This window comes from Myceligenerans halotolerans (assembly GCF_054782975.1).
Genome location: NZ_BAAGRL010000004.1, coordinates 1 through 55,462 on the forward strand (window position 1 = coordinate 1; position 55,462 = coordinate 55,462).

Sequence of the window (55,462 nt, forward strand, 5' to 3'; positions counted from 1 at the left end):
GTCTCAACAGCAAAGACACCCCTCACACCGCTCCTATAGCCACGACTTTGCCGAAGCCCTGCGAGGAACTTCTTCACGGTGTCATCCTTCGAAGAGGTGAACATGACGCTGGGGGGTGCTGGGGGCATGTCGGATTAGACCAGAAAGCCGTCAAAAAGCGAAATAGTTCCCAGGGGCCGATTGTTTGGTGACCGTAGCGGGACCGATCCATGGTGCACATGGGTACAGATGCCCAGGAGATCGATACCGAGGAGAATCGGCCGTTCGCAGTCGGCCACGCAGCGCCGCTGGAGGAACCCGACCTCTTCGGCGGTCGCGACGAGGCTTGCCGATGGCCTCGGCAAGCGCGCGACTCCCATAATCTCCTCTATCCCATATGTCGCATGTGCCAGATCGCAGGCCTTGCCCACGCATCCAATCAATCACCTTCGGGTATCAACGACCCGATTTGACCCGCTGGGTACTCGCCGGACCTGTCGTGGTCTGGCGACCACGCGTATTCCCCCGCTCGAAGACCCTGTGGAGGTTGCTCACAAGCGGCGTGGAATCCGCGGTTTTCGGCGTCCTGGCGGTAGACTGACAGGGACAATCACGCCGGGTCAGGACCACTCCTCCAACCCGGCGTGCGCCTGAAAGACGAGGAGCTACCCCGCCCGTGACAGAGCGAATCGACGGCGGCTACGACGCCGGGAACATTACAGTCCTGGAAGGTCTCGAGGCCGTTCGTAAGCGACCGGGCATGTATATCGGCTCAACCGGTGAGCGAGGGCTCCACCACCTGGTCTACGAAATTGTGGACAACGCTGTCGACGAGGCCCTCGCAGGGCACGCGACCACCATCGACGTCACGCTGATGGCCGACGGCGGCGTGCGCGTGATCGACGACGGCCGTGGCATCCCCGTGGCGATGCATCCCACCGAGGGCAAGCCGACCCTCGAGGTCGTCATGACGATCCTGCACGCCGGCGGCAAGTTCGGCGGCGGCGGATACGCGGTCTCCGGCGGCCTGCACGGTGTCGGCATGTCCGTGGTCAACGCCCTGAGCACTCGCTTCGTCTCGGAGGTCGTCCGCGACGGCTACCACTGGAAGCAGGAGTACCGCGACGGCGGTGAACCGATCAGCGGGGTGCAGAAGCTCGAGCCGATGGCCGACGGCGAGCACACCGGTACCACCCAGACGTTCTGGGCCGACGACTCGATCTTCGAGACGACGGAGTACGACTTCGAAACCCTGCGGACGCGCTTCCAGCAGACGGCGTTCCTCAACAAGGGTCTCGAGATCACGCTGACCGACGAGCGCGCCGGCCACGCCGGGAACGAGGACGAGGTCACCGGCCAGATCCCTCAGGTGACCACGGAGATGCTCACCGACGGAGATGTCGCCGGCACGATCACCACGACGGACGCCGACTCGGCCCCCGCCGACGACGGGTCCGGTGCGCCGAGCGGTCCTGGCGCGTCGCCGAGCACGCCTGGCGCCCGGACGGTCACCTACAGGTACGACGGCGGTCTCGTCGACTACGTGGCGCACATCAACTCGGCGAAGAAGGTCGACCTGGTCCACCCCCAGGTCGTGTCCTTCGAAGCGGAGGACGAGGGGAAGAACATCGCGGCCGAGGTCGCGATGCAGTGGACGAGCGCGTACAGCGAGTCGGTGCACACCTTCGCCAACATGATCTCCACGCCGGAGGGCGGCACCCACGAGGAAGGCTTCCGCACCGCGCTGACCAGCCTGGTCAACACCTACGCGCGCGACAAGGCCATCCTGAAGGAGAAGGACGACAACCTCACGGGCGACGACATCCGCGAGGGCCTCACGGCCGTCATCTCCATGAAGCTGAGCGAGCCGCAGTTCGAGGGGCAGACCAAGGCGAAGCTCGGGAACACCGAGGCCAAGACCTTCGTCCAGCGCGTGGTCCGTGAGCAGCTCACCGACTGGTTCGACGCGCACCCGAACGAGGCGAAGGACATCATCCGCAAGGCGCTCCAGGCGAGCCAGGCACGGATCGCGGCGCGCAAGGCGCGCGAGGCGACGCGTCGCAAGGGGATCCTGAGCAGCGGTGGCATGCCCGGAAAGCTGAAGGACTGCCAGTCACGCCGCCCGGAGGAGTGCGAGGTCTACGTCGTCGAGGGAGACTCGGCAGGCGGCTCGGCGGTGCGCGGGCGCAACCCGCACAACCAGGCGATCCTCCCCATCCGCGGCAAGATCCTCAATGTCGAGCGCGCGCGGTTGGACAAGGCTCTCTCGAACCAGGAGGTGCAGGCGCTGATCACGGCGTTCGGCACCGGCATCGGCGAGGACTTCGACATCGCCAAGCTGCGCTATCACAAGATCGTGCTGATGGCCGATGCCGATGTCGACGGCCAGCACATCTGCACCCTGCTGCTCACGCTGCTGTTCCGGTACATGCGTCCGCTCATCGAGCACGGTCACGTGTACCTGGCGCAGCCGCCGCTGTACCGGTTGAAGTGGTCGAACGCACCGCACGACTACGTCTACTCCGACCGGGAGCGCGACGCGTTCCTGGAGGCCGGCATAGCGCAGGGCAGGCGCATCCCGAAGGAGAACGGGATCCAGCGCTACAAGGGCCTGGGCGAGATGGACTACCACGAGCTGTGGGACACCACGATGGATCCCGAGCACCGGACCCTGCTCCAGGTGACGATGGACGACGCCGCCGCGGCGGACGAGATCTTCGCGATCCTGATGGGTGAGGACGTCGAATCGCGCCGGAGCTTCATCCAGCGCAATGCCAAGGACGTGCGGTTCCTCGACATCTGAGCGATTCCGCGATCCCCGCACGATGGCGCCAGAACGGCATCGTGCGGAGTGAGCGCGGCCCGGCACCGCGTGACGAGGTGCCGGGGAGACGACAGCACGCCGTCGGACGGCGTGGGAAGGAAGAGACGTGACGGACGAGACCCCCGGCGTGGAGGACCTCCCCGACGGCGTCGGTGACGCTGCGTTGGCCGTGCACCACGGCCGTGTGGAACAGGTGGACCTGCAGCTCGAGATGCAGCGCAGTTACCTGGACTACGCGATGAGCGTGATCGTGGGACGAGCCCTGCCCGACGTGCGGGACGGCCTCAAGCCCGTGCACCGCCGCGTGCTGTACGCGATGTACGACGGCGGCTACCGGCCGGATCGTTCGTTCAGCAAGTGCTCGCGTGTCGTGGGCGACGTGATGGGTAAGTACCACCCCCACGGTGACACCGCGATCTACGACACCCTGGTCCGCCTCGTGCAGGACTGGGTGCTGCGTTATCCGCTGGTCGCCGGCCAGGGAAACTTCGGCTCCCCCGGCAACGACCCCGCGGCCGCGCCTCGTTACACCGAGTGCCGCATGGCACCGCTCGCGCTCGAGATGGTGCGCGACATCGAGAAGGACACCGTCGACTTCCAGGACAACTACGACGGCCGCACGCGGGAGCCGACCGTCCTGCCGTCGCGCTTCCCGAACCTGCTGGTCAACGGTTCCGCCGGAATCGCCGTCGGTATGGCCACGAACATCCCGCCGCACAACCTGCGCGAAGTGGCCGACGGAGCCAAGTGGTACCTCGACAACCCGGACGCCTCCCGCGAGGAACTGCTCGAGGCGCTGATGCAGCGCATCAAGGGGCCGGACTTCCCGAGCGGCGCCCAGATCCTGGGTAGCAAGGGGATCGAGGAGGCGTACCGCACGGGCCGCGGGTCGATCACCATGCGCGCCGTGGTGAACGTCGAGGAGATCCAGAACCGGATCTGCCTGGTCATCACCGAACTGCCGTACATGGTGAACCCCGACAACCTGGCCGCGAAGATCGCGGACATGGTCAACGAGGGGCGGATCCAGGGCATCGCCGACATCCGTGACGAGACGTCGGGCCGGACCGGCCAGCGGCTCGTCATCGTGCTCAAGCGTGACGCGGTCGCCAAGGTCGTCCTGAACAACCTGTACAAGCACACGCAGCTGCAGGAGAACTTCAGCGCGAACATGCTCGCGCTGGTCGACGAGGTCCCGCGAACGCTCAGTCTGGACGCGTTCATCCGGCACTGGGTCACCCACCAGATCGAGGTCGTCCGTCGGCGCACCGCGTTCCTCCTCAGGGAGGCCGAGGACCAGATCCACATCTACGTGGGCTACCTCAAGGCGCTCGACGCGCTCGACGACGTCATCGCTCTCATCCGCCGCTCCCCCGACGTGGACCAGGCGCGCAGCGGGCTGATGTCACTGCTCAGCGTGGACGAGGTCCAGGCGAATGCCATCCTCGCGATGCAGCTGCGCCGGCTCGCTGCGCTCGAACGGCAGAAGATCCTCGACGAGTACGCGAAACTCGAGGCGCTGATCACCGACTACCGCGACATCCTCGCCCGGCCCGAGCGGCAGCGCTCGATCGTCGGCGAGGAACTGGACGAGATCGTCGGGCGGTACGGCGACGAGCGCCGCACCATGATCCTCCCGCATCTCGGGGACATGTCCGTCGAGGACCTGATCCCCGAGGAGGAGATGGTCGTCACGATCACGCGCGGCGGATATGCCAAGCGGACGCGCAGCGACAACTACCGCCAGCAGAAGCGGGGCGGCAAGGGCGTGCGAGGGACGCAGCTGCGCGAGGACGACATCGTCGACCACTTCTTCGTCACGACGACACACCACTGGCTGCTCTTCTTCACCAACCTGGGTCGCGTCTACCGGGCAAAAGGTTATGAGCTGCCCGAGGGCGGCCGGGACTCGAAGGGCCAGCACGTCGCCAATCTCATGGCGTTCCAGCCGGGTGAGCACATCGCGCAGGTGCTGGACATCCCCGACTACACCGCGGCGGACTATCTGGTCCTGGCCACGCGACGAGGCATCGTCAAGAAGACCCGCCTCGAGGAGTACAACTCGCCGCGGTCCGGCGGCCTCATCGCGATCAACCTGCGTGAGGACGAGGAAGGCCGCCCGGACGAACTCGTCGCCGCGCGGTTGGTCAACGCGGACGACGACCTCATCCTCGTCTCGCGCAAGGGCCAGTCGATCCGGTTCAATGCCTCCGACGACATGATCCGGCCGCTCGGCCGAGCGACGTCGGGCGTGACGGGCATGAAGTTCCGGGACGACGACGAACTGCTCGCGGCGCAGGTGGTCACACCGGGGACCGACCTGTTCGTGGTGACCGAGGGTGGCTTCGCCAAGCGGACCCGCATCGACGAGTACCGCGTGCAAGGTCGTGGCGGTCTGGGCATCAAGGTGGCGAACCTGGTCGAGGCACGCGGAGACCTTGTGGGGGCACTGGTCACAGATGCGGATGACGAGGTCCTCGTCGTCATGGAGCGTGGCAAGATCGTCCGGTCCGCCGTTGCCGAGGTGAACCTGACCGGTAGGAACACGCAGGGAGTAACCTTCGCGAAACCGGACAAGGGCGATCGGATCATCGCCGTGGCGCGTAACGCGGAGCGCAACCTCGAGCAGGAGGAAGCCGAGCCGGAGGACGGCCCTGACGGGCCGCCGAGCGGCGAGGTGGGTGCGGACGGCGTTACCGTGGACGGTGAGGTACCTGGCCCCGACGACGTTTCGAGCACCCCAGAGCAAGAGAGCACCGGACGCGAGGACAGCTGATGACAAGCGGCAACGACACCGGACAGGGCACCGGATCGGCGACGACGAAGCTCGACGACGAACTTGAGAAGACCCATGTCCGGGAGGGCGCCTCGCCGGATTCCGGATCGTCGGGCGCCGTCACGGACCCGGCGTCGACCGAGAACGGCCAGGACGACGCGAAGGCGGCGGAGACGGTCGTGAACCGTCAGGATGCCGTCGAGGAGCCCTCAGGGGGAACGGTGACCGAGAGGATCGCGGCGAAGGCGGAGCCGGAGGCTCCGGACGCGCCGGCTGAGGCTCCGGCGGCAGAAGCCTCTGGGAGCGCACCCGCTTCGGCACGGCCGGAAGCGGAGCCCAGGCCGGACCCCGGTGGCTTCTGGCGTTCGGCCTACGAGGCCGGTACGGGCGCTTCCTCGTCCCGTTACACGGCGGATTCTGCCGCGGGGTCGAACGGCGCGCCGGAAAGTCCGGCGTCGTCCCTCGGCTCGGCCATCGACAACGCGGCCGCGTCGGCGAAGCCCGAACCCGACGACATCGAGGACACGACCAAGCCCCGGGTGGTCACCCGCGAGGCCCTGCCGCCGAGCCCGCCCGGCGAGGCGTGGCAGCGTGTGTCGGCCCCGAATGCCCGCGAGGTGCCGACGGCGGAGCCGAAGGCCGCGACGGCGAACGAGGCCACGGGACAGAGCGGCGACGGCGAGGACATGGCGGCATCCGTGAAGCAAGGTGCGGTCAAGGCGGCGCAAGCGGCGCTGGCGGCCGCCCGGAACGCGGCGAGGAAGGTCTCCTCGGCGATGCCCGAGGCTCCTGCGGCGGAGACGGATCCGCAGCCCGCCCCACCGACTCCCCCGGAGATGCACTACGCCGCCGGGGCAGTGCGGGGCACGGCGTCCGTGCCCGTCGAGGAGACGGTTCCGGTCGGCTCGACCGGCCGGCCGGACGGCGACACGACGCCGGGGCCGGCACCCGGCGTGGCGTCGCGTCCGAGCGCGGGTCCGCGCCGGGTGCGCCTGGCGATCTCACGGATCGACCCGTGGTCGGTCATGAAGCTGGCGTTCCTGCTGTCCGTCGCGATCGCGATCATGACCGTCGTCGCGACCGTGGTGTTCTGGTCCGTGATCGACAGCCTCGGGGTGTTCGACAACGTCCAGACGTTCGTGACCGACGCCATCGGCGAGGAGACGAACTTCAACGTCATGCAGTACGTCGAGTTCGAGCGGGTCGTCTCACTCTCCACGCTCGTCGCCATCTGCAACGTCGTCCTGCTCACGGCGCTGGCCACGATCATGACGTTCCTGTACAACATCACGGCGGCCTTGGTGGGCGGCGTGCACATGACGCTCACCGACGACTGAGCGACGAGATCGGTGGCGTCCCTCGTGCGACGAGGGACGCCGCTCCTCGTCCCGGCGTATCTCACACCAGCAAGTTGGCCGGATCCACGATTTCGGTTTGGGGCAGAGCCGCTCGCTGGGGTAATGTCTGGGTGCTGCCAGAGAGCGCCTGTCCGGTCGGACGGGTCTCCTGCGGCAGGCTCGGGGATATAGCTCAGGCGGTTAGAGCGCATCGCTGATAACGATGAGGTCCGAGGTTCAAGTCCTCGTATCCCCACCCACAGAAAAACCCCGCCTGACCAGGTGTTATACACCGGATTCAGGCGGGGTTTCTCGTTCCTCAGTCGTCGGTTCCCGTGTCTCGTGCCCCCCGGGTGCCCCCCGGGTCGTCATTGAGGCGGTTCAGGCCCGCCCGGTCGGCGCTCGTTCCGAGGAAGTGCAGGTACCTGTTCGTCGTCGCGATCGACTCGTGCCCGCACCATGCCTGCACCGTTCCCGGCTCCACGCCGCGTGTGAGCCAGAGGCACGCGGCAGTGTGGCGCAGGTCGTGCAGTCGTCGGCCTCGGCCGGTACCGATGTCGATCCCGGCGTCGTCCTTCTTCGACCACGACAGCATGCGGAGCGTGTGTGCTCGCCAGAGCTGACCGCCGCCCGCCGGCGTGAACAGCAGGTCGTACGGCCCCTTGCCCTCCGCGAGGTCGCGGACGATCAGCAGCACCCGGTTCGCCAGGGGTACCCGGCGGCTCCGGCGGCTCTTGGTGGCCTTGAGCGGGTGCCCTTCGGACTGGCTCCGGCGGACCATCAGACCCGGCGTGGGCACCTCGACGAAGTCGGCGACCTGCATCACGCGAGCCTCACCCCAGCGCAGCCCCGTCCACGCCATCACGAGCAGGATGTTCGCGAGGCGTTCGTCCTTCGCCTTCCAAGCCAGGTAGGCGGCCTCCAGCTCGCCCTCCTCGAACGGGTCCATCTCTTCGACCTCCTCCGAGCCCTTGGGCACCTTCACGCCGGTGACGGGATTCGCGCGGATCAGCTTCTCCCGGACGCACCAGGAGAAGAACGGGGACAGGCTCGCGCGGAACCGCTTGACCGACGACTCCTTGAGGCCGCTCGCGAGCAGCTTCTCGAAGGCGCGTGCGACCTCGCGATCCGAGACGGCCGACAGGCGCACATTCTTCATGCTCGTCGGCATGAGTCGGATCATGTTCTTGTCCGACTCGTACGTCGTCGATGCGACCGTCGTCTTCCGGGTCACGATCCAGCGTTCGAGCGCCGACTTCACGGGTTCCTTTCCCGCTCTCGGGTCGACACCGCCGCGCAGGGCGGCCTGCTCCCGGCGGAGCCATTCCTGCGCTTCGGTCTTGGTGTCGAACACCTGAGAATCGACATCGATGCGACCGTTCTTCAACTTCGCGCGCCAGCGCTTGCCATGCTTGACGATGCTCATCAGGCAGCCACCTCTTCCAGCCAGGCCAGCAGGTCGGAGCGGCGGTATCGCGGGATTGAGGGGGTCAGCCAGGTAACACGGGGTCCCTTGCGGGCGAGGCGCCAGCGGCAGACAGTCGAGGCGGCGACCTTGAGCCACGCGGCGACCTCCTCGGTAGTCAGGTACTCGTCGGGCATGGCAGCTCCGTTCTTGGTGTCGTCGGTCCGGCGGTTCCGCGCGGTGCGGATGTCGGTCGGCGTGCTCATGGCGGTGTCTCCTTGCACGTGCGGGCGGGGGTGGCGTACCTGCCGTACGCGCCGTACAGCGGGCGCGTTCGTGCAGGTGGCGGCAGATTTTTGGGGTGTACGGCAGGTGTACGGCGTGTACGGCACCGGGGTTGGCGTACGGCACGTGTACGGATCGCGGTACCGCGTGCCGTACGCCAGGAAACCGGGTGTGACCTGCGGGTTTGGTCGGGGTGTACGGCGCGTACGGCAGGTACGGCACCTCCCCCTGACCGGGGCGGGGTCAGTCGGTGGGGATGGGCGGGCAGTACCGGTTCCAGGCGTCGGTGAACGCGCCGCGGTGGTAGCCCTTGGCGCGGCCGGTGGGGAAGGTGATGTTCGCCGAGGCGATGCCGAACTCGCGCAGCAGGTCGGCGAGCTGGCGGGGGGTCAGCCCGGCCTTGCCGTAGGTCTGCCACGGGGCCTCGTCGTCGAGCTTGAGCCGGTCCACCAGCGCGGCAGTGGGCAGGGCGTCGGCGTCGGCGAACGCGGCCCGGCAGTCCGCGAGCAGGCGGGTCTGGATCGACTTGGTCGCCGACGCCTCCCGCGCCTCGGACAGCGCGACGGCGGCGGCGCGTGCGGCGTCGGGCCAGTCACCCCCGGCCTCGTCGGCGACGGCGATCAGGGGTTCCCACAGGTCGGCGGCTCGGTCCTCGATCGGCATCGGCGGCGTGGCCAGCTCCAGGTCACGCATCTTGGAGCGCATCCACCGGGCCAGGTCCGCGCGCAGCTTGTCCAGCCCCGGCCGGTCACGCCGCACCCGGTACGGGGCGACGGTCTCGCCGGGGGCGCGGCGTCGCATCACGACGACGACGGCGCGGTCCTCGATCGTGTCGGGCATCTCCCCGATGCCCGCCAGGGCCGCCATGGCGAAGGTGGACAGGCGCTCGACCTTCCGGATGCCGGCGTCGTAGCGCAGCGTGTAGCCCTCACGGTCGAACCCGCCGTTCAGCAGGCCGCGCAGGTCCTCGTTCTCGCCCGCCTTGGGGCCGAACACGGTGTCGGCCTCGTCCATCAGGATCGTGGGCGGGTCGTTCTCGTCCTCCGCGATCGACCGGTACATGGCCGAGGGCGAGACGTTGATCGACATCAGCGGCCGGTGTGAGAGCGCCTGCACGATCTGCAAGAGCCTCGACTTGCCGCACCGCTTCTCCGGCGCGCGGATCACCAGGCGCGTGGCGTGCGCCCACGCTGGCGCCGCGTGGGTGGCGGCGGCCCACAGGACCACACCCGTGAGGGCGTGCTCGTCGGGCAGGATGACGTACTTGCGGAACGCGGCGGCCACCTGGTTCAGCAGGGCAGCGCCATCGGCGGGCGGTTCGGGCTGGACCAGTGGGGCGCTGGTGGCGGTGACGGTCACGGTGTGCTCCTTGTTCGCGGCGGGGTGCTGGTCGGAGTGGGTCATGACTGGTCCTCGCCCTCGTCGTCGGCCTGGTCGTCGGTCTCGTGCTGGCGGCGGTTCTCGAGTTCGCGGGCGACACGTGCGGCCTCGGCAGCGGTGCCCTCGTCGTCCCAGCCGCCGTCGTAGCCCTGGCCGTACATCCGGCCGGGGTCGTCGTCGGGCACGATCCGCACCACGGGTACGGGGGTGAGGATGTGGTCACGGATCGCGGCGGCCTGGTGGGCGTACAGGGCGAGGTCGGCGGCGTGGGCGCTGCGGGTGGTGGCGATGTGAGCGCCGCAGATGCAGCGCGCCTGCCAGTCGGCCTGGCAGTGCACCTCGTCGGGCAGGTTCCAGCGGGCATGACGACGCAGGATCTCGGCGAGCTGCCCGCGATCCAGCGCGGCGGCCAGCGCCCGGGCGGCGACCGAGCGCCAGTAGGCGCGGGTGCGGGGCTTGCGCCGCTCCCACGGGATCGACCCATCGGGGCGGGTGTACGCGGCCTTGGCGCCGCGCTCCAGCGGGCTCGGGGTGGTCATCGGTCGGTCTCCTCGTCGTGGGTCCGGCGGGCGCGGGTCAGGGTGTGGTTGAGGAAGGCGGCCATGTGGGCGGCGTGGACGCGCTGTGTCAGGGCTGCGGTGTAGATGGCCTGAGCGCGGGAGTGGGGAGCGAGGATCGCGCGGCGGTGCAGGTCGGCCACGTCGATGGCGGCGAGCTGTTCCATCAGCCAGGCGGCATCGGCCAGGACGTCCTGGGAGGCGTGGCGGGCCAGGGCTTCGGCCAGGAACACGGCGGCTTCCTGACTCGGCTTCGGGGCGTTCATCGGTGGTCTCCTGTTCAGGCGGCGGTGCGGGGGTTGTTGGCGCCTCGGCGGAAGCCGGAGCGGATCGTGGCGGCGGCCTCGGCCTCGGAGAACGGCGGGTGGTCGGGGTCGCCTACGGGGATGCCGAAGTGGACCGAGGCGGCCGAGAGGAGCGCGTCGTAGGCGTCGGGGGCGGGTAGGGCGCCTCCGGCGATGAGCTGGCCGAGGGCGACGGCGGAGCAGAACAGGCCGTGGTTCCGGCCGCCCTCGCCCAGCTCGCGGACCTTGCGGACCTCGCCGTTGACGGCGGCGGCGACGTACCGGGGCACGTTCGCGCCCAGGCGGGGCGTGATGTGGACCGTGCCGGGCGTCGGCGGCGTGGGAGACGACGGCGCCAGGCGTTCCGCGATCCACGCGGGCAGCTCGGCGACCTCGGTCGAGTCGGTGACCTCGTAGGCGCGTCCGCCCGCGAGGGAGGGCGGGGCGACGACGTAGCCGCCTCGGGCGCGGGTGTCGATCAGCCAGCCCAGGCGCCCGGCGGAGTTGCCCAGCTCGGCGCCTGGTTCGGTGGCGGGGCGGCGGTAGTAGCGGTGGATGCCGCCGGAGGGGGTGGTCACGGTCCAGGTGGCCGGCAAAACCGTCCCGGCCTGGTCGGCGAGGTCGGCGAGCACGGCCTCACCGGTGGTGACGCCACGGCTGGACCAGTGCTGCGGTGTCTTGGTGTCGGGCTTGGCGATGTCGGTGTCCACGACGAGCAGGCCAGAGGGTCCGGTCGCGATCCCGATCCCGAACGGCCGCGTGGACCAGGCGCGGGTGATCCGGTCGAGGTCATCGGTGGCGCGCTGTTCCCAGCCGGTGTGCCCGTTCCGGCACCACGGGTCGGTCCGGTCGCAGTCGGCGGCGGTGTGGCGCGGGGTCGCGGGGCGCTTGGTGCCCGGGGTCAGGGGGAACACGTGCCAGCCGTTGGTGGCGTATTCCAGCGCGGTGGCCAGGAGGGTGGCGTGGTGCTTGTCGGCCAGTGAGCTACCGGCGTGGGTCGTGGGGTTCATGGCGTGGTCCTTCCTGTGGGTCGTGACCGGTGGTGCGGGTCCGGCGGCCGGGGGTGCAGCCCGGCCGCCGGACACCGGGCGGGGGCTACTTGTTCTTGAGGGGCTTGGTGGTGCATCCGGGGTGGACGAGCACGCGGCTGTGGAGGATCCGGGCGTGGAGGATCCAGGTCTCGCCGTTGCGTCGCGGCTTGCCGCAGGCGGGGCACGGGGTACCGGTGGCGGGCTGGCTCATCAGACGTTCTCCTTTAGGCGGGTTGCGGGTGTTTTTGGCATGGGCCGAGCTGGGGGCCGGGCGCTAGTGCTAGTGGGGCGCCCGGTCCCGGGCGGGGTGGTTCAGGGGGCGGGAGAGGGGGTGTAGCGGGCGGGGCCTAGCGGGCTACATCCGCGTGATTCTGCGGTTCTGGCCGCTAGTCGCGGGGCTAGCGCTAACCGGCCCTCCCCTAGCGTCGAGATGCCTGGGGGCGGGTGCCGGTGATCCACCAGGCGGCGACCGCGTCGTGGTCGTCGGGGTCGGGGGCGTCGTCGAGCATCGCGGCGAGCACCCCGGCGGCGAACGTGAGGGCGAAGGCGGCCAGGATGGCGGTCCCGGCAGGGCCGGTGAGCCAGTCCAGGTCAGCGACCAGGCCGAGCAGCGCGACGGCGAGGGCGCCCAGCATGACCATGTAGGTGATGTGGCCGAGGCGGCGCAGGATGGCAGTCAGGGTGCGGCTGGTGGTGGCGGTCGCGATGGCCTCGGCAAGCTCCGCGTCGCCCAGCAGGGCCGTGGTGTCGGGGTGGGTGGTCATGGTCAGTTCACCTCCGCGAGGGCGGGCGTGTCCGCCGTGGTCGTGCCGGTGTCGGCCGCGTGGGCGGGCGTGGTGTCGGTGGTCGTGTCCTCGGTGGTGTCCGTGGTGGTGTCCGTGTGGCGGGTGTCGCGGACGGTGGCGAAGTCGCGGCGTGCGGTGCGGTCGGTGACCTGGTGTCCGGCGGCGCGAAGTGCCTCGATCGCGTCGCGGGAGTCGGCGGACGGGTTGGCGTCCAGCAGGGCGGACACGATGGCGCGGCGGGCCGCCTGCCCGTTGGGCGCGGGGGTGGTGGTGCGGGTCTTGCGGCCACGGACACGGGCGGTCGTGGCACGGGGCTGTGTCCGTGTGGTGGCGGCGGACACCAGGGCGGGCGCCGGGGCGGTCATGTCCGCGACCTCCGCCTCGATCGCGGCGGCGGCCTTGTCCGCGTACGTGTCCGCGCCCGACACGGACACCAGCGCGGGTGTGGCGGTCGGGGCGTGTCCGTCCAGGACGGCAGCGAGGCGGGCACGGTGGGCCACGTGCAGGGCGGCGAGTTCCGCGTCGGCGTCGGCCTGGGCCTTGACGGCGTCCACGTGGGCGGCGCAGTGCGCCCGCATGTCCGCCGGGGCGACCGACCGCAGGGCAACCGCACGGGCGCGGCGTCGGCGGCGTGCGGCGGCGGCGAGCTGGCGGCGGGCGGCCCGCGTGCCGGTGTGGTCGGCCTGGACCCGGTACAGGTCCTCGGTCGCGAGGAACAGGGCGTGCATGCGCATGGTGGCGCGCATTCCGGACCAGGAGGCGCCGGTGGCGAGGTGCCGGTCCCCGATCAGCGCGAGGTGCCACATCAGGGCGGCCAGGAGCGGGGTGAGGAACCGGAACGCGGCGGCGCCGAGGGTTTCGGCGAGGGGCGCGTCGGCGACCAGCTCGTGCCACGCGGCGAACACCCCGGAGGTGGCGGACAGTGCCCAGGTGAGGGTGAGCAGGATGCCGCCGGGCCGGTTGTCCCGCGCCGCCTCCCGCGCCAGCAGGGCGACCGTGACGAGGGACAGTTCGAACACGCCCGTGCACACGTAGGCGAGCCAGGGGCTCATGTGGAGCACGTCGGTGCCGAAGGCGACCATGGCCAGGTAGGCGGTCAGGGTCGAGACGACCGCGACCGCGACGGCGGCCACCAGGGCCGGGCGAGGACGGCTGTTCGTGGTGGTGTGCATCGTTCAGACCTCCTCGGGCTCGTTGCCGGACAGCTCGGCGACGATGTCGTCGCGGGCGATGCCGGGCTTGTTGATTTGGCCGCCGTCGATGCGGCGGTTGACCTGGCGGGGGCGGATGCCGTGGGGCTTGAGGGCGCCGTTGACGTTGCGGCCGGTCCAGCCCTCGTACAGGGCGGGGCGGTCGGCGGCGAGCATGTCGGCCAGGTCGTCGGACCAGACCTTGGGCTCGTCCCCCGGCCACACGGCCAGCAGGTGGTCCAGGATGGTGGACTGGTCGGTGTCGGCAGGCTCGTCCCCTGCGGCCATGCCGGTCAGGGTCCCGGCCTTGAGGCGGGCGGCCCGGGCCCGGTCGGCGATGGTCTCGGCGAGGGGCGCGTCGATGTAGGCGGTACGGACGATCACGGGGTCGTCGCCCTCGCCCACCATGTACGCGACTCCGAGGTCCTTGCGGGAGAACGTCGTCGCGCTGTACCCGGCGGCGTACATGCCGTCTCCGAGGACCATGTTGTTCTCGCGCCAGCCCATGACCTTCAGGCAGAACCGCAGGACTGCGTTGGCGGAGACGCCTACGGGGATGGACTTGTCGTCCGGGCGCTGGGTGGCGAGCCACACCATGATCCCGGCGGCGGGGCCGCGCCTGACGAGGTCCTCGAAGATGGCGCGGAGTTCCTTGCCTGCCTCGGGGTTCTCGAACATGACCTGGGTCTCGTCGTACGCGGCGAGGATCGGGTGCAGGCCGAGGGCCTTGTCGGAGGCGAGTTCGTCGGTGACCTTGCCCTCGGGGCAGCGCGGGTCTCCGGCGAGGTCGGTGCGGATGACCTTGTAGCGGCGCATCATCTCCTTCTGCATGGCGCGGGCATCGGCCAGCAGGGCGTTGACGTCGTCGGGGTCGTCCCCGGACCGGTAGTAGTGGGCGACCTTGCCGAGGGGGGCGAGGTCGGCGCCGCCGCGCAGGTCGTGCACGTGCAGCTCGACGCGCGGGTCCAGTGCGGCGGCGAGCAGCAGCAGGCGCAGGGTGAAGGTCTTGCCCATGCGCGGGATCGCCCCGACGATGCCCGAGGCGTAGATCAGCGTGGTTTCGACCTTCCGCCCGCGCTGGTCCACCCCGACCGGGATGGGCTCGAACAGGTTCACGCGCCCGGTCTTAGCCAGCGGCCACGGCGCGGGCTTGGACTGGCTCAACGAGCGGTCGGCCACGTACAGGACGAGGCGGCCCTCGTGGGTGTCGGGGTCGCCCTCGGGCCACACACACCCGATCGGCCGGCGCAAACCAGACGCGAGCTGGGAGCGCTTCTCCATGACCTGCGAGGCGGTCGCGCCGGGCGGGAGGTCGATGTCGGCGCGGTATCCGGCCCCGTCGCGCACGATGGGCGAGACGAACCGCAGGGCGGCCGGGTCGGTCTTGACCTGGTTCAAGGCGGCGATCCCGAGGACGGACAGGGCCTCACGGATGAGGCTCTGGTCCAGCGCGGGGACCTTCGCGCTTACGGCGGAGTTGTCCACGATCCGCCCGTCACGCTTGCGCCCCAGCAGGCCGAGGACGCTCACGACGACGACGGCGGTTCCGGCCTGGACCAGATCGGAGGCGGTCGAGGCGACCACGATCACGCCTGTGGCGATCGCGCCCGCCCCGGCGGCCAGGACCACGCCGCGCCCACGAACCTGGGCGCGCCGGTCCCGCGCCATGCGCAGATACGCCTCCGGCGTCGCGGCAGACGCCATCAGCGCGCGGCGCACCTCGACGTTCTCGGAGTCGGCCGCCCACCGCCACGCCGTGGCGATCAGACGGCCCGCCCCGACCGGCGCGCGTCCGGCCAGGCGCACCGCGTAAACAGGCAGGCGCACGGTGTGGAAACCGGCGGTGTGTCCGGCGCGGGCCGCGTAGTGGCGGCACGTGTCCAGCAGCTCCGACCGGGACCGCAGCCAGCCGGGGACGATCTGGTGGGGCCGGTCCGGGTCGCGCTGCTCGATCACCCGAGGCGCCCGCACCTCCACGTCCTCGTCCGACGCCGCCGGGGCGGGGGAGGGGATGACCTCACCCGTCAGGGCGTTGTCCTCCCCCGGCGCCACGGCGAGGGCGTCCGCGCCGGGCATGTCCTCATCCGACGCCGCAGCCTCGGGGCCGGTGGTGTCGGTGCCGCCGTAGACGAGGGCGTGAAGCTCCGCGTTGTCCGGCAGGCGCTTGTCATTGCTGTTGCTCATCAGGCAGCCCTCCCCGGGGCGGTGGTGTTCTCCCACTGGTCCAGCCACGACGGCAGCAGCACCCCGCCGCCGGTGGCCTCGTCGGGCCAGCCCTGCCGGGCGGCCAACCACTCACGCTCGAACCGCTCCAGCGACGGGCGACCGACGCGCTCGAAGTGCTCGACCAGCTCGGCCGACGCGAACGCCTCGACGCGGGCGAACGGCCCGGTCATCAGCGAGTAGGAGTCGATCCCGGCCGCCATGCCGCGCCGGTTCAGAAACCGCGCGTTCGTCGCGACCTCGGCCGCCTCGTAGGCGGCCTGCACGACCAGGTCGAACTCAGCTCGCATGAGCGACCACTCGGCCGCCGCGTGCTCGAAAATCGGCGATCCCATCAGGCACCCGCCACGCCGGAGACGGCCTGCACCAGCGCGTTCAGCGCGGACTGGAACCCGTCAAGGATCTGCGGACCCCACGCCGTGGCGGCCAGTGCCAGACCGAGCAGCACGCCCAGCGCCCACGAACCGGCTGCCACACGCTTGAAGTAGAAGCCAGCGACCGAGGCGACCACCAGCACGAAGAACAGAGACATCTCAACCATGGGTTTCTTCCTCTCAGGCAGCGGTCGGCGACGTCGGGACGGCGACCAGGGAACGGGAACGGACACCGGGCAGCGCGATCACACGCACGCGGCCCGGCTCAGAAACACGACGCGCCGCCCTGCGCACACGCAGAACGGCACTCAGACGGGACACCGCACGACGGTGAGCCCGCACAGACAGCTCCGAGGGAAACGCCGCAATGCGGCACTCCGCATCGACGACCGACCGCTCAGCCGCGATCACAGACCACTCGTCCTCGATCGCGGCCAGGTCCGACAACGTCGGCTCGGCTTCCACTGACATGACTTGCCTCCCTTGATCGATGGCCAGGCTGGTTAGGTTGACCAGTCAGCCTGTCCGACATGAATGTTGCACAGGCTGGCTAGTCACGTCAACCTCTGTGGCGAACTTGGCTAACTTGGATGTGCATATCCGGGTATCGTGGGGAGCATGGACTCACTCGACCCGGACGACCCTCGCCCCCCGTTCCAGCAGGTCGCGGCCGCACTCCGCGCGGCGATCCTCACGCGAAAGATCGAGCCGGGGGACAGGCTCCCGACTCAGAAGGAGCTCGCCGACCGCTACGGCGTCGCGCGTGCGACGGTTCAGCAGTCGCTACGCCTCCTGAAGGACGAAGGGCTGGTGATGTCGCGCCAGGGCAGCGGCATGTTCGCTCGCGAGCGTCCGGTGAAGGCTGTGGGGCTACAGCCCCACCTTGAAGCCGCTTTCGAGGTCGACGACGTCCGTATCGACTTCGTCGGCTACACCTCCGAGAGCCTGAATTTCGTGCTCGTCGAGCCGCTGAACAAGATTCGTTCAGGGCGCCTAGAGCCCAAGTCGATCCGCATCCGTCTGCTTGTCGCCGACATGACGAAGCCGCACGGGTTGCCCGTGGCCACGAGTGGCGACGAAGACGAAAGCGCGCGTGCGCGCGCTCGCATGGCAGGCATCGGGGCGCGCAATGCTGGCGCAATCGCCGATGCAGTCGGCGAACTCGGCGAACTCGGCCTCGTTCCGAACGTAAAGGTCGAGACGCGGTCCTTCGCTTCATCACCCTTGTTCAAGGCGTATCTGATCAACGACTCTGAAGCATTCTTCGGCTACTACCCAGTCGTAGAGCGCGATGTCCAGATGAACGGCGATACGATCCGCATCTTCGACCCCAAGGGTAAGGACGCAACACTGTTCCACCACGCCGACGACGGCGACCCGGAGTCGATCGGCTCACTGTTCGTCGCCCAAACGAAGACGTGGTTCGAGAGTGTTTGGAACACTGTCGCGGTGGAGGTTGAGCGGTGAGCAAGGCGACCGATCTGCTTGTCACGGCTGAGGCAGTACTCCTCGACTTCGACGGCCCTGTTACGCCTCTCATGCCGAAACCAGCGAACATCGAAACCGCGGATGCCTGCCGCGCCGCGCTTGAACGGCACGGCATCCAACCGCCGATAGAAATCGCCACGACGTCAGACCATCTCGCCGTGATCCGGTGGGTCGGCGCTCACACTCGCGAAGCATTGACCGAGGTTGAGAAAGCGTGCATTGCCGCCGAGGTGAAGGCGGCAAAGGCGTGTATTCCGACGCTCGGAGCGCACGAATTTATCGCCACACTGAGCAGGCACAGCGTCCCCGTCGTGGTTGTTAGCAATAATGCCGCCGAGGCTATTCATGCCTATCTCGATCGCCACCAACTCGCGGGCCCGGTCCGCGATGTGGTCGGACGGCCAGTGGGTCACCCTGAGCTGATGAAGCCAAACACGTACCTCGTCGACAAGGCACTACGAATTCTGGGCACGGCGCCGGAAGCGGCGGTGATGATTGGCGACTCGGTGTCAGACGTTGAAGTGGCCCACAAAGCCGGAGCGCGCTCGATTGGGTACGCGAAGAACCCAAAGCGCGGCGACGAGCTCGCGGACGCGGGTGCTGATGCGCTCATCTCGACGATGACGGAACTCGCCGAGGCGTGGCCTGAGTGAGAGCGCGTCAGCGACGCTGATGTGCGGCAGCTCGGCGCCTCTCGGGGCATTGGAGCTGTGCCCCCCCGGTGCCCCCCGAGGGTGCAATCTCACCGTACCGATGCACGCGATGCACTCAGAATCCAGTGCCAGCTCAACGTGAGCTGGGCGAACGAGCGTTTGTTGCGAGGCTGAACCAGTACTGATAACGATGAGGTCCGAGGTTCAAGTCCTCGTATCCCCACTCGACCTTGAGACCGGTATGGCCTGGCGGCCATACCGGTCTCGTCGTGTTCTGTGGGGGCGGAGCCCCCACGCCCCGCCCCGGGGGCACGCCCCCGGACCCCCACCTGAGTGCGTTCGGCGGGAGCGTGCGGGTCCGCGTCGGGCGAATCGCCGCCCTGGCACCTGAACCGTAGGTTCCAGTCGTACGATCAGGCGATCCCGGAACGAACCGCCAGCGCGAGAGGCCGAGGTGATAAGGGGATGGGTCCAAGCAATCAGGGTGATGGGATGAGCCTTCGCATCACGGTTGTCGGGGCAGGCGTCGTCGGCCTCTCCATCGCTCACGAGCTCGCGTCTGCTGGGCACCACGTGACAGTGGTTGCCGACGCAGCCACGGCCGACACGGTCTCGGCCGTATCCGCCGCGTTGTGGTTCCCCTATCGAAGCGAGCGATCTGCGCGTGTCGAGCAGCTCTTGCAGCGCTCGCTGGTGCGGTTCACTCAGATGGTCGAGGTCCGCGAAGCGAGCGTCGAACTGCGTACAGGGATCGTGGTCGAACGCGTCCCGAACCCCGACAGGTCGTGGATGCGTCTGCTGCCCGATGCCGCTCCGGCGGCGCCGGACCAATTGCCTCCGGGGGCGCTCTCGGGAGTACTGGCGACAGTCCCCTTCATCATGATCCCGCAGTATCTGCCGTGGTTGCTGGCTCGTACGAGCGAACTGGGTGTGAGGTTCATCCGTTGCCGGATCGCCGACCTCGCCGAACTGCGAGACACGACCGACGTAGCGGTGATCGCTGCCGGGATCCGCGGCGGCGAGCTTCTCGGCGATGATCCGACGATGTACCCGGTTCGCGGGCAGATCGCGCGCCTGGCGAACCCCGGACTCCGGGACTGGATCACCGACGAGAGCAACCCGGACGGGCTCACCTACGTGTTCCCGCGCAGGGACGATGTCGTCATCGGTGGCGTCGCGATCGAAGGATCCTGGGACACGGCCGTTCGGGCTGACATCCAGCGGGCAATGATCGTCCGTGCCCAACGACTTGTCCCTGCACTGGCTGGCCAACCGGTTCTCGGTGCGGCCGCCGGGATACGACCGGCCCGACGGACTGTCCGGATCGAGAGCGTTCTTGGCCACGCCTTACCGGTGATTGCGGCATACGGCCACGGTGGCGCCGGTGTCACGCTTTCGTGGGGGACTGCCGAGGCAGTCGCCGAGCTGGTGTCGAATCTCCGCTAGATGCATTGCGTTCACTCGGTTGCGGGTACGGGATATCCAGTAGGTGCTGGGGCCTATTCTTGCTGTGGATGGGTGACAAGTCAGTAAGGCGTACTTATCGTGGGACGGCGTGCCGGGCAAGGGCGCCTCTGCACGCGGGGCAACGGAGCCCCACTTGCCGACGAACCCGAGGAGGTTCAGATGTCATCGTCCCGGAAGTTGATCGGAACCCTCGCCGCAGTCACGTGCCTGCTCGTTCCATGGGCGACCGCCGCGCATGGTGCCCCGGATGCCGGACCCCAAGTGGAGGTGGCCGCCGCTGTTCCGGACACCATCCCGCTCACCATCACCAACAACTCGGATCGCGGAGATCAGGTTTTCCTCTACGTCCTCGGTGAGCGCAACGGCGACATGGGATATGCGGATACTTCCGGCACGTTCCACCCCTGGCCCGACGCGGGTGCCGTCCCCGAGCCGGCGCCGGACGCCTCCATCCCCGGCCCCGCCCAGGGACAGTCGACGACGATCCAGATGCCGAAGCTCTCCGGCCGCGTCTACTTCAGCTACGGCACCAAGATGACGTTCCAGATCGTCCTGGACGGGCGCCTGGTGCAGCCGGCCGTGCAGAACCCGAACGACCCCAACCGGGACATCATGTTCAGCTGGACCGAGTACACGCTGAACGACTCAGGGCTCTGGATCAACAGCACCCAGGTCGACTTCTTCTCCGCGCCCTACCAGACGGGTCTGCGGACGTCGAACGGCGAGATCCTCCACACCGGGATGCTGAAGCCTGACGGCTTCTCCAACGTCGTGTCCGCCCTCGACTCCACTCCCGGCTGGAACGGCCTGAAGCAGACGGCCCCCGATGGCTCGGTCCTCCGCGTGCTGTCGCCAGGTCACGGGATCGGTACCGGTCAGATCTCTCCCGACGTGATCACCCCGTACGTCGACGAAGTGTGGGAGCGCTACCGGTCCAGGACGATGACGGTCGTCCCCTACGGCTTCGCGCCGGACACCAGGTTCTACGGGACCGTCTCGGGCGACACCATGACGTTCACCGCCGGCGGGGGCGGCTTCGTGACCAGCTTCAACAAGCCGTCCGCCGAGTCGATCTTCGGCTGTGCGGGCGACCTGTTCGCGCCGAACGACGACGTCGGTGCCATCGCACGCACACTGTGTGCCGGGTTCCACCGCTCGACCCTGCTCCTCGGCGATGTGCACCCAGGTCCGTCGTCGGACACGTTCTACCAGGACGGGCGGACGAACTACTACGGGAAGTACATCCACGAGCAGATGGCCGACGGCAAGGCGTACGCCTTCGCCTTCGACGACGTCGAGAACCAGGAGTCCCTCGTCCACGACGGCAACCCGACCGAAGCGTTCATGCAGCTCGATCCCTTCGCCGGCGCGGCCACGCCGATCGGTGGCGACGGGGACGGCGGGGACGACGACACGCCGCCCGACACCTCCCTGCCGGAAGGAACCGGGCCGGTGCTCGCCGACAACGGCATGTGCATGGACGTGCCGTGGGCAGATCCGTCGGACGGCAACCCGATCCAGATCGTGCACTGCAGCGGAAACGCCGCGCAGACCTGGACCCGCTCCGGCGGCACGATCTCCGCGCTCGGGAAGTGCCTGGACGTCTCCGGCGGGGGAACCGCCGACGGAACGGTGGTCCAGCTGTGGACCTGCAACGGCACCGGCGCGCAGGAGTGGACGTACGACGCGGCCGCTCAGCACCTCGTGAACCCGCAGTCGGGCAAGTGCCTCGCCGTCATCGACGGCGCGTTGCAGGACGGCCAGAAGCTCGAGATCCGCACCTGCGGCAGTGGCGCGGAGCAGTCCTGGACCTTCGGCTCCGCCTGAGGTCATTCGGTCGTGGCGGGGCCTGGCTGCCTGGTGCCGGGTCCTGCCACGTGCTACGGCGGGGCCGCAGATCCGTTCCGACTGGTCGTTGCCGACGGGAATGTGGGATTGTGGATCGCACGAGGACCGGAGAGGTCGGTCCGTCGTTTCTGACCACGGAGGAACTCGTGAAGAAGCTGCTCGTCCTGATCCTGGCTGCTGGCGCGGGATACGTCCTGTGGCGCAAGCTCAACGAGGACGCCGAGGGGCGGGACCTCTGGTCCGAGGTCACCGACACCGTCGAGTAGTATGTGCGGGGCGCCGATCAGGCGCCTCGTTCGGGGCCATGGCGCAATTGGTAGCGCACCTGCTTTGCAAGCAGGGGGTTAGGGGTTCGAGTCCCCTTGGCTCCACCACCTCCCACCAGGCACGATACCGAATCGGCCCGGTGGGATTCGTCGTCTCGGGGCCGAGATCCTGACGAACGTCCTGACTACGCCGCTTCATCGTCGCCGCCCTCCCCGTCGTCGTCCAGGTCGCCGAACACGTCGTCCATAACCGTCGCGCCGGTCTCCAGGACCGGCCGGAGTTCGTGACGGTAGACCAGCTCGGTCACGGCGGTTCCGGAGTGCCCCATGAGCCGCGAGATTTCCTCGATGGGCAGCCCGTGGCGGGACAGGATCGAGACGAACGACGGCCGCAGCTCGCGAGTGACCCAGTCCTCCGAGACGATGCCCGGCACCAGGCGAAGAGCATCCCGGAACATCCGCAGAACGTTGTGCGCGTCCTGCACCGTGCCGACCTCGGACGGGAAGACGAGGTTTGCTTCCTTCCACCGATCCCCCGCACGACGCCGGGCCTCGTCCTGGTCGTCACGGTGCTTGCAGAGCACCGTCGCGGCGTACCCCGAGATGCCCAGTGTCCGTCGGGACTTGGGCGTCTTGGTGTCTCCGCCGATCCGGTCCGCTCGCCACACCTCGATGTGGGGAGGCTGCCCGCCGACCGTGTCAAGCTGAACTCGATCCCAGGTCAGCACGCGCTGCTCTTCGACGCGGGCCCCGGTCAGCAGGCCGACCACGATGTACGCGTGCATCTTGTGATCCCTCGTGTTCGCTAGGACTGCTGAAGCCTGCTCCAGGGTGAGCGACTTCGAGCGCCGACCATCGCGCCCCTTGGGAGCCACGCACAGGTCCACCACATTCCGCTCCGCGAGGCCGCGCTTGATTGCGCGGTCGATGGACCGCTTGAGCACCGAGCGCACCTGCTTGAGTGACGACGTCGAGAGCTTGGGCGCGAGTGACTCAAGCCAGTCATCGACTTCGTCATGCCGCAGGTCAGCGAGCTTCCTCTTGCCGAGATGTGGCTCAATGTGGTTGAGGTAGTTGTCCTCGTTGCCCTCCTTCGTCTTCGGACCGACGTCACCACGGCCGTGGTCGAGCCAGTCCTTGCAGACTTGTGCAACGGTCACCCGCCGGGAGTCCGCCAGCAGACCGGCCTCGTACTCGCGGATCTTCTCCTTGAGTGAGTTGCTGGCCGCCGTCCGCGTTTTGCCCGTACCGGTCTTCACGATCCGCTTGCCGTTGTCGGCCCGGTAACCCACGGTCTTCTCAGCGATCCACAGGTTCTTGGACGCCTGCCAGCGCAGGCCGCCTTCACCACGTGCCCGGCGCGGCTTCTCGTTCCCGCTCACGCCGCCGCCTCCAGACCGTCCGCGTACTCGACGACGGCCGCTACCGGCACGAGGCGACGAGCGCCAACCTTGACCGTGCGGAGTGCCCCGCAGCGGATCAGGTCATACACCGTGCGCCGCGACAGGCTCAGAGCCCGGGCGGCATCCTCGACCCGGTACAGCACCGGGACGACGTTCGCGGCCGTGGCCTTGTTCGTGTTGTTCTTGCTGGTCATGTCCTCATCCCTTCACCGCTGGTCAGTCATCGAGACGTGCGCTGTTCGGCCTGCCATTGGGCGTATTCCCGGGCGCGTGCGGCTGCGGCGTCGGCGAGGGCTTTGTCGCCTGGTGAGCCCCATCCGGCGGCGCGGAAGGTCCATGCACCGACGACGAGGGTGGTTTCTTCGTCCTCATCGGCCAGTAGCCGCCGTTCCAGGTCTGCGACGTCCAGGGGCACGCCGCGGCGGTCGGCGTCGGCCTTGAGGCGGGCGTACCTGGCGCGGGCGGTGCGCAGCTTGCCGAGGGTGACGGAGTAGGCGCGCGACTTGGAGGAGAAGTGCCCGCGGAAGCCGAGCATGCGAGCCCACTTGGCCAGCAGCCGGTAGGGCGAGTCGGCACACGTGCCGCACCAGCAGCCCTCATCGTCGTCCGGGTCGGGCCCGTCCAGGGTGCGGCAGGCCGTGGTCGCCCGTTCGGCCAGGTAGCGCGCCGTCTGAGCCATGCGCACCAGGTGGGGGCGGGGTGCGGCGGGGTCGATGCCGGTTGACTTGGTGGAGTACTTCGCCAGGTACCCGGCGACCTGCTCAGGGCTCAGCTTCCCGCCGTAGTCGTTGGTGTCCGGTAGGCCAGTGCGCACGGTCCGCACGACTTGCTGTTCCCCGAAGGACAGCAGGCGCGGCACGTCTGCACCATCGACCGGAGGTGCCTCGAAGGAGACGGTCGTGATGGCGTGTTCGACGGCGGCTTTGAGCGTTTCCCCGTCCAGCGGTGCCGGGTTCCCGGCGTCGGCCAGGCGGGCGCCGAGGTCGGCGGCGTTGGGTCCGTCGAGGCGGATGAGGGCGTGGAAGTGGACCAGGCCGCGTGCCTGGAATTCGGCGACCTTGGCGAACTCGAGCGCGGCATGGTCGCGCAGCTTCGACTCTGCGACGCCGAGGACGGAGGCGAGGTGTCGGCGCAGGGTGATGGTGAAGCGGCGCCACAGTTCGGGGGCCCACCACTGCCAGATGACGGCGGTGTTCCAGTCGTAGCAGTCGAAGCACAGCGGCTCCCCGAGGTTCTTGTCCTCGGGGGTGTGCTTGCGCCAGCAGGAGACCGGACGGCCGTGCTTGCAGTACTTGGCCCGTCCCCGGGGCAGGCACGGCAAGGGTGTGCCGTTCTTCTTGGTGCGGATGCCGTGCACGTGGCCGACGCCGGGCGCGGTGAGGGTGGCGAACACCAGCGGGTTCGCGGTCACGGTCTCGGGCACGGTCTTGCCGCCCACTGCACCGGCGCGGATCATCTCGAAGGTGTCGCGGGCGTAGACGCGCGAGCAGGCGGGGCACACGTCAGCGCGCCGGTTCCCACACGCCCGGTACAGCTCCCCCAACGGCGCATCCGCAGACCGGTACTCCGACAGCACCTCACCGGTAGCCCGGTCGATCGTCATCGAGGACCCGGCCAGGCGGACCGGGTGGGAGCAGTAGCCGACCGCCGCCGCGACATCCGCGAACGACGACGCGGTGCGGTTACGGAGTCGACCGATGAGGGAGCCAACTTCCGCGTCGGTCAGGTTCCCCAGGTCCAGGGGCGTATCCTCCCCGAACCCAGGGAACCCGGACCGACCCGGAGCGAGGTCGAGCCCGTTCACGCCGCCACCCCGGCAACCGCGTCGGACGTGTCGAGGGTGACATCGACGAGGAGTTCATCGAGGGGCAGGGTGTCCTGGACGGGCTCACCGAGCGGACCGGCGAGGACGACGGGGTCGAGGTGGCCGCGTTCCCGCCCGGCCCAGAACCCCGCCGACTCGCGACGGGCGTCCACGGCGCAGGCCAGCCGCACCGGGCAGGAGGCGCACACTCGGGCCATGGCGGCGACCTCAGCCGCCGAGGCGTCGCCAGGCTCGGCGATCCATGGCAGGAGCCGTTCGGGGCCCGAGGTGCAGGAGCCGTGGCGCATCCATTCCGGCAGCGGAGCACGGGTGGGCAGGGTGACGGTCATGCTTCGGCCCCCACGACGTCCAGGCCCGGCAGGGTCGCCTGCCGCACCGGCGAGACGCGGCGAGCCACCGCACGCACCGGGCGAGCAGCCCGATCCGGAGTAGCCGGAGCAGGAACCGGCGACGCCGAGGCAGCCGCAACCGGTGCCGAAGCGGCCTCCGGGACAGGAACGGGGGCGGGTTCGGGCTCCGCGTCGACGTCGACGCCGGCCGGTTCGATCGCGGCCGGCATCGGACCGGGGTCGAGGCCGAGGGCGGGTGCCGACTCTGCGACAGCGGCCGAGGCCGGCGCGGGCGCGTCGGCGACCACGAGGGAGGCCAGCGCGTGCGTGGAGGTGAGCACGGACAGCGGCGCGAGGGACACCAGGACCACGCCCACCAGGACCTTCACCCACGGCGGGGCGTCATAGGCGTGTGCGGCGTTCGCGCCGACGCTGACCACGGTAAACCCGAACATCAGCAGCCACGCCCAGGCCGAGGAGCGTCCCCGTGCTCGCAGCACGAGCGCCACCAGGCCGTAGACGAGCACCGAGGCATCGATGACCACGGGCACGAGGAAGGCGAGTGGTTCGGGCACCCTGCCCCACAGTGCCGCGTCCCGTAGCGAGGCGAACGACAGCGCGAACGAGGCCAGGGCGACCGCGACCGTGAGGGCGACGGTGAAGGCCAGGACGGGCCGGGAGTCGGCCGCGATGCGGGCCATGGGCCCGGCAGCAGTGCGGTTCATGAGTTCGTCTCCTTCGGGGCCGGCACGATCGCGACGGGCGCGACTGTGGTGGCGTTGTCGGTCTCGACGGCGGCAGCCTTCGCGGCCTCGCGGTCGCGGGTGGACTTGCGCGGGGAGCGCCTGCGACGCAGCGCGCCGTCGTCGAGGCCAAGGCCGTCCAGTGGGTTGCCCCATGGGTTGGGGGCAGGGTTCGCAGGGGCGAGGTCGGCGAGGTCGGGTGCCGGGTACAGGGCGGCGACGTGGCGTACGAGGTCGTCGGGCCAGTAGTCGAACCGGACCATGGACACGGTGCCGTCGTCGTCGTTGACCGTGTATGCGGTGCCTGGGGCGTCGCGGGAGATGAGGTCTGCCGGGGCGGTGCGGGCCCGGGAGCCGAGGACCATGTCTGTCTCTGCGTCGGAGTCCAGGCGTAGTGCGATGCGTTGGGTCCACAGGTTGCGGGTGCCGCCCAGGGCTTCCTGGCGGGGGTTTTGCACGCAGCCGACCGCGACGACGCCGAGGGCGCGGCCCTGGGTCAGGATGATGGACAGCAGCCGTTCGGCTTCGCGCTTCACCTCGAAGTCGGAGTAGGCGAGCAGGTCGGCCAGTTCGTCGATGATCAGCACGTGCAGCGGGTCACCGGGGGTGGGTTGGTGGAGGCGGGAGATGCCGCGCATGGCCGTGCCGCGTTCCTCGATCACCGCCACCAGCGCCCGCAGCACCGCGATAGCGCGGGCGTGGGTGTAGGCGGTGGCGTGGAAGAGCTGTTCGCCCATGGCGGCTTCGACGCCTTTCTTCATGTCGATGGCCCACACCTGCACCAGTCGCGCTGTGATGGCCGGGGCGAGGCCGCCGACCACGGACCAGAACACCGAGCCCTTACCCGCGCCCGAGGCGCCGACGACGAGGGTGTGCCTGCCCCGGATACGCAGGTCGAAGCGCGCGCCGTCGAGGCGGACCCCGGCGGGGACGCCGTCGATGGTCACAGCGGCCGGGACGACCGCAGTCCGGGCGGCGGTCAGGGCATTGGTCAGGAACAGGCGCAGCACCACGCGGGCGGGCCCGTCAGGGCGGACCTCGAAGGAGTGCGCCCCGTAGGCAGTCGCGACCGCGTTGGCGGCATCCAGGACGGTGCGAGTGGTCTGCCCGGTCAGGACCGGGACCCGCACGTTCACCACCCCGAGCGCCGTCGTCGTCTTGATCTTGGGGGCGGTGCGGGTGCCGTCGCGGTTGAGGACCGCCAGGCCGCACTTGTCCGCGACCTCCGGCCATTCCCGGCGCACCCACGCGGCAAGGCCCCGCCGGAACGTCCAGGCGTCGAATCGCAGGTATAGGCGCGGGGCGAGGGCGGCGAAGGTGGCGCGGGCGAGGCCCGGGATCAGGCCGAGACCGGTCACGGCCAGCGCGGCGACGAGGCGGTCACCCGCAGGGGCACCGGCCCAGCCTGCGACCAGCCACGAGCACACCCCGGCCAGCAGCCACGCCGCCACGCGCACCCGGCGGCGGACCCGCAACCGGCGGGTTGTGCGCCCCCGGCCCCAGCACCAGCGACCCAGAGCCCGCGACGCCGCAGCGAGGCGACGCCACACGAACCGGGCCACCGGACGAACCGGACGCGCCAGCATTCGGCCGGCACGTGCCGCCCAGATGTAAAGCGTGAGCACCACGGCCGCCAAGCCGAACCCGGCAGCCTGCACGAACGCCCACACGGACTTGATCGCGAGCCAGGCCCACGGGCCCGAGGTAGCGGGGACCGCAGGGGCGGGCGGAGCCGCCGAAACCGCTGCCGTAGCAGCAGTGCCAGCAGACTCCGACCCCGCACCAGGGGTCACCGGATCGGTGACCGTCATCGCCGCTCACCCCCCGCCGGGTGCTCGTCTTCGGCGCGGTCGCGGATCTTGGCGGCCTCGTCGTACAGGTCGTCGACCTGTGCCAGCAGCCGCGTGGCCCGGTCACACACCTGGCCCACCTGGTCAGGAGCCCAGTCCCGATAGGACACGACCCCAGCCAACGCCTCACCCGCGCCCTCCAGGCAGCGCACCACCAGGCCCGGCGTCGCGCGTCGCTTGGTCTCCTCACTCCGATACGCCAGCGCCCACACCATCACCGCTCACCCCCGTCCCGTTCGGCGTGCAGCCGCTCGTTCAGGTCGTCCCACATGTCCTGCAGCCGGTGCCTCGTCGCGGTCAGGTGCTCGACCGCGGACTGGTGTGCCCGGGTGTACGGGCGCAGGTCCTCGACCATGTTCTCCGCACGGCCCACACCGCCCAGGGCACCCTCCACCAAGCCCAACGCCTGCTCCAGCGCCTCGACCGTGCGCTCGTGCACCTCACGCGCCGTCGTCTCGCGGGCCATCACCGCTCACCCCCGCCCCGACGCGCCTCGTCCTCCAGCCGGTCCAGCACCTTGCCCGCGAGCGTGTACAGCACGTCCACGGTGGTGCGGGCGTGCAGCACCCCGTCGCGCAGGTCCCGGAACTCCTTGACCTCGGCGGCCTCCATCGCGTCCTTGGCCGTGGCCAGCGCCTCCGAGGCGACCTCCAGCGCACGCACCGCCTCAGCGGCCGCCTCGTTCACGTCCTGCTTGCGTCCCAGTCCGAACATCAGTCCTATCCCTTCCACACGGTCTGCTTGTCGTTCTCGATGTCGTCGTAGAGGCGATTGACCCGCCCGTACAGGTCGTTGGCCTCGTCGTACAGCGCGCCACCGCGACGCCGGAGGTCGTCGTTGGAAGCGATGTACGCCTCCGTGGCCGCCTGCATCACCCGAGCCAGCCCCACCGCGCCCACGCGCAGGTTCTCCAGCACCCGAGCCCGCGTTGCCCGCGTCGCCTCCTGCCCGTCGTCCCGGCCCATCAGTCCTGCCCCTTCCCGCCGTCACCGGCGTCGTTGTAGCCGTTGTGGTTGCGGTGTTCGCGGTCGAAGGCCGCGCGGCGGTCGGCCTCGGTGCGGTCGTCGAACCACGACCCGTCGTAGCCCTCGCCGTACATGCGCCCTGGGGTACCCGGGGGCACGATGCGCACCACCGGCGGCTCAGCAGCACGCGCAGTCTCGGCAGCCTCGGAGGTAGCCCGCGCCAGCTCGCTCACCTCACGAGCCAGCCGCTCCGCCTCCGCCTGAGAGCCCGGCAGGTCGACCACGCCGAAGCAGTCCCGCGCCCGCCCGAGGGTCCCGGCCGCCTGATCGAGCAGACCGGCCGCCACCGCGAGCGTGTCCGCGCGCGTCATGCCGTCACCGCCCTTGCGGCAGAGACCTCGCGGGCCGGGGCCACCGGCCAGGCGCGCACCGGACGGGCCTCGATCTCGGCACAGATCACCGACACGTCCAGCCCCTGCCACGGGCTCCCGCGCCAGGAAACGAACCCGTCGGAACCCTCGTCGGCCGCGAAGTCGGTCACGAGGTCCAGCCGCAGCAGATGCGAGAGCGTCTCCGCGTCGCGCTGACTGGTCACCTTCAGCGAGACACTGAACCTCGACTCATGCGGCGACAGGGCCACGTAGCTCACCCGCCCGCCGACCAGGCCCGCCAGATACGACGCGGCCTGAAACATGTCCCCCGAGGGAGCCGAGACCGAAACCCCGGCCACCCCCGAGGCGATCGCGTCCGCGCCCGGCATCAGGAAGCCGCCCCGGCGTCCGGGCGGGCGGGCGTGGCCTCGTTGGCCTTGCCCGGCGCGCAGATGTCCTCCGCCCGGTACGACCACGCGATACGCGGCCGGGTGCCGTTGTCGTCCACGTACGGCATCGCCGTCAGGCCCACGAACTCGATGAACCGGACCGCGATCTTGCCGAGCCCCGGGATCGTGACCTCCACCGGGGCCGGGGGCACCGGCTGGTGCGGCGCGGCGATCTTGACCGCCACACCCGTGTCGCGCTTGCTCGCCTCCTCGTCCATGTCCGAGACCACGACCTGCCACAGCGGCAGCCCCGTGTCCTTGTCGATCTGCTGAGGACGCGACCCGTCCTCACGCGCCGGAGCGTTGAAGTCGCTGACTGGCTCAACCGAGCCCTTCATCTGCGCACCCGCTGGGAACACCATCGAGTGCTCCACCGCGAACCTCCGCTGCATCGCCATCTCTAGCACCTCCGTGTTGAGGGGCCTAAACTCTGCCCTCGCGTAGCACCTCTTCGAGTTGAGGGGCCTAAACACGACCGCACGCCCCTCTACCGGTTCCGTCAAGGGGTCTAAACTCGGGAGGGTGAGTAGCGACGAGTTCGAGCACGTCAGGGCGGAGGAAGATCCCATCCGCCAGGCCCGGCGCGCCACTGAGCTGTTGCAGACCTATTCGCAGCGATCACACGAGCTGGCCCGCCTTCGCAAGGCGGCGATCGACCGCGCCCATGATCAACTCGGCATGACGTACACCGAGGTTGCTTCGAAGGTCGGCATCAGCAAGGGGCGCATCACGCAGCTACGCAAGGGCGCGCCACCAGCCGAACGCGCGTTCTTCGGCGTCGGGCCGGTCACTGTCGCGTTTCCGATTCGGAAGAACGGCGACCGCGCGCTTGGCGTCGTAGCAATCGAGGACGACACGGCGACCAAGAACATGAGCGGCATCCTCGAATCGCTCAGCCTGGCCGTCGACACGTACCCGATCCCGCCAAGCGGGGATTGGGAACCGCCCGCCGACGCCGTAGCAATCTGCGGGCCGAAGTCGTCGCACATCACAGCACAAGCGGTCCGGAACGACCCATTCCTCTCGTTCGAGCCGGACGAGGTCGGACGCTGGGTCATCACCGACCGCAAGACCGGTGACGTCTTCGTTTCGCCATCCGACGCCGGAGACCCCACACGTGAGATCGCATACGTCGCGCGGCTACGGCGCAATCGCCGGATCATTCTCATCATCGCAGGCGTGCACGCCCTCGGCTCTGTCGGGGCAGTCGAGTACTTGCGCCGCAACCTGCCCGACCTGTACGTGGCCGTTGGAGACGGGCCGTTCTCCCTCGTCGTCACGAGCGCGTTCGACGGTATGACCGTCACCGAGACCTCTGCACTCTGGGGACCGAAGGCCCACCCATGACGATTCTCGCGGCGACTCTTGCCGGTGATTCCAACAACCAAGACCGCTACGTCATCGGCCGCGATTTCGCCGCCGTACTGGACGGCGCGACATCGGTCGCCAGCGACCGTTCACACGATCCCGGTTGGTTCGCAGAACAGATCGCTCACGCCCTCGCCGAAACCCTCACCGCCGGAGCTCCGACCGCCGACGCCGTCGCCCAGGCGATCGAGACGACCCGAGACGTTCACGGCCTCACCACCGAGACGGCACCAACCAGCACGGTGACGGTCGCACGGTGGACGCCCCACATCGTGGAGACCTATGTCCTCGGTGACAGCCCGGCCGTCGTCCTGCACCGCGATGGAACCGAAACCATTCACGAGGACCACCGCCTAGCCAATGTCGCCACCGCCGAACGGACCGCCTACCGATCCCGCCTCGCGGCCGGCCACGGCTACGACGACACGCACCACGCGACGCTAATCGGCCTCCAGGCCGTGCAAGCCCGACGCCGCAACGAGCCCGGCGGGTACTGGATCGCCGGAACCGTGCCCGACGCGGCCCACCACGGCCTCATCAGCACCACGAGCCGAACCGATATAGAGGCGATCATTCTCGCCTCAGACGGCGTCGCCCTGGACCGGCACCCCACCGCGACCCGATGGCGCAGCCTCTACGACGACGCCATCGAACACAGCCCGGAGCAGGTTCTACGACGCATCCACTACGCCGAGAACAGCGACCCCAATGGCCGCCGCTGGCCCCGAGCAAAGCCCCATGACGACAAGACCATCGTCATAGCGAGCCTCGCGCGAAGCTGATACCTCAGTCGTCGAGCATCGCCGCGATACCCGCTTGACTCCGTGGGCATCGCCGCCATACTGGTGAAGTGGAATACGTGGTGGGGCGTACGGCACGCAAACGGTCCAAGAGCTTCGACTGGTCACTCGTGGAAGCGGTGATGGAGCAGCATGACCCTCTCCGCCATGAGAAGGACGGCCGGACCTGGCTCGCCTGGCTGGGCGATGACGGACAGGGGGGCCAGTGGGAAGTCTTCGGGCAGCTCGCCGACGACGACCCGGACCTCCTGATCGTGACCCACGTCCGGCGGTTCGAGCAGACGTTCACCGAGGAAGGATGACCGCGATGACCAAGTACACGCGCCGGGAGATCAGCCCCGGCATCCCCGACGAGCGCGACTACCAGACCGGCATCACCGACGAAGAGATCGAGGCCGCCCACGCCGAGATCTCCCAGCGGCTCCAGAACCTGCACCGAGGCGGCTACTCCCTGTCCGGCGAAGGCGAGCACTCACCCCGCGTCTCGGTCACCCTGCCCCGAGACGTTCACGACAGCGTCGAGGCCCACGCCGCCGCCGCAGGCATGTCCGTCTCCAAGTACCTGCGCCGCCTCATCATCGAGCACGAGCACGCCGCCTGACCGTCCCGGCCGGGATCCCGTGAGAACTTTCCTTACTGACTCAAGGCGCGGCTTCGCCGCGCGGCCGGTCTCCGGCCGGGACCCCGCGAGGCGGGGCCCCGCGCTCCGGGCGCTCCGCGCCCTGCGCGCACCCCACCACGCACCCCAGCCGAGACCGGCCCGAGCACGACGAAGGCGACCCCGAGATCCGAGGTCGCCTTCACTTCTCCTGTGGTTCAAGCCTCCGGCGGGCACCAACCGAACACCAGAGGGTCAGGGAAACGCCCGTGGTGCCCCTGTCCCTCCGTCATCCGACGGCTTCACCGGGACCCTGACACCGAACCTGCCGGCACCGCAACCCGTCCCGCCACGTTCCCCGTGAAACCGACCTCGGGCATGATGGGCGGGACGGGTTGCGGTACCGGCAGAACCGATGTCCGAGACGCGCCCCGCGCCGCCGGACGCCGGAGGGACAGGGACCCCACGAAGGGGAAGTTCGGCGAGGGCCGAGTCACAAACCCGCGCAGAGGCTCCTGCCGGAATCCTGACGAACATCCTGACAAAGCCAGCGGCCAGCCACGCCACGAGCTGCACGACTATGCACAGTCCGCGCCGTTCCGGCGCGCTCGAACGCCTGTCCGAATCGCTTTGCAAGCAGGGGGTTAGGGGTTCGAGTCCCCTTGGCTCCACCTGGGTGAAGGCCGTTGATCCGCTGGTCAGCGGTCTTTTGCGTTCCTCGCGAGGCATCGACGAAAAGAGCGATGCGATGAGGATGACACGGTTGCGGCACCCGTGGTTGCCCGTCGAGCAACAGCGCAAGCCCCTGCCGCATCCGAGCGGCCCGCCGCGGCAGTCCAGGGCCGGGGACAGGAAGCGCTGGACGACGAACGGAGCTGAGCCTCCGTGGCGCGCGCTTCTGACTCAGGAAGACATCGCTGCGCGCTCGGCCGCACCTTGGAGAACGCAGAACTCATTGCCTTCCGGGTCGGCGAGGACGACCCAGCCGCCGCCGTCCGGTCCGCGGTGATCGGCCACTTGGGTGGCTCCGAGGTTCGTCAGCCGCTCGATCTCTTCTTCGCGGGTGGTCTCCGGACGGAGGCACATGTGAAGCCGGTTCTTGATGGTCTTGGGTTCCGGCACCTGGTTGAAGAAGAGGACCGGGCCGCCGGGCAGCATCACTTCGGTCTCGTGATCGCCGGGTTGGTCCTCTGGATGCATCGCGGCGTCGAACACGTGACTCCAGAACCGAGCGAGCTCGTAGGCGTTCGCGCTGTCGATCGCCACGTTCTGCAACATCGAGGCCATGAGTGAGAGCGTGCTCGACGCCCCCCAGGGCCGCAACCAGAATTCGGCCCTCCTGAACGACGATCAGGGGTCTTCCTGTCCGCCGCGCACGGGAACGATGCCCGCCCTCGGTGTTGGTGCCGGTCACGACGGCGACCCGGCCGGCGTCGTTCTCGTCGATCCTCACGTAGCTCTGGCACGATGAGCGGGGCCGGTCGGTCTACCGGCGGACAGGCGCGAGATGCGAGGTAGAGCATGGGCGGACGTGTCGTCGTGGTGGGCTCGGCCAACGTCGATGTGGTCGTCGAGGTCCCCCATCACCCGCGTGGGGGCGAGACCGTGCTCGGCGGCGACCTCCGGCGGACACCCGGAGGCAAGGGCGCGAACCAGGCCGTGGCCGCGGCGCGGGCCGGCGGAGCGGACACGACGTTCGTCGGCGCCCTCGGGCAGGACGACGCCGCGGAGCTGCTGCTGTCCTCCCTCGAGCGGGCCGGGGTCCGTACCGACCTCGTGGAGCGGGTCGACGCGGCCACCGGCGCCGCGCTGATCACCGTCGCGCCCGACGGCGGAAACGCGATCGCCGTGGCACCGGGAGCCAACTCGCATGTGCGCATCGACACGGCACGGTCCGCTCGCATCACGGAGGCGGCGGTCGTGCTGCTCCAGCTCGAGATCCCTCTCGACGCCGTCCGATCCGCCGTCGCCGCGACACGGCCGGACGCGCTGGTGGTGCTGAACGCGGCGCCGTCGCGCCGGCTGCCGGACGACGTCTGGTTCCGGATCGACATCCTCGTCGTCAACGAGACCGAGGCCGCCGACCTGACGGACGACCTGGCCGCCGAACGGACAGGGCGCACCGACCGGGACGCGACGGCGCTCGCGACGGCGTTGCTCGTCCACGTGCCCGCCGTCGTGATCACGCTCGGCGGTGCCGGGAGCCTGGTCGCGGAACGTGGGAGCACCCCGGTGATGATCCCCGCGTTCCCGGTCCGCGTCGTCGACACGACGGGCGCCGGTGACACCTACTGCGGAGTACTTGCCGCGGCACTCTCGCGGGGCGCGTCCCTGCACGTCGCCGCCGGGCTCGCGGCCGCGGCCGGGGCTCTCACCGTCACGCGGCCGGGAGCACAGGACGCGATCCCGACGGCTGCCGAGGTCGCGGCCCTCGCCGTCGAGCAGGTCGGCTGACGCGTCACCGCGCACCGCGGTCTCGAACCCCGAGCCGGGCCGATGCAGCCCACGCGCCCCCTGTATCGCCCGTCGGCGCGGGCAGGGCCGGGCTCGCACCTTGAGGCGCCGGCCCGGCCCTGCCCTCCCCTCCGAACGGTTCAGGCGTGCTTTCCCGCAGCGCCTTCCTGGCTCTCGAACTCGTCGAAGGCGTAGGTGTCCTTAGCGGACTCGTTGTCGTCGTCCGTGTCCGGTGCCGACTGCGGTGTCACCTCGGCGGTCTGCGGAGTCGCGTCGACCCCCGCGAGTACTGGCTCCGGCGCGGTGTCGGGCATCGCGCCGTCGTCGGCCGAGGAAGTGCCTGCGGCCGCGCCGCCTGCGGCGGAGGTCCAGGGTGCGGCCTCCGAGACCTTGTGCGCCCCCGCTCGTGCGGCGGAGCTGGCCTTGCCCGCGGCCGACCGGGCGGCCGACGTGGCCCTGCCCGCCGCGGTCGACGCCTGCTTGGCGGCGGCGTCCACCACCTCGCGGCCCTTGGCCACCGCGCTCCCGGCGGCCGCGCCCACCCGCTGCTTGGCGTCGGTAGCACCGGCCGAGCCCGAGTAGTCCGCCGTCGAGCTCTGCTCCCACGGCTCGGCCCACGGGTCGCTCTGCGGCTGCGCACGCTTCCAGAAGACGTAGCCGGCGGCCACCGCACCGACCCCGACCGCGGCCCAGACCCAGCGCTTCCTGGTCGAGCCCGACTTCGCCTCCTTGGAGGCCTGCTTCGCCGCAGCCGCGGCGGCCATGACCGACGCCTTCTCCGCGGCGGCGGCCGCCTTCTTCGCCGCCCTGCCGGCCCTGCCCTTCAACGGCCGGGCCGAGGCCGCGTCGACCCGATCCTGCATCTCGGCCGCGTGGGCAGCGGCCTGGTTCGCCGCCGCGACCGCGCGCGGCAGCAGGTCATCGACGAGTTTGTGGTGTGCGGAGTCGATGAGCGGCGCGGCCTTGTCGGCGGCCTGCCGCACTCGCGGCGCGGCAGCCTGCAGGCTGTCCCGCCACGCCTTCTCCGCGCGCGGCTGAGCCCAGTGACGCAGCTCGCTCACCCGCGGCTGAGCCCAGTCCTTGGCGTGGATCGCCTGCTCCTTGGCCTGTCCGGCGAGTGTGCCGGCCTGGTGGGCGGCTTTTGCACCCCGCTCGCTCAGCAACGCGGCGGCCGCAGCGGCCTGCTGCTTCAGCTTCTCCGTGTCGACCTGGTGGTCAACGGTGATCTTACGTCCCATGGAAAGGACCTCCCGGGATGTCCGCCGTTCAACGATCTGGTATGTAGCACCCACTCTGCCATCGCATGCCGCGCGTGGCGAGGCCGGACACTCGGCCGACGTGGAAAGATTGGGGGCATGTTCGCAACCCTGCACACATCTGCCGGTGACATCCGTCTCGAGCTGTTCGGTGACCATGCTCCGAAGACGGTCCGCAACTTCGTCGAGCTCGCGCGCGGTGAGAAGGCCTGGACGGACCCTCGTACCGGCGAGGAGCGCAAGGAGCCCTTCTACGACGGCCTGATCTTCCACCGTGTCATCGACGACTTCATGATCCAGGGTGGCTGCCCGCTGGGCACGGGTACCGGCGGGCCCGGCTACACGTTCGACGACGAGATCCACCCCGAGAAGTTCGAGTTCAACGAGAAGTACCTGCTCGCTATGGCCAACGCCGGCAAGCGCCGCAACCCCGTGACGGGCGATCCCGAGGGCACCAACGGCTCCCAGTTCTTCATCAGCACCGCCGAGACCCCGTGGCTGAACGGCAAGCACACCATCTTCGGGAAGGTGGCCGACGACGAGTCGCGCGCCGTCGTGGACGCCATCAGCAAGACCCCGACCCGCCCGGGCGACCGGCCCGTCGAGGACATCACCATCACCTCGGTCACGATCGAAGACTGACCGGAGGGCTGAGACATCGCCGACGACGAGGCACGCGCGGCCCCCGACGCGCAGGCCGGTCCCCCGGTCTGCCCGCGGCACCCTGACCGGATCTCCTACGTCCGGTGCCAGCGATGCGGCCGTCCTGCCTGCCCGGAATGCCAGCGGCCGGCCGCGGTAGGCATCCAGTGCGTCGACTGCGTGAAGCAGGCCGCGAAGCGGGCGCCCCGAGTCACGACCACGCTCGGCGGCGACGCCCGCACGGAGCGACCTGTCGTGACGTACACCATCATCGGGATGTGTGTGGTGAGCTTCCTGCTCCAGCTCGTGCCCGGCCTGGGCTGGACCGAGCGGTGGCTGTTCTTGCCGGCGGCCGGCGAGGTCGAGCCGTGGCGTTTCCTGACCGTTGCGTTCCTGCACTCCACCGGCATGCTGTTGCACATTGCCTTCAACATGTACGCCCTGTACATCACGGGCCAGTTCCTCGAGCCGCTGCTCGGGAGGGCACGGTTCGTCGCGCTGTGCGCCCTGTCGGCGATCGGGGGCTCAGTGGGCTTCTTGCTGTTCGCGGGAGTGCCGGGCTTCTTCGGCGTGTCGTGGATGCAGGGCACCGTGGGTGCGTCCGGCATGGTGTTCGGCCTGTTCGGCGCGATGTTGCCGGTGCTGCGACGGTTGGGCCGATCGGCCGGGCAGATCGTGGTCCTGCTGGCGATCAACGGCGTGCTGGGATTCGTCGTGGACGGCATCGCCTGGCAGGCCCACCTGGGCGGCCTGGTCACCGGACTGGCGATCGGCGCGGCGTTCGCCTTCGCGCCGCGGCGCTCGCAGGGGATGATCGGCGTCATCGCTCCGGTCGGTGTGCTGGTGATCCTCGTGCTCGCTGCCGTCGCGAAGTACGAGTTCGGGCTCCAGGCGGCCGTGGCGGCCGGTCAGGTCTGAGTTCGGAGACCGTCCACCAGGGGTGCTCCGACGCACCGTCGGAGCCGAGCACCCGGGCCGACCTCGGGACTTTTCCACAGCTTTACCCACAGCTGTGGGAAAGTCTGCCGGGCCTGTGGAAAAAGCGGTGCGGGCGGTGAGCCGGCGTCAGCGCCAGCGCGTCGTGAGGCCGAAACCGACGATGATCAGGCCGAACCCGACCGCCAGGTTCCACTGGCCGAGCTGCGGTATGGGCAGTCCCAGGCCCGCGCTCGTCAGGTAGAACGTGACGATCCACGCGAGGCCGAGGACCATCAGGCCCACCATCACCGGAGCCAGCCAGCGCGGGCTCGCCTCGGGCTTTGCGACGGGCGCGTCGACCTGTGGGGTGGCGGGCTTCTTCTTTCGGGGCTTCGACTCGGGCACGCTCGGGGGCTCCTGTCCGGACGGGTGCCGACCCTTTGGTCGCTTCGGCGCGTAAGGGTCGGACGATGGCATTCTCGTGGACTAGCGTAGTGGTCGAGTCGAGCGAACGGTGACGCTGACAGGAGGTTGCCCGTGATCCGGGTACGTGGGGGCACGGAGGTCACGGGCGCACGCGTGCGGTCCTGGGTGATCGTGGGCAGTGTGCTCGCGCTCGCCGGTCTGTTGTTCGTCGCCAGCGGGCGCCACGCGCTCCAGTCCGGCTCGCGTCAGCCCCAGGACATCGCCGCCCTGGTGGAGGCCGAGTCGGCGCGCGTCGGCGAGCTCTCCGAGCGAGCATCGGCACTGAACCGTGAGATCAACGCCCTGACCCTGAGCGACCGGGCCGGATCCGACCTTCCACAGGTGGCCCCGCCGATCGCCGAGCGCGAGGGCATGGCCGCCGGTTCCACCCCGGTGAGCGGCCCCGGCCTGACGGTCACGCTGGACGACGCACCGGCGTCGTCCCTGGAGACGGTCCCCGGCAACCCGCAGCCCAACGACCTGGTGGTGCACCAGCAGGATCTGCAGAACGTCATCAACGCCCTGTGGGTGGGAGGCGCCGAGGCGATGACCCTGCAGGGCGAGCGCGTCACGTCGACCTCGGCGTTCCGGTGCTCCGGCAACATCCTGCTGCTGCACGGCAAGGTGTTCTCCCCGCCGTACGAGGTCACCGCCATCGGTGACCAGGAGGCGCTCGCCCAGGCGCTGGAGAACGACAAGGGCGTGCAGAGCTACCGGGCCTACGTCGACTGGGTGCACCTCGGCTGGGGAGTGCGCACGCACGATCAGGTCGAGGTACCCGCGTCCCAGTCGGGCGGCGAGTTCCGCTACGCCCGTGTCCCGGAAGGAACGGACGTCTTCGCGTGAACCGCACACCCACCTCGGCAGCGCTCTTCCCGACCCCCGCCCCACCCGACGGACCCCGCCGTAGGCACGCCCACCGTCACGGCCGCCGCAGCGGTGGGATGGTCGCCGGGATCGTCGGCGTGTTCGGGGAACTGCTCGTCACCGTCGGCGTCCTGCTCGGCATGTTCGTCGTGTGGCAACTGTGGTGGACCGACGTCGAGGGCAACCGCGCCCAGGATCAGATCGTCGCCGACATGGGCTGGGAGGAGCCGGAGGACGACGGGACCGACGTCGCCGTCGCGACCGAGCACCGCGACGCCCCGCCCGTTCTCGACGAACCGGTCACGGGGGAAACCTTCGCCCAGTTGTACGTGCCGCGCTGGGGCGCCGACTACCGCAAGCCGATCGCGGAGGGCACCGACAAGGCGACCGTGCTCGACACGATCGGCATCGGGCACTACGAGGGCACCGGCATGCCGGGCGAGCTCGGCAACTTCGCCACCGCCGCCCATCGCACCACCTACGGCAAGCCGTACAACCAGGTCCACGAGCTGAAGGAACAGGACGCCGTGGTGGTCCGTACCGAGGACACCTGGTACGTCTACCGGGTCACCGAGTCGGAGATCGTGCTCCCGCAGAACATCGAGGTGATCTCTCCGGTGCCGGGCATCATGCCCGGCGAGCCGCTCCCGGAGCTCACGCAGCGGTTCATCACCCTGACGACGTGCCACCCCATGTTCTCCGCGGCCGAGCGGTACATCGTGTACGGCGAGCTGGACTACTGGGCCCCCGTCAGCGAGGGCACCCCGAAAGAACTGCTGGAAGAAGGGTGACGCGCTGATGTATGCCGCACTGTGGAACCTCCTCCCCGGCCCGCCATGGGCCCGCGCGTTGCTGTGCGTGGGGCTCGGGGTCATCGTCCTCGCCGCCTGCTTCGAGTACGTCTTCCCGTGGCTGAGCGACTACATGCCGTTCAACGACACCACGGTGGGGGAGTAAGCCGTCGATCGTCTGGCAGATCTACGGTCGACCCCTTGGCAGACGTACGGTCCGACCCCTGGCAGATCTACGGCCGCGGGATGCGAGCCCGTAGGCTTTCCGCATGACGCGCATCCTCGTCGTCGACAACTACGACTCCTTCGTCTACACGATCGTCGGCTACCTGAACCAGATCGGGGCGGAGACCGTCGTCGTCCGCAACGATGCCGTTCCCGAACCCGACGCGGACGGCCGCTTCCATGACGACTCCGGCACGTCGTACGACGGCGTGCTCGTCTCCCCCGGCCCCGGCACCCCGTCGGAAGCCGGCGCGTCCGAGTCCGTGATCCGCGCCTGCGCACGCTCCCGCACGCCGATGCTCGGCGTGTGTCTCGGCCACCAGGCGCTCGCCGAGGTCTACGGCGCGACCGTGACGCACGCGCCCGAACTCATGCACGGCAAGACGAGCGAGGTCTTCGTGTCCGACGACGGCGGTCGTGGCGCGGCAGGCGCGGAAGGTTCCGTGCTCGCCGGCCTCCCGTCGCCCTTCACGGCAACCCGCTACCACTCGCTCGCGGCGGTTCCTGAGAGCGTCCCGGACGAGCTCGTGGTCACGTGCGCCACCGAGTCCGGCGTGGTCATGGGCCTGCAGCACCGCGACCTCCCGCTGCACGGCGTCCAGTTCCACCCGGAGTCGGTCCTCACCGAGGGCGGCCACCGCCTCCTCGCCAACTGGCTGGAGCAGTGCGGCCTGGCCGATGCGGTGGAGCGCTCGAAGGGGATGGCACCGCTGGTCGCGGCGTAGCCGCGGATGTGACTGTCGTTGTCGACGACGCCATGGTTGGCCACAGCATCGTTTGCCAGGGCATCGTCGGCCACAGCGCGATGATGCCGTCGGTCGGATCGCCTGGGAGGCGGTCGCAATGTCCAGGTGAAGTGCGAACGGGCCCGACCATCTGGTCGGGCCCGTTCGCGTGGATGCGGATGTGCCGACTCAGCCGTTCCCGCCGCCGTCGCCAGGGAGGATCCCGCCATCGGTGGCGCCGTCGGTCGGGTCGCCCTCCGGCTCCTGGACGACGTAGAGAATGACCTCGTCGCCGGTGTCGATCTCCAGGCCCGGTGCCGGGTTGGTGTTGTACACCTCGCCGGGTTCGTACTGGTCGTCGTCCCCGTATTCGACGTCGTCCGGGTTGCAGTTCACCTGGGCGCCGCCGCAGGCCTCGAGAGCGTCCGCCAAGGTCATTCCGAGGATGTTCTCGGGGACATTGGTCTTCGAGAGGGGTACGGCGACCCAGAAGGTCACCTGCGTGTTCACCTCGAGATCGACCGGACCAGGAGGGTCGGTGCGGCTGATCTGGCCTTCACCGACGTCGTCGGTCTGCTCCGTCAGCTTGACGCCGTTCAGTCCGAGCTCCTTGAGCTTGGCCCACATCTGGTCCTCGCTGGTGCCCTTCATGTCGGGGAGAGTGACCTTGCCCGACGCATACCAGACGTCGATCTCCCTGCCTTCGGTGACGGGCGTTCCGCCAGCCGGGTCTGAACGGGTTGCTTCGCCAGCGTCATACTCCGAGTTGTTCTCCGGGTTCCACCCGCCCAGCTTCAGACCGACGCGCTCGAGCTCCGTCCGTACCTCGTCCTGCGTCTTGCCCGCGAGATTGGGCACGCTGACCTCGCCCGGAGCGCCCGAAATGTAGATCGTGACCGTCTCGCCCTCCTCGACCGTCGCGCCGGCCTCGGGGCTGGTCTCGCCCGTGGTGGTGTTCGCCTCCCGGTCGGAGTTCTCGTCAACGGTCCTGTCGCACTCGAGGCCCTCGCCCGTGACCGCGGCGCAGGCCTCCTCGTAGGTCATGCCGGCCTGGATTTCCGGCACGGTCGCCGTCGTCGGCGCATCCGGCTGCTGGCCGTTGTTGTTGACCACCCACGCGATGAGGATCGCCACCACCGCCGCGATCGCGATCGCGATCAGGGTCCAGATGAGGGTCTTCTTGTTGTCCGTCTCGTTGTCGGGGCGGCCAGCGGGCCCCATAGGCCCGGTCGGATAGCCCTGACCCGGCGTCTGGACCGGCGGCTGTCCGGTCGTGGTCGGCCCGCCCCACTGCTGGGTGCCGTACCCGGGGACGGGCGCCATCTGCTGGGTGCCGAACCCGGGCGACATCATCTGGGTGGTCTGCCCACCGAACGCCATCGCGCCCGCGCCCACCATCGGCGCGGAGACCTGGCCGCCCCGCAGCGCGGCCTCGAGGTCCGCGCGGAACTCGGCCGCGGTGCTGTACCGGTGGTCGCGGTCCTTGGTCAGCGCCTTCAGGGTGATGCGGTCGAGGACATCGGGCACGTCGACGGCGATCTCGCTGGGTCGCTGCGGCTCCTGGCCCACGTGCTGGTAGGCCACGGCCACGGGGGAGTCGCCCTGGAACGGCGGACGCCCGGTGAGCAGCTCGAACAGCAGGCAGCCGGTGGAGTACAGGTCGGAGCGCGAGTCCACCGTCTCGCCGCGGGCCTGCTCCGGCGAGAGGTACTGGGCGGTACCGATGACGGCGTTGGTCTGCGTCATCGTGGCCGCGGAATCAGCCATGGCGCGCGCGATGCCGAAGTCCATGACCTTCACGGCGCCCGTCGGCGTGATCATCACGTTCGCGGGCTTGATGTCCCGGTGCACGATCCCGGCGCGGTGCGAGTACTCGAGCGCGGAGAGCACGCCCGTGGTGATCTCGACGGCCTCCTCGATCGGTACGGCCGACCCGTCCGTCAGGATGTCGCGGACGGTGTGACCCTCCACGAACTCCATGACGATGAACGGGACGGTGACCTCCCTGTCGCTCGCGTCCTTGGCGCGGTCCTCGCCCGTGTCGTACACGGCGACGATCGCGGGATGGTTCAGCGCGGCCGCCGACTGTGCCTCCCGCCGGAAGCGGGCCAGGAAGGACGGGTCGTCGGCGAGATCGGAGCGCAGCACCTTGATAGCGACGGTGCGGCCGAGTCGTGTGTCGTGGCCGACGTGTACTTCGGCCATCCCGCCACGGCCGACCAGCTCACCGACCTCGTAGCGGCCGGCGAGCACACGGGGCGTGTTGTCCACCACTTATACGTCCTTCGAAGATTCGGCCGTCCGCGCTGCGGTCAGCGGCTCGTCAAGGAGCATCATCCCAGAGTCCACGTCTGTCGCCGTGGTGCCAGGACTCAGCATTGCGTCCGTCGTTCCGTAGGAACTATCACCCAACGGTTGGGCTTCGCCACCCTCGTCTCCCCCAGTGGTCAGCACCAGGACCAGGACAACGGCGCCCAGCAGCACCCCGAGCGCCACCAAGGGCCATGGGATACGGATCCCGAGACGGTCCTCGAACTCCGCCGCCCAGTGGGCGATGCCGGTGGTCACGCTGCCGCGGCGGTTCGACCGACCGGAGCGTTCGGCACGGACGTCTCGTCGGGACGGGTACGTTCGCGAGGTCCGGTCCGACGGCGACACCGCGGTCGGGACGTATCCGGTCGTGGGATGGAAGGCCCCCATGGAACTCCCGTGCCGCCCGACCGAGTGGTTCTGCGGGTCCGAACCGGGCACGGCGTAGTCCTCGGGGGTCCCGTGGCCCGGAACCTCCGAGGCCGGCGCGCCGTGCTGATGCGGCCGGGGCTGGTGTCCGGCTGCGGTCGGGCCCCACGGGCTCTGTGCCTCGGGTGCCACGGCAGGGGCCGACTGCGGAGTCGCGGTCGCCGTGAACTGTCCGTGCGGCGGTGCGGGGTGGGCCGAGCCCTGGGGACCCGCCGCGTGCGTGTGCATCGGGGCTTCGGTCTGTGCGTCACGTCGCGCCTCGCTGCGGGTCCGGGTGACAGGTCGTGACCCGCCCCGTCCGGATCCGCGACGGCTGCCGCTGACGTGGCGCGAGGGACCGGCGTCAGGTTGTTCGTTCGATCGGGGGCCTGCGACGCGGCGGGTGCCGAACGGATCCGCCGCGATCTCCCGCGCGAGGGCGTCCATCTCGCGGGCGAGCGTCTCGGCGGACGCGAACCGGTGCGCGGGGTCCTTCTCCAGCATCTGCAGGATCAGCTGCGACATGCCGGGATGGACCGACGACGGCAGCGGGGGCACAGGTGCGTTGACGTGCGCGATCGCGATGTCGACAGGGCTCTTGCCGGTGAACGGACGCCGGCCGGCGGACGCCTCGTAGGCGACCACGCCGAGCGCGTAGATGTCGGAGGCGCCCGTCGCGGACTGGCCCACGGCCTGCTCGGGAGAGAGGTACTGCGCGGTACCCATGACCATGCCGGTGGCGGTCATCGGCACCTGGTTCTGCGCCACGGAGACGCCGAAGTCCGTGATCTTCACCGTGCCGGAGTGCTCCAGCAGGATGTTGCCCGGCTTGACGTCGCGGTGCACGACGCCGGCCGCGTGCGCGGCGTGCAGGCCACGGGCCGTCTGGGCGAGCAGCGGCAGCAGACGCTGGGGCGGCAGGACCGGCTCGCGCTCCAGGAGGTCGGCGAGCGGCTCCCCGAGCACGAGTTCCATGACCAGGTAGCCGGCGCCCTCCTCCTCGCCGTAGTCGTACATCTGGGCGATGTTGGGGTGCAACAGCGTCGAGGAGTTGCGCGCCTCGGTCCGCAGCCTGCGGAGGAAGTCCTCGTTCCCCGTGTATTCCTCGCGCAGCACCTTGATGGCGACCTCACGAGTGAGCTTCTCGTCGAAGGCGACCCAGACCTCGCCCATGCCGCCGATGGCGAGGCGGCGCACCAAGCGGTACCGCCCCCCGACCAGCACGCCTTCGACGGGCCGCATCAGCCGATCGCCGCCTCGAGGATCGCCTTCGCGATCGGGGCGGCCAGCGTACCCGAGGCGGTGTCCTCGGTGGAGCTGCCCCCGTTCTCGAGCACGACGGCGACCGCGACCTGCGGGTCGTCGGCCGGGGCGAACCCGGTGAACCACAGTGTCGGCTGGCGGTGGCCGCCGTTCTCGGCAGTGCCGGTCTTGCCCGCGACGGACACGCCGGGGATCTGCGCTCGCTCGCCGGAGCCGTCCTCGACGACGCCGATCATCATCTCCGTGAGCGCGTCGGCGGTGGAGGACGAGATCGGGTTGGCGAGCGTGCTGGGGTTCGTCTTCTCGACCACCTCGAGGTCGCTGTCGCGGATGCTGTCGATCAGGTACGGCTCCATCTCGGTGCCACCGTTCGCGACCGTGGCGCTCAGCATGGCGACCTGGAGCGGTGTCAGACGGACGTTGCCCTGACCCATGCCGGTGAGTTCGATCGCCGGCGTCGAGTCCTCGTCCTCGTTGTCGAGGCCCGGGTAGCTTCCCCGTACGGTGCCCATGGGCACCTCCAGGCTCTCGTCGAAGCGGAAGTCCTCGAACATGTCCCGCATGCCGTCGGCGCCGATCTCGCCGCCGAGCCACAGGTACGACGAGTTGCACGAGGTGCGCAGCGCGTCGGCGAGCGTGATCTCGGTCTCTCCCCGGACGCAGTCGTAGCCGCCGAAGTTGTTGACCGTGGTCGAGGTGCCGGTCAGCTCGTACCCGTTCGGCGCCGGAACCTCGGAGTCCGGGCGGAAGTCTCCGCTCTCGATCGCGGCGGCCGACGTGAAGATCTTGAAGGTCGACCCGGGCGGGTAGAGGCCTTCGATCACCCGGTTCTGCAGCACCGAGTACGGGCTGTACTGCTCCGAGCCGTCGTCGGTGTTGATCCGTGGCTTCGAGTTCGCCAGGTTCTGGTATGTCTCGTTCACCTCGGCGCCGGAGTGCACGGCCAGCGAGTTCGGGTCGTACGACGGCTTGGAGACCATCGCCAGGATCGCGCCCGTGCTCGGGTCGAGGGCGACGGCGGCACCCGTGTAGTCCCCGAGCGCATCCCACGCGGCCTGCTGCACCCTGGGGTCGATGGTGGTGACCACCGATGACCCCTCGGCCTCCTGGCCGGTGATGAGGTTCTGCAACTGGTCCAGCCAGAGCGAGTCCGCGCGTCCCGAGAGGTAGTCGTTCGCGCTGCGCTCCAGGCCGGCGGTGGTGCCGCTCACGGCGAAGAACCCGGTGATCGGCGCGTACAACTGCGCGATGTCCTCGTCACCGTCGGCGTACACGCGCTGGCGACCGTAGTTGTCGTCCACCGGCACCGAGACGACCACGTTGTCCTCACCGACCACGATCGGGCCGCGGGCGGCACCGAGATCCCGGTAGATCTTGCGGGTGTTGCGCTGGTGGTTGTTGAGGTCGCCTGCTTGGACGTACTGGATCCACGTGGTCGACACCATGAGGACCACGAACATGGCCATGACTACCGTCGACAGGCGACGCAGGGTGGCGTTCACGCCTGGTCACCTCCTTCGTGCCGGATCGGGGCCTGCATCTGCGTCATCTCGTCGCTCGGCGAGGGCATGTTCTGGCGTGCCGCCTCGCGGTCCTGCCTGCTCGCGCCCGGACCCACCTCGATCGCGCCGTCGGCGCCGGGGTGCCCGACGGGCGTCGGCGCCGGACCCGCGAGCTGCCCCCGTGTCGGCAGGGCCGACGGCCGGCGCGCGGCGTCCGAGGTGCGCAGCAGGAGCGCGATGACGATCCAGTTCGCGAGCAGCGACGACCCACCCTGCGCCATGAAGGGCAGCGTCAGGCCGGTCAGCGGGATGACCCGCGTGATGCCGCCCACGACGACGAAGAGCTGCAGGGCCATCACGAACGCGAGGCCGCCGGCGAGCAGCTTGCCGAAGCCGTCGCGCACGCCGATCGCGGCGCGCAGGCCGCGCTGCACGATCACGAGGTAGACCAGGAGGATGCCGAGCAGACCCGTGAGCCCGAGCTCCTCGCCGAACGCGGCGTAGATCATGTCGGAGAACGCGAACGGGATCAGCGAGGAGTAGCCCTCGCCCCAGCCGACGCCGAACATGCCGCCGAACGCCATCCCGAACATGCCCTGGACCACCTGGTACGAGCCGCCGACCGCGTCGATCAACTCCAGGTCCAGCGGGTCGAGCCAGATCGTCACACGTCGCTGGACGTGCCCGAAGATCGTCCAGGCCGCGAACGCGCCGACGACGAACATCGACATGCCGATCGCGACCCATCCCCCGCGTTCCGTGGCGAGGTACAGCATCCCGACGAAGAGGCCGAAGAACAGCAGCGACGTCCCGAGGTCCTTCTGACCGACGAGAACCGTCAGCGACACGGCCCAGACCACGAGGATCGGTCCGAGGTCACGCAGGCGGGGGAGCTGCAGCCCGAGCACCTTCTTGCCGGCCAGCGCGAGCGTGTCGCGGTTTGCCACGAGGTAGCCCGCGAAGAAGATCGCGAAGAGGATCTTGGCGAACTCGGCGGGCTGCAGCGAGAACCCGGCGAAGTTGATCCAGATGCGCGCGCCGTTGATCTCCCGGCCCAGGCCGGGGATGAGTGGCAGGACGACCATGACGAGGGCGAGGACCATCACCGTGTACGTGTACTTGCGCAGCACGCGGTGGTCGCGCAGGACGAGGAGCAGGACGCACGCCACGACGATGCCCAGCGACGTCCACATCAGGTGCCGCCCGGCGTCGGCGCCGGTCATGTTGGCCATGTCGAGCCGGGTGATCATCGCCAGGCTCATGGTGTTGAGCAGCATCACCGCGGGCAGGATCACCTGGTCCGCGTACGGCGCCCGGATCCGCAGCACGATGTGGGCGGTGAGCGAGAGTGCCGCGAGCACCAGCGCGTTCGTCCAGAAGCCGGCAGGAAGCTCGCCCTCGATCGAGTAGCCGACCATGGCAAGGCCGCCGAGCCCGAGCCCGAGCGCGAGCACCAGCAGCACGGCCTCAGCAGCACGGCCTGGCGCGTTCTCCTCGGGCTGGATCGCGTCCTGCATGCCCTGGGGGACCTTCTCGGAGAGCATGCTCATCCGTTCCCCCCGCCGCTGTCAGAGTTCGATTCTCCACTGTCTCTGTCCTCGGACGCGGATCCGTTGCTTCCGGAGTCCGTGGAATCCGGCGAGGCTTCCTCGGTGGGCTCCTCGGTCGGCTCGTCCTCGGTCGGCGCGGGCTCGGTCGGCGCGGGCTCGCTCTCCTCCGTGGCCTCTTCCGCCTGGTCGATGAGGCGCTGCGCGCGGTCGACGGCGTCGTCGCGCGACGTCGCGCGGATGGTGCCCTCGATGCTGTCGGCGATGTATCCGGGGAGGTCGGCGACCTGGGTGCCGGTCAGTTCGACGGGGGTCGACAGCGAGAACGGCCCCGCCGTTGCCGGGATGCCGCGGAACACGGCGACCTGACCGTCCGCCTCGCCCACGTAGTACTGCGTCTGGGTCCAGCGGTACCCGCCCCACCCCAGGCCGGCGAGGCCGCTGGTGAGCAGCAGGATCCCGAGCACGGTGAGCCAGGACCGCCTCCGGTGCGAGGTGACCTCGGCGGCCGCTTCCGTCTCGACGTCGTCATCGTCGTCAGGGAGGACCTCGGGCTCGTAGGCCCCGGCCTCCGAGCCGTTCACCGCGTGTTCCAGGGCGTCGGCCAGGTTCGGGTCGTCGTCGGGGAGCACGGCAGTACCGATCGCGCCCGGCTGAGGCTGCGTCCCGCCAGGGCCGCCGAGGTCGGCGCCGCCCGGATGGATGATCGTGCCCGGGCCGATGGCGGCGGTCACGCCGCGCAGGGCGGCGGCGCCGACGATCTCGGGATCCGGCGGCGGGAAGGGGACGGACTCCTCGTCGACGACGTCGGCGACGACCACCGAGATGTTGTCGGTCGAGCCCTCACGCATGGCCGCCGACACGAGCCGCTCGGCCGCATCGGCGGGATCGGCGACGCCACCGAGCGTCTCGGTGAGGTCCTCGACCGAGACAAACCCCGACAGGCCGTCCGAGCAGAGCATCCACCGGTCACCCGGGATCGCCTCCCGGACGGACATGTCCGGGGTGAGGTCCAGGTCGAAGTCGCCCAGCACCCGCATGACGACGTTGCGCTGTGGATGCGTCTCCGCCTCGTCCGCCGAGATCCGGCCGGTGTCGACAAGGTGCTGCACGAACGTGTGGTCGACGGTGACCTGAGTGAGCAGCCCGTCGCGCAGGAGATAGGCGCGGGAGTCGCCGAGGTGGGCCATGGCCAGCGTGTTGCCGCTGCGCAGCAGCGCGGTCACGGTGGTGCCCATACCGGCCAGTTCGGGGTCGGACGCAGTGGCGGCGATGAGGTCCTGGCGCGCACGGTCGACCGACTGCTCCAGGTCGGTCACGAGCCGGTCCGTGCTGTGGTCGCCGTGGTCCAGCGGTGTCAGGGCGGCGATCGTGAGGGACGAGGCGACGTCGCCGCCGGCATGACCGCCCATGCCGTCGGCCACCACGAGGAGATGCGGACCCGCATAGGCGGAGTCCTGGTTGTTGGAGCGGACGAGGCCGACGTCGGAACGCGCGGCATACCGCAGATTCACGGTCACGTGGTGGTCATCCCTGGAGCTCGACGACGGACTGGCCGATCTGGACGCCTACTCCCGGGGGCAACGGAATGACCCCCTGGATGCGCTGATCGTTCATGTACGTTCCGTTGGTGGAACCGAGGTCCTCGACGTACCACTGGTTCCCTTGCGGGTAGATCCGGGCGTGCCGGGACGACGAGTAGTCGTCGTCGAGCACGAGGGTGCAACTCGGCGCGCGGCCGATGAGGATGCCCGACTGGGTGAGCGGAATCGTGGTGCCGGTCAGCGGGCCGGCGACCACGACCAGACGTGTCGGGGCGCCACTACGGCCCCCACCACCGACCAGCGGGGCCGGAGCTGGTCCCGGCGGAGGCCCGCCCACTGCGGCGGGCTCCGGCTTGCGGCGGCGCTTGCGGCCCGTGCGCGGACCCGCCAGGTCCCGCCGCAGCACGGCGACGGCCGAGAGCACGAACACCCACAGCAGTACCAGGTAACCCAACCGCAGCAGGGTGAACGTCAGCTCGCTCATGAGGGGTCGATCACCAGTCCTCGTTCTCGGCGCCGGCGCTGCCCGACCAGAACATGATCCGGGTACGGCCGATCGTCATGGTGTTGCCGTCGAGGAGCGTGGCCGCGGGAACCTGGTGCCCCTCCACGTAGAGTCCGTTCGTGGAACCCATGTCGGAGGCGATGACGCCGTCAGGGGTCACGCGGATCTCCAGGTGGCGGCGGGAGACGCCCGGGTCGTCCACGACGATGTCCGCCTCCGCGTCACGGCCGATGACCGTCACCGGACCGGTCAGCAGGTAGCGCTGCCCGTCGATGTCGATCAGCGGGTGCCGCGCGCTGGGCGAGCCGGAGGTCGCCGGTGCGACGTTCCCCTGCACGCTGCGGGAGCGCACGTTGAAGCGGCCGGGGACGAGCTCGAACACCTCGTCGAACGTCACGCTGACCGGCCCGACGAACGCGTAGTGCTGCGTCGCCGCGTAGGCCGTCACGTTCGACGCCAGCTCGTCGGCGAGGGTCTGTGCACCCCACGCCTCGATCTGGGCGAAGTCGTCCGGGGACAACTCGATCGTGAACTCGTTCGGTGCGACGGTGCGGTCCCGACCCACCACCGCGGCGCGGTCGTCAAGTTCCCGCCGGAGCCGGCTTGCCAGCTCCACGGGCTTCACCTCACCGCGTCCTACCTTGGCGAACGCGTTGTTCATCATGCGCTCCACGCTCTTCTCGAAGCGATCCAGGGCGCCCATGCCACCTCCTTCCCGGCCTGCGCGTGGGCAGACTACATAGATCGTATAGACCGGCAGGTCACCACAGACCGCAATCTGTGTGGAAGTCCTGCGGATCTTCTTGATCCTGTGCTGTGAGCCTTGGCACTGCCAGTTGGGAGAAGACGGGCGAACCCGCACGCTACCGGAGGTCGGGGTGCGACGGAACCAGGCAGGTCACATATGGGTTCGGATCCACCCCGCCTTGCGTGCTAATCTCTTCCAGCACGCGCGAGTGGCGGAATTGGTAGACGCGCACGGTTCAGGTCCGTGTGCTCGAGAGGGCGTGGGGGTTCGAGTCCCCCCTCGCGCACGTGATGCGGTGGGCGGGGTGTGTTCGGCAAGCCGAACCGCCCCGCCTCACTTGTTTTCTGTGGGGGCGGAGCCCCCACGCCCCGCCATGCGGTGGGCGGGGTGTGTTCGGCAAGCCGAACCGCCCCGCCTCACCTGTTTCTTGTGGGGGGCGGAGCCCCCACGCCCCGCCCCGGGGGCACGCCCCCGGACCCCCGCCGGGGTGCGTTGGGCGGGATCGTGCGGTCCGGACCTGGGGTCCGCCGTGCGTTTCGGGGCTTCGCCCCTTGCCCCCCTCTCCGGGGTTCGTCTCTGAGTCCGTCAGGTCTTCTCTAGGTTGAGCCTCAGTGTCTTCAGGCTTCTGCCGTCGGCTCCGGTTCATGGGGGAGAAGTCCCCATGTTTCGTCAAGGGAGGCGTCGCGGGAGGGGGGATCACGGCGAGGTTTATGCCTGCGCACGGACTTTGCGCCACAATCAGCCCCATGCTTGACGTCTCGATCGCCCCAGCTCCGGCGCCGGATGCGCCGTTCGAGGATCACATCGACTGGGCTCGCAACGCTCCCGCGCCCCCGGTCACGCCCGCCACCATGCCGACCGACTACACGAACTCGCCCGTCGGCGACGCCATCACCGTCGATGCGCAGCCGTGGGACTACGAGTCCGAGGCGCACCAGGCGGTGTCCGGTTCGTCGCACGGCGTGCTGGACATCGGCACGGGCGACGGCACCGCCTTCGCCGCGATGGGCCCGTTGCCCGAGGGATCGGCGGCGACCAGCACCGGACCTGCCTTCCTGGCCGCCCGCCGCAAGCTCGAGCCGCTGCGCGTCACCGTGCAGAAGGTCGAGGAGATGTGGGCGGAGGACCTCGTACTGCCCTTCTTCGACGGCCACTTCGCCACGGTGATCAGCCGGTGCGGCCTGATCAACGCGCACGAGGTGGCCCGGCTCCTGCAGCCGGGCGGCGTGTTCGTCACCGAGCAGTTCGACACGCGCGACGGCTTCGCCATCAACGAGGCGCTCGGCGTCCCGGTGGGCTGGGATCCGGACGGCATGACCGTCGACGTGCTCACGGACGCCCTCAAGGCCGAGGGCATGGAGGTCACGCGAGCCGAGCACCACGGGGGCGTGCGGAAGTTCCGGAGCCTCGCGGCCGTGCTCTGGTACCTGAGGACCGTGCCGTGGCAGGTCCCGGACCTGGCACAACTAGCTCCCGGGGCGATCACGGCCCACGAGGCCGGGCTGCGCGGGCTGCACATGCGGTTCGCGGCCGGCGCGGAACTCGTGGACGAGGCCCCGCGCCTCTTCGTCACGGCGCGCAAGCCCCGCTGACGTGTGACCGCCCGCGGTCGGTCCGTTGATGAGTGATCGGCACTTCGAACTGCCGATCACTCATGCAGGGACCGACCGAGTGCCTCGTGCTCTCCGACGGCCCTGCGGACCGCGTCGACGAGTGCGCCCGGTTCGCCGTCGTCGACCACTCTCACGCGGCGTGGGAGGCCCGGGGCCGGGTTCTGCCTCGCGGCGGCCTCGAGGACGAGGCGGCCGTCGTGGGCGATCGTGGGGGCGTGGACCTCGAGATCGGTCCAGGAGGGGCAGCGTCGCATACCGGCGGCGTAGTCCGGTGGAATGCCCGCCACCTCCAGGAAGATCTCGACGGCGGCAGCCGTATCACCCTCCGCGACGCACGACTCGACCGCCGCCACGACGTGGCGCCAGACGTCGGGGCCGCCGTCGGCGACGTCGTGTTCCGGCTTGTGGACGACGACGGCGGTAACGCGCTCCTCGAGGTCGGCCGCCGCGCGCAGCGCGAGGAACGCCCCGGTGGACATTCCCAGGAGAGCTGCGGGGCCCGCGACGTCGAGCACGGCGGCGAGGTCCTCGATCTCCCGCGCCACCGCATACGGCGGGGTGAAACCGCTGGTACCGCGGCCTCGGCGGTCGTACCTGACCGTGGCGATCGGTGCACAGGGCGCGGCCTCGCCGGGCGCCGCCAGCCGGCGCGCGAGGGCGAGTGTCGAGGGCGGGCGGTGTGCCAGGACGCCGTCGACCACGACGAGTACGGAACTCGCGTCGTCGGGTCCGGTGCGGTCGACGGCGATCGTGGTCCCGTCCGCCGAGGTCACGGCCGAGGCCACGGTGAGCAGCGAGGTCATACAGGTACGACGACGGAGCCGGGCGGAACTGATCGCTCGCCGCGACCGCTTCGAGCGCGACCCGCGCACCGCGACGATATTCCCGTGTTCGCGCCGCGGAAAAACCTTTGGCGCGGGCCCGTGTGCAGCGTAGGTTCCTGCATACACAAGAAGGGAGGTGATCCGAGATCGTGAAGACACTCGGGACCTGTGAGGTGGTCGCGCGCTAGCAGTCGCGCGACATGAAGTCGACGCGCCGGGCTAGCACGGCGCACGGGACTGGTGGCGAAATCATCGCGACCACCGGGGCCCGCGGGTACCGCGCCCTCGTCCAGCGCGGTGCGGAGGTGCACGGCCTCCGAACCCGCGGGCTTTCCCGCGCCCGCGCAACCCACGCCGCTGCGCGATCCGCGACCCCGCACGATTCACGCCGCTGCATGATTCACGCCGCTGTGCGGTCCGCGCCCCTCACGAGATCCACGCCGCCGGGCGAGTTTCCATGCTTGCGCAAGGACTGCGTGGAGTGTGCGCCGATCCGCAGGGCCGGGCCCCGCGAGCCCGGCCTATCCTCGAAGTATGGTCGGCGGAGCAATAGCCCTCGCGGGCGCCAGCGGAACGATCGGCGTCCAACTCGCGTTCCGCCTTGCCGCGGAGGCCACGGAACAGCGGCTCATCGTGTCGGACGAGATCCGCGCACCGCGCCTGCCCGACGGCGCCGCACTGCCCGACGCCCAGGTCGCCGTCCTCGGCCGCACACCCGCCGCCGACGAGCTGGACGCCGCACTGGACGGGGCCGACACCCTGGTCATCGCCGGCATCGGCGCCCGCGACCCCGACCCGATCGAACTCCTGGCCGCCCACCGCTTCCGCCGGATCGTGCACCTGTCACAGATCGGCGCCGACGCGCAGGGAATCGCCAGCCACGGCCGGAGGCACTGGCGCATCGAGCAGGCAGTGCGCGCCTCCGGCGCCACCTGGACGACACTCCGGGTGTCCGTCCAGTTCGGAACCCTCATCCACGCCGTCCACGGCGACGCCCTGCGCGCCCCCGCTGGAGACGGACGCGTCTCGGCCGTCTCACCCGCCGACGTCGCGGACGCCACCACCGCCGTCCTCCTCGACGAACGCGCCCACGCCCACGACGGCATCACCTACCGGATCACCGGACCCGAGGCGCTCACGGGCGCCGACGTGGCCCGGACACTCTCCACGGTCACCGGACAACCGCTGCGCTACGAGCCGATGTCGGCCCGCGACGCCTACGTCAGCCCCGTGCCCTGGGTACACGACCTGGACGCCTGGATCTCGTGCTGCGCCGCTATCGACGCCGGCGTCTTCGAGGAGGTGGACGACGCCGTCGCCGTCCTCGCAGGACGCCCCGCCCGCACCCTGGAGCACTGGCTCGACGACTACCCGGGAGAACTGGCCATCCTCCGACGGGGCGACCCGGCGAGGTAGTTGCGTCCGCCAGAGGTTAGATTCGCGGCATGTGGACGCCCGACGTGCTCGACGGTTTCGAGCAGCTCACCCTCGACCTCAAGCCCGACGAGGAGGGCGACGTCGTGGCCACCCTGGCACGGCGGATCAGCCCCGGCGAGACGGACGCCGGCATCGACCTGCTGTACGTGCACGGCTGGAACGACTACTTCTTCCAGGCCCACCTCGCGGACTTCTGGGAACACCTCGGCGTCCGCTTCCACGCTCTCGACCTGCGCAAGTACGGCCGGTCCATCCGCGACGGACAGACCCTCAACTACGTCGCCGACCTCGGGACCTACGACGAGGACATCGCGGCGGCGCTCGCGGCGATCGGGCACGACGCCGACGAGCCGGGTTCGCGGCAACTGCTTCTCATGGGGCACTCCACCGGTGGGCTGATCCTCAGCCTGTGGGCGTCGCGGCATCCGGGACGGGCGGTCGGCGTCGTGCTGAACGCGCCGTGGCTCGAACTGCAGATGCGCGAAGCCGGCCGCCGGGTCCTGGAGCCGGGTGTGCGCGCGGCCGCTGCGATCAACCCGCGGGGGCCGGTCGTCTACTACGACCG

General features: G+C 69.7%; 58 protein-coding genes and 3 tRNA genes (1 of these 61 cut by a window edge). 25 read left to right on the forward strand and 36 right to left on the reverse strand.

What is annotated here, in order from left to right; all coding sequences use genetic code 11:
* Positions 1–655: 655 nt before the first annotated feature.
* The 4 genes from gyrB to ACYVK5_RS00920 all read left to right on the forward strand — a co-directional run bounded on the left by gyrB (position 656) and on the right by ACYVK5_RS00920 (position 7,172).
* The gene (gene gyrB, locus ACYVK5_RS00905) at positions 656–2,782 is read left to right on the forward strand and encodes a DNA topoisomerase (ATP-hydrolyzing) subunit B (RefSeq protein ID WP_460701408.1); all 2,127 of its coding nucleotides are present in this window, start codon (positions 656–658) and stop codon (positions 2,780–2,782) included.
* Positions 2,783–2,909: 127 nt separating this feature from the next.
* Positions 2,910–5,579 (forward strand): DNA gyrase subunit A, encoded by a 2,670-nt coding sequence (gene gyrA, locus ACYVK5_RS00910; protein ID WP_460701409.1) that lies wholly within the window; start codon positions 2,910–2,912, stop codon positions 5,577–5,579.
* Positions 5,579–6,916 (forward strand): DUF3566 domain-containing protein, encoded by a 1,338-nt coding sequence (locus tag ACYVK5_RS00915; protein WP_460701410.1) that lies wholly within the window; start codon positions 5,579–5,581, stop codon positions 6,914–6,916. The genes gyrA and ACYVK5_RS00915 overlap by 1 nt, the downstream gene beginning before the upstream one ends.
* Positions 6,917–7,098: 182 nt before the next feature.
* Positions 7,099–7,172 (forward strand) — tRNA-Ile (locus ACYVK5_RS00920).
* Positions 7,173–7,235: 63 nt separating this feature from the next.
* Here the strand turns inward: ACYVK5_RS00920 and ACYVK5_RS00925 are convergent.
* The 12 genes from ACYVK5_RS00925 to ACYVK5_RS00980 form a co-directional block, all read right to left on the reverse strand.
* Positions 7,236–8,342 carry a tyrosine-type recombinase/integrase gene (locus ACYVK5_RS00925; protein ID WP_460701411.1) on the reverse strand — a complete coding sequence of 369 codons (1,107 nt, stop codon included), beginning with the start codon at positions 8,340–8,342 and terminating at the stop codon, positions 7,236–7,238.
* Entirely contained in the window at positions 8,342–8,587 is a 246-nt protein-coding gene (locus ACYVK5_RS00930; protein WP_460701412.1) for a helix-turn-helix transcriptional regulator, read from the reverse strand. The genes ACYVK5_RS00925 and ACYVK5_RS00930 overlap by 1 nt, the downstream gene beginning before the upstream one ends.
* A 262-nt stretch (positions 8,588–8,849) precedes the next feature.
* Positions 8,850–10,010 carry a DUF3631 domain-containing protein gene (locus ACYVK5_RS00935; RefSeq protein WP_460701413.1) on the reverse strand — a complete coding sequence of 387 codons (1,161 nt, stop codon included), beginning with the start codon at positions 10,008–10,010 and terminating at the stop codon, positions 8,850–8,852.
* Positions 10,007–10,525 carry a hypothetical protein gene (locus tag ACYVK5_RS00940; RefSeq protein ID WP_460701414.1) on the reverse strand — a complete coding sequence of 173 codons (519 nt, stop codon included), beginning with the start codon at positions 10,523–10,525 and terminating at the stop codon, positions 10,007–10,009. The genes ACYVK5_RS00935 and ACYVK5_RS00940 overlap by 4 nt, the downstream gene beginning before the upstream one ends.
* Positions 10,522–10,809, reverse strand: a complete 288-nt coding sequence (locus ACYVK5_RS00945) for a hypothetical protein (RefSeq protein ID WP_460701415.1) — start codon at positions 10,807–10,809, stop codon at positions 10,522–10,524. The genes ACYVK5_RS00940 and ACYVK5_RS00945 overlap by 4 nt, the downstream gene beginning before the upstream one ends.
* Positions 10,810–10,823: 14 nt before the next feature.
* Complete coding sequence (locus ACYVK5_RS00950) at positions 10,824–11,837, reverse strand: bifunctional DNA primase/polymerase (RefSeq protein WP_460701416.1); 1,014 nt, start codon at positions 11,835–11,837, stop codon at positions 10,824–10,826.
* 85 nt (positions 11,838–11,922) lie between these two features.
* Complete coding sequence (locus tag ACYVK5_RS00955) at positions 11,923–12,069, reverse strand: hypothetical protein (RefSeq protein ID WP_460701417.1); 147 nt, start codon at positions 12,067–12,069, stop codon at positions 11,923–11,925.
* 208 nt (positions 12,070–12,277) lie between these two features.
* Entirely contained in the window at positions 12,278–12,622 is a 345-nt protein-coding gene (locus tag ACYVK5_RS00960; protein ID WP_460701418.1) for a hypothetical protein, read from the reverse strand.
* Between the two features lie 2 nt (positions 12,623–12,624).
* Positions 12,625–13,815, reverse strand: a complete 1,191-nt coding sequence (locus tag ACYVK5_RS00965; RefSeq protein WP_460701419.1) for a hypothetical protein — start codon at positions 13,813–13,815, stop codon at positions 12,625–12,627.
* 3 nt (positions 13,816–13,818) lie between these two features.
* A complete protein-coding gene (locus ACYVK5_RS00970; RefSeq protein ID WP_460701420.1) occupies positions 13,819–16,017 on the reverse strand; it encodes a hypothetical protein in 2,199 nt (732 codons plus the stop codon).
* Positions 16,017–16,391 carry a hypothetical protein gene (locus tag ACYVK5_RS00975; protein WP_460701421.1) on the reverse strand — a complete coding sequence of 125 codons (375 nt, stop codon included), beginning with the start codon at positions 16,389–16,391 and terminating at the stop codon, positions 16,017–16,019. The genes ACYVK5_RS00970 and ACYVK5_RS00975 overlap by 1 nt, the downstream gene beginning before the upstream one ends.
* A complete protein-coding gene (locus ACYVK5_RS00980; protein WP_460701422.1) occupies positions 16,391–16,597 on the reverse strand; it encodes a hypothetical protein in 207 nt (68 codons plus the stop codon). Before ACYVK5_RS00980 ends, ACYVK5_RS00975 begins: the two co-directional genes overlap by 1 nt.
* A 451-nt stretch (positions 16,598–17,048) precedes the next feature.
* On the opposite strand from ACYVK5_RS00980, the gene ACYVK5_RS00985 reads away from it, so the two are divergent.
* The 6 genes from ACYVK5_RS00985 (at position 17,049) to ACYVK5_RS01010 (ending at position 22,260) form a co-directional block, all read left to right on the forward strand.
* Complete coding sequence (locus tag ACYVK5_RS00985) at positions 17,049–17,897, forward strand: GntR family transcriptional regulator (RefSeq protein WP_460701423.1); 849 nt, start codon at positions 17,049–17,051, stop codon at positions 17,895–17,897.
* Positions 17,894–18,571: an HAD family hydrolase gene (locus tag ACYVK5_RS00990; protein WP_460701424.1), complete on the forward strand. Its 678-nt coding sequence runs from the start codon at positions 17,894–17,896 to the stop codon at positions 18,569–18,571. Before ACYVK5_RS00985 ends, ACYVK5_RS00990 begins: the two co-directional genes overlap by 4 nt.
* Positions 18,572–19,063: 492 nt before the next feature.
* Positions 19,064–20,017, forward strand: a complete 954-nt coding sequence (locus ACYVK5_RS00995; RefSeq protein ID WP_460701425.1) for an FAD-dependent oxidoreductase — start codon at positions 19,064–19,066, stop codon at positions 20,015–20,017.
* A 180-nt stretch (positions 20,018–20,197) separates the two neighbouring features.
* Positions 20,198–21,865, forward strand: a complete 1,668-nt coding sequence (locus ACYVK5_RS01000) for a beta-1,3-glucanase family protein (RefSeq protein WP_460701426.1) — start codon at positions 20,198–20,200, stop codon at positions 21,863–21,865.
* 110 nt (positions 21,866–21,975) lie between these two features.
* Positions 21,976–22,152 carry a DLW-39 family protein gene (locus ACYVK5_RS01005; protein ID WP_460701427.1) on the forward strand — a complete coding sequence of 59 codons (177 nt, stop codon included), beginning with the start codon at positions 21,976–21,978 and terminating at the stop codon, positions 22,150–22,152.
* A gap of 32 nt (positions 22,153–22,184) precedes the next feature.
* Positions 22,185–22,260 (forward strand) — tRNA-Ala (locus ACYVK5_RS01010).
* A 77-nt stretch (positions 22,261–22,337) separates the two neighbouring features.
* Here ACYVK5_RS01010 and ACYVK5_RS01015 read toward each other — a convergent pair.
* From ACYVK5_RS01015 to ACYVK5_RS01075, 13 genes are read right to left on the reverse strand one after another with little or no spacing between them, the layout of a single operon-like run.
* On the reverse strand, positions 22,338–23,534 hold the full coding sequence (locus tag ACYVK5_RS01015; RefSeq protein WP_460701428.1) for a site-specific integrase: 1,197 nt from the start codon (positions 23,532–23,534) through the stop codon (positions 22,338–22,340).
* Complete coding sequence (locus tag ACYVK5_RS01020; RefSeq protein WP_460701429.1) at positions 23,531–23,749, reverse strand: helix-turn-helix domain-containing protein; 219 nt, start codon at positions 23,747–23,749, stop codon at positions 23,531–23,533. The genes ACYVK5_RS01015 and ACYVK5_RS01020 overlap by 4 nt, the downstream gene beginning before the upstream one ends.
* A 26-nt stretch (positions 23,750–23,775) precedes the next feature.
* Positions 23,776–25,359 carry a replication initiator gene (locus tag ACYVK5_RS01025; RefSeq protein ID WP_460701430.1) on the reverse strand — a complete coding sequence of 528 codons (1,584 nt, stop codon included), beginning with the start codon at positions 25,357–25,359 and terminating at the stop codon, positions 23,776–23,778.
* Complete coding sequence (locus tag ACYVK5_RS01030) at positions 25,356–25,709, reverse strand: WhiB family transcriptional regulator (RefSeq protein ID WP_460701431.1); 354 nt, start codon at positions 25,707–25,709, stop codon at positions 25,356–25,358. The genes ACYVK5_RS01025 and ACYVK5_RS01030 overlap by 4 nt, the downstream gene beginning before the upstream one ends.
* Complete coding sequence (locus ACYVK5_RS01035) at positions 25,706–26,434, reverse strand: DUF2637 domain-containing protein (RefSeq protein WP_460701432.1); 729 nt, start codon at positions 26,432–26,434, stop codon at positions 25,706–25,708. Before ACYVK5_RS01035 ends, ACYVK5_RS01030 begins: the two co-directional genes overlap by 4 nt.
* The gene (locus ACYVK5_RS01040) at positions 26,431–28,263 is read right to left on the reverse strand and encodes an FtsK/SpoIIIE domain-containing protein (RefSeq protein WP_460701433.1); all 1,833 of its coding nucleotides are present in this window, start codon (positions 28,261–28,263) and stop codon (positions 26,431–26,433) included. Before ACYVK5_RS01040 ends, ACYVK5_RS01035 begins: the two co-directional genes overlap by 4 nt.
* A complete protein-coding gene (locus ACYVK5_RS01045; protein WP_460701434.1) occupies positions 28,260–28,517 on the reverse strand; it encodes a hypothetical protein in 258 nt (85 codons plus the stop codon). The genes ACYVK5_RS01040 and ACYVK5_RS01045 overlap by 4 nt, the downstream gene beginning before the upstream one ends.
* Positions 28,517–28,768, reverse strand: a complete 252-nt coding sequence (locus ACYVK5_RS01050) for a hypothetical protein (RefSeq protein ID WP_460701435.1) — start codon at positions 28,766–28,768, stop codon at positions 28,517–28,519. Before ACYVK5_RS01050 ends, ACYVK5_RS01045 begins: the two co-directional genes overlap by 1 nt.
* Entirely contained in the window at positions 28,768–29,016 is a 249-nt protein-coding gene (locus tag ACYVK5_RS01055; protein WP_460701436.1) for a hypothetical protein, read from the reverse strand. Before ACYVK5_RS01055 ends, ACYVK5_RS01050 begins: the two co-directional genes overlap by 1 nt.
* Positions 29,017–29,021: 5 nt before the next feature.
* Positions 29,022–29,267, reverse strand: coding sequence for a hypothetical protein (locus ACYVK5_RS01060; RefSeq protein ID WP_460701437.1), 246 nt, complete (start codon positions 29,265–29,267; stop codon positions 29,022–29,024).
* Positions 29,267–29,638: a hypothetical protein gene (locus ACYVK5_RS01065; RefSeq protein ID WP_460701438.1), complete on the reverse strand. Its 372-nt coding sequence runs from the start codon at positions 29,636–29,638 to the stop codon at positions 29,267–29,269. Before ACYVK5_RS01065 ends, ACYVK5_RS01060 begins: the two co-directional genes overlap by 1 nt.
* Positions 29,635–30,027, reverse strand: a complete 393-nt coding sequence (locus tag ACYVK5_RS01070; protein ID WP_460701439.1) for a hypothetical protein — start codon at positions 30,025–30,027, stop codon at positions 29,635–29,637. Before ACYVK5_RS01070 ends, ACYVK5_RS01065 begins: the two co-directional genes overlap by 4 nt.
* Positions 30,027–30,485, reverse strand: coding sequence for a plasmid replication, integration and excision activator (locus tag ACYVK5_RS01075; RefSeq protein ID WP_460701440.1), 459 nt, complete (start codon positions 30,483–30,485; stop codon positions 30,027–30,029). The genes ACYVK5_RS01070 and ACYVK5_RS01075 overlap by 1 nt, the downstream gene beginning before the upstream one ends.
* Before the next feature lie 124 nt (positions 30,486–30,609).
* Between ACYVK5_RS01075 and ACYVK5_RS01080 the strand changes: the two genes are divergently transcribed.
* The 4 genes from ACYVK5_RS01080 (at position 30,610) to ACYVK5_RS01095 (ending at position 32,856) form a co-directional block, all read left to right on the forward strand.
* Positions 30,610–31,434, forward strand: a complete 825-nt coding sequence (locus ACYVK5_RS01080; protein WP_460701441.1) for a helix-turn-helix domain-containing protein — start codon at positions 30,610–30,612, stop codon at positions 31,432–31,434.
* Positions 31,431–32,237 (forward strand): PP2C family serine/threonine-protein phosphatase, encoded by an 807-nt coding sequence (locus ACYVK5_RS01085; protein WP_460701442.1) that lies wholly within the window; start codon positions 31,431–31,433, stop codon positions 32,235–32,237. Before ACYVK5_RS01080 ends, ACYVK5_RS01085 begins: the two co-directional genes overlap by 4 nt.
* Before the next feature lie 140 nt (positions 32,238–32,377).
* The gene (locus ACYVK5_RS01090) at positions 32,378–32,557 is read left to right on the forward strand and encodes a hypothetical protein (protein WP_460701443.1); all 180 of its coding nucleotides are present in this window, start codon (positions 32,378–32,380) and stop codon (positions 32,555–32,557) included.
* Positions 32,558–32,562: 5 nt separating this feature from the next.
* Positions 32,563–32,856 (forward strand): ribbon-helix-helix protein, CopG family, encoded by a 294-nt coding sequence (locus tag ACYVK5_RS01095; RefSeq protein ID WP_460701444.1) that lies wholly within the window; start codon positions 32,563–32,565, stop codon positions 32,854–32,856.
* A 900-nt stretch (positions 32,857–33,756) separates the two neighbouring features.
* On the opposite strand, the gene ACYVK5_RS01100 is transcribed toward ACYVK5_RS01095, so the two are convergent.
* Entirely contained in the window at positions 33,757–34,140 is a 384-nt protein-coding gene (locus ACYVK5_RS01100) for a VOC family protein (RefSeq protein ID WP_460701445.1), read from the reverse strand.
* Between the two features lie 234 nt (positions 34,141–34,374).
* Between ACYVK5_RS01100 and ACYVK5_RS01105 the strand changes: the two genes are divergently transcribed.
* Positions 34,375–35,307, forward strand: coding sequence for a ribokinase (locus ACYVK5_RS01105; RefSeq protein ID WP_460701446.1), 933 nt, complete (start codon positions 34,375–34,377; stop codon positions 35,305–35,307).
* 140 nt (positions 35,308–35,447) lie between these two features.
* Here ACYVK5_RS01105 and ACYVK5_RS01110 read toward each other — a convergent pair whose 3' ends face one another.
* Positions 35,448–36,545, reverse strand: coding sequence for a hypothetical protein (locus ACYVK5_RS01110; RefSeq protein ID WP_460701447.1), 1,098 nt, complete (start codon positions 36,543–36,545; stop codon positions 35,448–35,450).
* A gap of 117 nt (positions 36,546–36,662) precedes the next feature.
* Here ACYVK5_RS01110 and ACYVK5_RS01115 point away from each other — a divergent pair, with 117 nt between their 5' ends.
* Positions 36,663–37,205, forward strand: coding sequence for a peptidylprolyl isomerase (locus tag ACYVK5_RS01115; protein ID WP_460701448.1), 543 nt, complete (start codon positions 36,663–36,665; stop codon positions 37,203–37,205).
* Positions 37,206–37,220: 15 nt separating this feature from the next.
* Entirely contained in the window at positions 37,221–38,123 is a 903-nt protein-coding gene (locus ACYVK5_RS01120; protein WP_460701716.1) for a rhomboid family intramembrane serine protease, read from the forward strand.
* Positions 38,124–38,270: 147 nt separating this feature from the next.
* Here ACYVK5_RS01120 and ACYVK5_RS01125 read toward each other — a convergent pair whose 3' ends face one another.
* Positions 38,271–38,528 carry a cell division protein CrgA gene (locus ACYVK5_RS01125; protein WP_460701449.1) on the reverse strand — a complete coding sequence of 86 codons (258 nt, stop codon included), beginning with the start codon at positions 38,526–38,528 and terminating at the stop codon, positions 38,271–38,273.
* 132 nt (positions 38,529–38,660) lie between these two features.
* Here ACYVK5_RS01125 and ACYVK5_RS01130 point away from each other — a divergent pair, with 132 nt between their 5' ends.
* From ACYVK5_RS01130 to ACYVK5_RS01145, 4 genes are all read left to right on the forward strand, one after another.
* Positions 38,661–39,434: a DUF881 domain-containing protein gene (locus tag ACYVK5_RS01130; protein WP_460701450.1), complete on the forward strand. Its 774-nt coding sequence runs from the start codon at positions 38,661–38,663 to the stop codon at positions 39,432–39,434.
* Complete coding sequence (locus tag ACYVK5_RS01135; protein WP_460701451.1) at positions 39,431–40,246, forward strand: class E sortase; 816 nt, start codon at positions 39,431–39,433, stop codon at positions 40,244–40,246. Before ACYVK5_RS01130 ends, ACYVK5_RS01135 begins: the two co-directional genes overlap by 4 nt.
* A 7-nt stretch (positions 40,247–40,253) precedes the next feature.
* Positions 40,254–40,412 (forward strand): hypothetical protein, encoded by a 159-nt coding sequence (locus tag ACYVK5_RS01140; protein ID WP_460701452.1) that lies wholly within the window; start codon positions 40,254–40,256, stop codon positions 40,410–40,412.
* A gap of 103 nt (positions 40,413–40,515) precedes the next feature.
* The gene (locus ACYVK5_RS01145; RefSeq protein WP_460701453.1) at positions 40,516–41,196 is read left to right on the forward strand and encodes a glutamine amidotransferase-related protein; all 681 of its coding nucleotides are present in this window, start codon (positions 40,516–40,518) and stop codon (positions 41,194–41,196) included.
* Between the two features lie 189 nt (positions 41,197–41,385).
* Here the strand turns inward: ACYVK5_RS01145 and pknB are convergent, their stop codons facing one another.
* From pknB to ACYVK5_RS01180, 7 genes are read right to left on the reverse strand one after another with little or no spacing between them, the layout of a single operon-like run.
* A complete protein-coding gene (gene pknB / locus ACYVK5_RS01150; RefSeq protein ID WP_460701454.1) occupies positions 41,386–43,470 on the reverse strand; it encodes a Stk1 family PASTA domain-containing Ser/Thr kinase in 2,085 nt (694 codons plus the stop codon).
* Positions 43,471–45,156 (reverse strand): serine/threonine-protein kinase, encoded by a 1,686-nt coding sequence (locus tag ACYVK5_RS01155; protein WP_460701455.1) that lies wholly within the window; start codon positions 45,154–45,156, stop codon positions 43,471–43,473. It abuts the gene before it with no gap.
* Entirely contained in the window at positions 45,156–46,679 is a 1,524-nt protein-coding gene (locus ACYVK5_RS01160; RefSeq protein ID WP_460701456.1) for a peptidoglycan D,D-transpeptidase FtsI family protein, read from the reverse strand. The genes ACYVK5_RS01155 and ACYVK5_RS01160 overlap by 1 nt, the downstream gene beginning before the upstream one ends.
* On the reverse strand, positions 46,676–48,223 hold the full coding sequence (locus ACYVK5_RS01165) for an FtsW/RodA/SpoVE family cell cycle protein (RefSeq protein WP_460701717.1): 1,548 nt from the start codon (positions 48,221–48,223) through the stop codon (positions 46,676–46,678). Before ACYVK5_RS01165 ends, ACYVK5_RS01160 begins: the two co-directional genes overlap by 4 nt.
* A 2-nt stretch (positions 48,224–48,225) precedes the next feature.
* On the reverse strand, positions 48,226–49,746 hold the full coding sequence (locus ACYVK5_RS01170; RefSeq protein WP_460701457.1) for a PP2C family protein-serine/threonine phosphatase: 1,521 nt from the start codon (positions 49,744–49,746) through the stop codon (positions 48,226–48,228).
* Positions 49,747–49,753: 7 nt separating this feature from the next.
* On the reverse strand, positions 49,754–50,254 hold the full coding sequence (locus ACYVK5_RS01175) for an FHA domain-containing protein FhaB/FipA (protein ID WP_460701458.1): 501 nt from the start codon (positions 50,252–50,254) through the stop codon (positions 49,754–49,756).
* Positions 50,255–50,264: 10 nt separating this feature from the next.
* Positions 50,265–50,978: an FhaA domain-containing protein gene (locus ACYVK5_RS01180; RefSeq protein ID WP_123816171.1), complete on the reverse strand. Its 714-nt coding sequence runs from the start codon at positions 50,976–50,978 to the stop codon at positions 50,265–50,267.
* A gap of 247 nt (positions 50,979–51,225) precedes the next feature.
* On the opposite strand from ACYVK5_RS01180, the gene ACYVK5_RS01185 reads away from it, so the two are divergent.
* A tRNA-Leu gene (locus tag ACYVK5_RS01185) sits at positions 51,226–51,309 on the forward strand.
* A gap of 460 nt (positions 51,310–51,769) precedes the next feature.
* On the forward strand, positions 51,770–52,615 hold the full coding sequence (locus ACYVK5_RS01190; protein WP_460701459.1) for a class I SAM-dependent methyltransferase: 846 nt from the start codon (positions 51,770–51,772) through the stop codon (positions 52,613–52,615).
* 56 nt (positions 52,616–52,671) lie between these two features.
* On the opposite strand, the gene ACYVK5_RS01195 is transcribed toward ACYVK5_RS01190, so the two are convergent.
* Positions 52,672–53,439, reverse strand: coding sequence for an alpha/beta hydrolase (locus ACYVK5_RS01195; protein WP_460701460.1), 768 nt, complete (start codon positions 53,437–53,439; stop codon positions 52,672–52,674).
* Between the two features lie 555 nt (positions 53,440–53,994).
* On the opposite strand from ACYVK5_RS01195, the gene ACYVK5_RS01200 reads away from it, so the two are divergent.
* Entirely contained in the window at positions 53,995–54,876 is an 882-nt protein-coding gene (locus ACYVK5_RS01200; protein ID WP_460701461.1) for an NAD(P)H-binding protein, read from the forward strand.
* Between the two features lie 29 nt (positions 54,877–54,905).
* Positions 54,906–55,462, forward strand: partial view of an alpha/beta hydrolase gene (locus ACYVK5_RS01205; protein ID WP_460701462.1) — the 5' portion only. The gene runs 502 nt beyond the window's last position; 557 of the gene's 1,059 nt are visible here — the first part of the coding sequence; its start codon is at positions 54,906–54,908; its stop codon lies off the right edge, out of view.

Coding starts and splice junctions, on each gene's coding strand:
- ACYVK5_RS00915 (WP_460701410.1), top strand. CDS start 5,579: ATGACAAGCGGCAACGACACCGGACAGGGCACCGGATCGGCGACGACG.
- ACYVK5_RS00925 (WP_460701411.1), bottom strand. CDS start 8,342: ATGAGCATCGTCAAGCATGGCAAGCGCTGGCGCGCGAAGTTGAAGAAC.
- ACYVK5_RS00930 (WP_460701412.1), bottom strand. CDS start 8,587: ATGAGCACGCCGACCGACATCCGCACCGCGCGGAACCGCCGGACCGAC.
- ACYVK5_RS00935 (WP_460701413.1), bottom strand. CDS start 10,010: ATGACCCACTCCGACCAGCACCCCGCCGCGAACAAGGAGCACACCGTG.
- ACYVK5_RS00940 (WP_460701414.1), bottom strand. CDS start 10,525: ATGACCACCCCGAGCCCGCTGGAGCGCGGCGCCAAGGCCGCGTACACC.
- ACYVK5_RS00945 (WP_460701415.1), bottom strand. CDS start 10,809: ATGAACGCCCCGAAGCCGAGTCAGGAAGCCGCCGTGTTCCTGGCCGAA.
- ACYVK5_RS00950 (WP_460701416.1), bottom strand. CDS start 11,837: ATGAACCCCACGACCCACGCCGGTAGCTCACTGGCCGACAAGCACCAC.
- ACYVK5_RS00955 (WP_460701417.1), bottom strand. CDS start 12,069: ATGAGCCAGCCCGCCACCGGTACCCCGTGCCCCGCCTGCGGCAAGCCG.
- ACYVK5_RS00960 (WP_460701418.1), bottom strand. CDS start 12,622: ATGACCACCCACCCCGACACCACGGCCCTGCTGGGCGACGCGGAGCTT.
- ACYVK5_RS00965 (WP_460701419.1), bottom strand. CDS start 13,815: ATGCACACCACCACGAACAGCCGTCCTCGCCCGGCCCTGGTGGCCGCC.
- ACYVK5_RS00970 (WP_460701420.1), bottom strand. CDS start 16,017: ATGAGCAACAGCAATGACAAGCGCCTGCCGGACAACGCGGAGCTTCAC.
- ACYVK5_RS00975 (WP_460701421.1), bottom strand. CDS start 16,391: ATGGGATCGCCGATTTTCGAGCACGCGGCGGCCGAGTGGTCGCTCATG.
- ACYVK5_RS00980 (WP_460701422.1), bottom strand. CDS start 16,597: ATGGTTGAGATGTCTCTGTTCTTCGTGCTGGTGGTCGCCTCGGTCGCT.
- ACYVK5_RS00985 (WP_460701423.1), top strand. CDS start 17,049: ATGGACTCACTCGACCCGGACGACCCTCGCCCCCCGTTCCAGCAGGTC.
- ACYVK5_RS00995 (WP_460701425.1), top strand. CDS start 19,064: ATGAGCCTTCGCATCACGGTTGTCGGGGCAGGCGTCGTCGGCCTCTCC.
- ACYVK5_RS01000 (WP_460701426.1), top strand. CDS start 20,198: ATGTCATCGTCCCGGAAGTTGATCGGAACCCTCGCCGCAGTCACGTGC.
- ACYVK5_RS01020 (WP_460701429.1), bottom strand. CDS start 23,749: ATGACCAGCAAGAACAACACGAACAAGGCCACGGCCGCGAACGTCGTC.
- ACYVK5_RS01030 (WP_460701431.1), bottom strand. CDS start 25,709: ATGACCGTCACCCTGCCCACCCGTGCTCCGCTGCCGGAATGGATGCGC.
- ACYVK5_RS01035 (WP_460701432.1), bottom strand. CDS start 26,434: ATGAACCGCACTGCTGCCGGGCCCATGGCCCGCATCGCGGCCGACTCC.
- ACYVK5_RS01040 (WP_460701433.1), bottom strand. CDS start 28,263: ATGACGGTCACCGATCCGGTGACCCCTGGTGCGGGGTCGGAGTCTGCT.
- ACYVK5_RS01045 (WP_460701434.1), bottom strand. CDS start 28,517: ATGGTGTGGGCGCTGGCGTATCGGAGTGAGGAGACCAAGCGACGCGCG.
- ACYVK5_RS01050 (WP_460701435.1), bottom strand. CDS start 28,768: ATGGCCCGCGAGACGACGGCGCGTGAGGTGCACGAGCGCACGGTCGAG.
- ACYVK5_RS01055 (WP_460701436.1), bottom strand. CDS start 29,016: ATGTTCGGACTGGGACGCAAGCAGGACGTGAACGAGGCGGCCGCTGAG.
- ACYVK5_RS01060 (WP_460701437.1), bottom strand. CDS start 29,267: ATGGGCCGGGACGACGGGCAGGAGGCGACGCGGGCAACGCGGGCTCGG.
- ACYVK5_RS01065 (WP_460701438.1), bottom strand. CDS start 29,638: ATGACGCGCGCGGACACGCTCGCGGTGGCGGCCGGTCTGCTCGATCAG.
- ACYVK5_RS01070 (WP_460701439.1), bottom strand. CDS start 30,027: ATGCCGGGCGCGGACGCGATCGCCTCGGGGGTGGCCGGGGTTTCGGTC.
- ACYVK5_RS01075 (WP_460701440.1), bottom strand. CDS start 30,485: ATGGCGATGCAGCGGAGGTTCGCGGTGGAGCACTCGATGGTGTTCCCA.
- ACYVK5_RS01085 (WP_460701442.1), top strand. CDS start 31,431: ATGACGATTCTCGCGGCGACTCTTGCCGGTGATTCCAACAACCAAGAC.
- ACYVK5_RS01090 (WP_460701443.1), top strand. CDS start 32,378: ATGGAGCAGCATGACCCTCTCCGCCATGAGAAGGACGGCCGGACCTGG.
- ACYVK5_RS01095 (WP_460701444.1), top strand. CDS start 32,563: ATGACCAAGTACACGCGCCGGGAGATCAGCCCCGGCATCCCCGACGAG.
- ACYVK5_RS01100 (WP_460701445.1), bottom strand. CDS start 34,140: ATGGCCTCGATGTTGCAGAACGTGGCGATCGACAGCGCGAACGCCTAC.
- ACYVK5_RS01105 (WP_460701446.1), top strand. CDS start 34,375: ATGGGCGGACGTGTCGTCGTGGTGGGCTCGGCCAACGTCGATGTGGTC.
- ACYVK5_RS01110 (WP_460701447.1), bottom strand. CDS start 36,545: ATGGGACGTAAGATCACCGTTGACCACCAGGTCGACACGGAGAAGCTG.
- ACYVK5_RS01115 (WP_460701448.1), top strand. CDS start 36,663: ATGTTCGCAACCCTGCACACATCTGCCGGTGACATCCGTCTCGAGCTG.
- ACYVK5_RS01140 (WP_460701452.1), top strand. CDS start 40,254: ATGTATGCCGCACTGTGGAACCTCCTCCCCGGCCCGCCATGGGCCCGC.
- ACYVK5_RS01145 (WP_460701453.1), top strand. CDS start 40,516: ATGACGCGCATCCTCGTCGTCGACAACTACGACTCCTTCGTCTACACG.
- ACYVK5_RS01155 (WP_460701455.1), bottom strand. CDS start 45,156: ATGCGGCCCGTCGAAGGCGTGCTGGTCGGGGGGCGGTACCGCTTGGTG.
- ACYVK5_RS01165 (WP_460701717.1), bottom strand. CDS start 48,223: ATGCTCTCCGAGAAGGTCCCCCAGGGCATGCAGGACGCGATCCAGCCC.
- ACYVK5_RS01175 (WP_460701458.1), bottom strand. CDS start 50,254: ATGAGCGAGCTGACGTTCACCCTGCTGCGGTTGGGTTACCTGGTACTG.
- ACYVK5_RS01180 (WP_123816171.1), bottom strand. CDS start 50,978: ATGGGCGCCCTGGATCGCTTCGAGAAGAGCGTGGAGCGCATGATGAAC.
- ACYVK5_RS01190 (WP_460701459.1), top strand. CDS start 51,770: ATGCTTGACGTCTCGATCGCCCCAGCTCCGGCGCCGGATGCGCCGTTC.
- ACYVK5_RS01195 (WP_460701460.1), bottom strand. CDS start 53,439: ATGACCTCGCTGCTCACCGTGGCCTCGGCCGTGACCTCGGCGGACGGG.
- ACYVK5_RS01200 (WP_460701461.1), top strand. CDS start 53,995: ATGGTCGGCGGAGCAATAGCCCTCGCGGGCGCCAGCGGAACGATCGGC.